A 44802-nucleotide genomic window follows, 5' to 3' on the forward strand; every position below is an offset into this window, starting at 1 on the left:
GCGTCCTTAGCTCAGCTGGTTAGAGCACTACCTTGACATGGTAGGGGTCGGTGGTTCGAATCCACTAGGACGCACCAGATTCCGAAAAAAGCGCACTCTAATGAGTGCGCTTTTTTCGTTTAAGGCCCCTGCCCTCTCTTTCGGTGATATTCATACCTATCTGTAAAACCCACTGATCTGTTGTCAGGATCTCTCTGCAGAAAGATACCGGGTCCGTCATGCTGATACTGAATCGAGTTCAGCATGACGAAGATTCTGTACCGGTATGACCGTGCTTAAAACACGGCATTGTTATCGGATATTGATTTCATCTTTAGTCCGATTGGTATTACCTGGTTATCAAGGCAGGAATAATGCGGCTGTTGAGTGAGCTTTTTTATTATTGTTAAATGCGCATGTTGGCATAAGTTAAACATTGCCAAGATGCCGGCGGCGATACCTCAGCCAATCAATCTCATGTGGGCGCGTTCGTCCGGGTGCAACCAGTGATGAATGGCGGCTCGGGTCTGCTCGTCCGGTTTCTGGTTGCGTGCCAACGCCACCTGACGTATTACCGGCTCTCCGTTTTGAAACGCCACTTCTATGGTCGCCCGCTGAGGCTGTATTATCCGGTAGATATAGCATTTACCCTTTATGATGTTGTGGACATAACTGGCCACGCAGTGGTGCATCAGCCGTCCTTCTTCCTGCAAATCTTCCATCGTCAGAATCGGATGAATATGCGTATTGCCGGGTACCGGCGGCGGTGGAAACTCCACTTTTCCGTGCACCGCAATTAAACGTTGCCGATTCAGGCGATCGGTCCAGCGGTCGTGCAGTGCCTTGAGCGCTTGCGGGTCTTCGCAACGCTCCAATGCAATACGGGCGTCGGTCATGCCCAGCAGCCGGGCTACATTGAGCGCATCCTGCCAGCATCGGCCATATCGACGGATCCTCGCCCTCATCGCTTCCGGGGTCAGCTCCTTCGTCAACACCAGCGGTTTGATCAGGCGGCCCCGGAGCAGTTGCGGGAAGTCGGTGGCCACCAGCAAGAGGTTGACCGGAATCCCGGCCCATGTCGTCAGGGGCTGCAACCGTTCTGGCTGGGCCAGCGCCTGGCAAAGCAGACGGTATTCTTTCAGATCGGCCTTGCCCAGCCGTATCCTGCCCAACAGCTTGACCATGGCCTTGCTGCCACTACCGGTCAGGGCCTTGAGGATCTGTCGGCGCGGCTGACTCAGCAGCTCATCCACCCTGGCGTTCGGCCATTCCTCCTCACCGCTACCGACCATCAGCAACCAGTACAGATTGGGTGAGTGCGAAAACAGCTCACGGGCATTCCGGCTTCGCGCCAGCCATTGCAGCAACCGGGTCTGCTGGTAATAAAAGGGCTGTACGGCCTCCCGCACCGGGGCCGGAATGTCGCCAACGAACCGTCCCAGCGGGCTGTCGGCACCGGCCAGGGCCGCGGCATCGAGCAGGGAAATACCAAAATCACCGTCTTCGGGCTGCCAGCGCCCCTGCTCCATTCGTTCACAGCCAAGGCCTTGCGCCCAGGAGCGATAGCGAAAGTGCGCCGCTATCGGTTCGGATAACTGCACTACAAAATGCCCCTCGGGGGTATATTCCATCTGCTTTGCGTCCAGCCACATACGCCTTCTCCGTCAATCAAGCCTGTCGCTCATCCTGAACATGGCTGGCGATAAAATAGGGTCCAGCACAGATAAAGAATACCCGATTGGCTACCATCGACAAAGGCCGGGTCTGATTTACTCTCGCAAAACCGGTTCCGGAGGCAGATCCAGGCTGGACAGTTCGTCCAGGGTCAGGGGCTTGACCGGGGCACGCAGGCGATAATAGCCCCCTTGCTCGACTTCCTGCCCCTGTAACCTGGCCATCAGCTCCGAAACAATCAGCCCGCACTGACGCCCCTGGCAGGGCCCCATGCCACAACGGGTAAAACTCTTCAGCTGATTAGGCCCCATGCAACCCAGGCTGACGGCACGGCGAATGTCACCCAGGCTTACCTCCTCGCAGCGACATACCAGCACCTCATCCTGTTCGGGCAATCGAAAGGCATCTGTGGGTCTGTAGAGCAGGTCGATAAATCGGCGAAAGGCCGTTTCCCGACCTAGCTGGCGGCGCAAACTGCGGGCATGATGATCTCGCTCGGCCTGTGTTTGCCGCCCCAGAGTATGGGCCAGCTGCTGTACCGCCAGCCGTCCTTTCAGCGCCGCCGCCACGGCACCACCTATGCCTCCGCCATCGCCGATAATACGGATATGCGGCTGTGAGCTCTGCCCCCAGGCATCCAGTAGCGGCTGCCAGCACAGTTGCGGCTCATGCCAGTGGTGCTCGCAGCCACTGGCCATGGCCAGGTTCACATTGGGTACCACTCCCTGATGCAGAAACAGCTGTTCGGTATCCAGGCATTGTTGCCGTCCACCGGCCCGATAGGTCACCCGGCTCAGCACCCCGTCTTCATCGTGGGCGGCAAGCTCGGTGACTCCACGCACGAAGGGAATGCCGGCGGCGCGAATGTCCCGCAGCAGTGTCAGTCCCTTCCACAGGTAGCCCGCCCCATACAGGGCGCCGTCGAGGGCGCCAAGGGCCCGGCGATAATTGGCGGCCGGCGTGGTATCCAGCAACGCCTTTACCTTGATTCCGGCCTGCAGATATTGCCATACCACCAGATAGAGCAAGGGCCCACAGCCGGCAAAAACGGCACCGTCGGCGGCCAGTCCCGGGCTTTTCAGCAAAATTTGCGCCGCCCCGGCGGTCATCACCCCGGGCAGGGTCCAGCCGGGAATGGGAAAGGGACGCTCCTGAGCGCCATTGGCGATCATCACCTGGCGGGCCTGCAACGAGGCGGCCCGACCTTGGTGACTGTAATACACCCGAGCATCACTCTCGATTTGCCACACCTGGGTGTTCGGCAAATATCGACAGCCGCTGTCGGCAAAGGCGTCGGCCAGGGAGCGACCCTCATCATAGTCGGGCCCCAGAATACGAGGGTCTGCAATAGAGGGCCGGCCTATGTTGCGGTAAATCTGTCCGCCGACCCGGGGTTGTTCATCCAGCAGCACCGACGTCAGGCCCAGACGTTGCGCCTCGATGGCCGCCGCCATGCCCGCAGGTCCGGCCCCCACAATGGCCAGATCAGCATCCATCATCACCCTCCTCCCACACACTCTGCTCTTTCTGCAGAGGCAAGCGAATGTGCATCTCCGGCCGTACCTCGGTCAGACACCCCTGTCGGTTCGGAATACCGTCTATCTCCACCAGACACTCGAAACAGACCCCCATCATGCAATAAGGACCACGCGGACTGCCGGAAACCGGGCTGGCCCGATTGACTTTGTATCCCAGCGCCAGCAAGGCGGCGGCCACCGTATAGCCGGCGGGAACCTGCCGGGGTTGCTCATCGACATAAAAGGTCAGCAAGGGGCGCGGTTGCTGACTGACATCCTTGAACATGACTTAGTCCTTGAATCGTTGGGGAGTGAAGGCATCCAGTTCCGGGCTCAAAGCGGGTTCCAGCAGCATCGGCGCCAGCGTCAGGGCATGTGCCGCCGCCAGGGTCACACCGCTGTGCGAGCTGAAGGCATGAACCCGGGGGCCCGCTGTCCGGCTTTGCTCATACACCGGATAACCATCCGGACTCATTACCCTGAGCGCCCCCCAGCCTCGTACGATACGCCGGTGGCGCAAGGCGGGCAGCAGCGAAATGGCCCGCCGGGCCAGTTGTGCCATGACAGCCGGGGTATTGCCGTCATTCAGACCCACCTGCTCGGATGAATCGCCGATCTGGATAGAGCCCTCTCCGGTCTGGCGCAGGTAGATGGACGGATAATTCAGCAGCCTGGGCAGACGTTCGGTGATCAGCAGCTGGCCACGCTGGGGAGTCAGGGGTTGCGACAAGCCGACCATGGGCGCCAGTCGGCAATTGTCGAGCCCCGCCGCCAGCACCAGCTGTTCGGCCCGTATCGGCCCCTGCTCCGTATGCAGTACAAAGCCATCGTGCCTGGTCTCTATGTTCAATACATGATGACGCGGCCGGTAATGGCCGCCCCTGGCCAGAAAACCCGCATGCAGGGCGCGCAGCAGAAACAGCGGATTGACGTGACCGTCGTTGGGCGAGTAGCAGGCACCGGGAATATTGGCGTCGATATGGGGTTCCAGCCTGGCCAGCTGTCGGGCATTCAGAAACTGATATTCGAAGTCTGTACCACTGACGGCGGCTTGTTGCGCCAGCTCGAGGCGATAGGCTTCCAGCTCCGGCTCATCCAGACAGTAATGAATGCCGCCGCGCTGGCGAAAGTGCACATCGATGCCGGTCAGCTCGATCAGTTCGGCGGCAAAGTCCGGCCACAGCCGACAGGAATCCAGGGTCCAGCGGGCATAGGCAGGAAAGTCGGCCCCCTTGCCCTGTACCCACAGCAGCCCGAAGTTACCCCGGGCCGCACGCAGCCCCTGGTCTCCTTCATCCAGCATCAGCGTCTCTATGCCTTGCCGGGCCAGACCATAGCCCAGCGCCGCGCCTACCATGCCACCGCCGATAACGACGACTCGGCTATCTTTCATGCTTAGCCGCCCTTATTTCATCCACCATAGATATCGAATTCGAAGTACTTGTCCTGGATCTGCTGATAGATACCCTTGCTGCGGATGGCCTTGATGGCGTCATTGAATTTTTCGCGCAACTCGTCATCGCGTTTGCGGACGGCGATGCCCACCCCCTCACCGAACCATTTTTTGTCGGTAATGAGGGGGCCGGTAAAGTCGAAGTCGCCGCCGTTTTGCTTCTCCAGCAAACCGCTTTCGATGGCGGGAATGTTGTTGAACACCAGATCGACACGACCGGATATCAGATCCAGAAAGGCGTTTTCCGGAGAGCCGTAACGCTTGATATCCACGCCCTCAAAATTATCGGCGACGTATTTTTCATGGGTGCTGGAGCCCTGTACACCGACCGACTTTCCTTTCAGACCGTCCGGTTCGAAGTTGAACTCGGTGCCTTTTTTCGCCACGAAGCGGGAAGATATCTGGTAATACTTGTCGGTAAAGTCGACCTTGAGCCTGCGCTCCTCGGTAATCGACATAGAGGCGACGATGGCATCGAACTTTCGCGCCAGCAGCGAGGGGATCATGCCGTCCCATTCCTGCGTAACCAGGGTGCATTTCACCTGCATCTGTTCGCAAAGGGCGTTGGCCATGTCGATATCAAACCCTTTCAGCTCCCCTTCCGTGGTGGTCCAGCTATAAGGAGGATAGGCGCCCTCTACCGCAATCCGTACCTGTTTCCATTCCTTGGCGGCAACCGGCCCTACGGTCAGCATGGTGGTGGTCGCAGCCAGGGCAATCATCTTCATTTTCATCGTGAACTCCTTGTCATCGGTAACAGACGCTTGTCGGAGTTCAACTTATAGTGCGCCGGCCACCGAACACCAATGCCGTTTGCCGCCCTGGGTATGTTCCCGTGTTATAGGCTGCCGTTCTTCTCATGACGCAGGCTGATCCCAACGGCTTCTGCCTGGCTGAACAGGGAGTCGACAAAGGCACGAGCCAGATCGGAATTCGGGCGAAAGGCGGGGTACAGGATCTGGAACCGATAGGGAATACAGGGACGAAACTCGCGGATGACGATGTTCAAGCCGCACTGCTGCGCATGCCGGGCGGTGAAGGGATCAACCACCGCCACACCAAGCCCTTCTGCCACCAGAGACGCCGCAACCGAGGCGAAAGAGACCTCAACCACATCCAGACTGTGTATACCGGCCTGCGCAAGCGCCCGATCCAGTGCCTGCTGGGCCGAATCGCTGTTTTCATAGCGGATAAAAGGCATGCCGGACAAATCCGCCGGCGTCAGGCTGGGCATCGCCGCCAGTTCGCTGCCGGCAGGCACAATGCAGACACAATCCCCCCACACCGGAATGGCCGTTACACTGGGACTGGTGATCTCCGTATCGGCAAACCCCAGATCACAAGACTGGATCTCGGTACGCCTGAGCACCTCTTCCGACCGATAGCTCTTCAGCGATGCCTTGAGCCCGGGGGTTTCCCGCATCAATCGCCCCAGAATCGCCGGCAAAAAACTGTTGGACAGCATGGGAAAGGCCGTGATGTGCAGGCTGCCATGATGCTGCTCGGCAATGTCTCGCGCACTGTGCTCTAAATGTTCCAGCGCCGAGAATGCCTTGCTCACCTCCAGATAGAAGGCCGTGCCCTTGTCGGTGGGTACCAGTCGCCCCCGTATACGCTGAAACAGGGCAAAGCCGAGCTGGTGCTCAAGGCTTGCCACCAGTCGGCTGATGGCAGGCTGGGTAACATGAATATGAGCCGATGCCGCCATCATGGTGCCAAGCTCATAGACGGCCTTAAAGGCATTGAGCTGCTGAAACTTTATCATCGAATCCTTTCCTCTTCGTCACTATCACCTGCCCGCTCATGTTGAAGCCGGTCAACTGACCCAAAACACACTACGCACAACAGGCAGATAACCGGAGATGACATTCTCTTTTCGCCAACCAATGGTGGTATGAAAAAGGGACTGCCATGGCAGTCCCTTTCTGGTCGATTCGATATTAATCAACTTCGATATTAATCAACAAGGTTAGCAATCATTACGCACAGCCCGGTTGGTAAGCGACCGGCTTTCCGACCATGATCAGACGGTTGCTACCAAGGCATCCAGCTGGTTCCGCGCATGCTTCAAACCGGCTTGCTGCGCTTCTTCTCCCATGCCCTGGGCCTCTGCATAAACGAACTCGACCTCATCGATACCGATAAAGCCCAGTACGGTGCGCAGATAAGGCGTGACCATATCATGAGGACTGTCTTTATGTCTGCCACCGCTGGTGGTCACCACCACCGCCTTTTTGCCGGTAAGCAGCCCCTGGGGCCCCTGCTCGGTATAACGAAAGGTCACCCCCGCACGACAGATAAGGTCAATCCAGGCCTTGAGCTGAACCGGAATATGAAAGTTATACATGGGAGCGGCAATCACCAGGGTATCGGCCCTCTTCAGTTCCTCCACCAACCGATCCGACAGCGCCAGCACTGCCTGTTGCTGTTCATTCAGGGGGGCTCCGCCACGCAGTGCCGAGGCGCCGGCACCGTCCAGCATCGGCAGCGGCTCTGCGGCCAGATCGCGTAACAGAGTACCCTCGTTGCCCATGCGTTCAACCATATAATCAATCAATTTTGATGATTGCGAGTATTCACCCAAAATGCTGGATTTCAGTACCAATGTCGTCGTCATACGAACCCTTCCGTGTAATAAATTCATGAAGTATCAGCTAATTGCCATCATAACGCAGCGCGCATGCAGGCTGTGTCGTTACTGTAAGGCAGGCGGGACGGGAGAGAAATCGGAAATTAACGCACAAGACTATCAATTTTTTTGAATGAAAGAAAAGAGTGCACAACAGGTTACGTAAACGTAATGAGGGTGAGACTGCAGATGCTCAGAAAAAAGAAAACCCTCGCAAGCGAGGGTCAAACAAACGGAAACGTGCTTAAACAGAGCTACACATAACACCTGACAAGATGCTCACTTGTGATGGAGCAAATAACCAAGCCTTAATGCGTGTTCAATCTAACCGGACAAAAATGTGAAGTCAACGTAAAAAATGATAATACCCGCAATTGCACAGCAAACAAACACAAGTCAGACGATTACGTAAAGGTAAGCTTGTGATCGCCTCACGGATAGATTCAATCGGGTATGAATTGACGTCTCTCTGTTTTCTGACAAAAGCGGCCTTGCTCCAGGCCCCGTTCAACACGGTGGGCATCACAAAATCTTCGACATTTCTGAACGTTACACATGCGTAATAAGAAAATACTGACTAACCTTTCATCAAGGGAATGAAATATGTGTGCGCAAGGCTCTTTCTTATGTGGTGAACGTCAGAGCCGGTATTTATGGGGGATAAACCATGGGAATATTCGAGCATTACCAATCGCGCTACGAGAAGGCAAAAGAAGAGGAATACGGCCTGCTGGAATTCCTGGACATGTGTCGGGAAGACAAGGCCTGTTACGCTTCGGCCTCCGAGCGCCTGCTAATGGCCATCGGCGAGCCGGAAATGATCGACACCGCTCAGGTGCCAAGATTCAGCCGGCTCTTCTCTAACCGGGTGATTGCCCGCTACCCGGCTTTCGCCGAATTTTACGGCATGGAAGAAAGCATTGAGCAGATTGTTTCCTACCTGAAGCACGCCGCTCAGGGGCTGGAAGAAAAGAAACAGATACTGTATCTGCTGGGGCCGGTGGGCGGCGGTAAGTCATCGCTGGCCGAGTGCCTCAAGGGACTGATGCAGAAGGTGCCTATCTATCGACTCAAGGGCTCTCCGGTCAACGACCATCCTTTCTGTCTGTTCGATGCCGCAGAAGACGGCCCCATGCTGGAGCAGGAATACGGCATTCCACGCCGTTATCTGCGGCCCATTATGTCGCCCTGGGCGGTGAAACGGCTGCATGAATACGGCGGTGACATCTCCCGCTTCAAGGTAGAAAAGGTCTATCCTTCGGTGCTCGACCAGATTGCGGTCGCCAAAACCGAGCCGGGTGATGACAACAACCAGGACATTTCATCTCTGGTCGGCAAGGTCGACATCCGCAAACTGGAGCATTATGCCCAGGATGATGCCGACGCCTACTCCTACTCCGGCGCCCTCTGTAAGGCCAACCAGGGCATGATGGAATTCGTGGAGATGTTCAAGGCGCCCATCAAGGTGCTGCACCCACTGCTGACCGCCACCCAGGAAGGTAACTATAACGGTACCGAGGGACTCTCTGCCCTGCCCTTCGAAGGCATTATTCTGGCTCACTCCAACGAGTCCGAATGGCAGCACTTCAAACACAACAGAAATAACGAGGCCTTTCTCGATCGGGTGTATATCGTCAAGGTGCCTTACTGCCTGCGGGTCACCGAAGAAGTGGATATCTATCAGAAGCTGCTTGCCAACAGTGAGCTGTCTCACGCCAAGTGTGCTCCCGGCACCCTGGAGACCCTGGGTCAGTTCACCGTGCTGTCACGTCTGAAAGAGCCCGAAAACTCCAGCCTGTATTCCAAGATGCGCGTCTATGATGGCGAAAGCCTGAAAGACACGGATCCCAAGGCCAAGTCGTATCAGGAGTATCGGGACTACGCCGGGGTAGACGAAGGCATGAACGGTCTCTCGACCCGCTTCGCCTTCAAGATACTGTCGCGGGTGTTCAACTTCGACCACGCCGAAGTCGCCGCCAACCCGGTACACCTGTTCTATGTACTGGAGCAGCAGATAGAGCGGGAACAGTTTCCCCAGGAAGTGCACGACCGTTACCTGGAGTTCATCAAGGGTTATCTGATCCCCAAGTACGTGGAGTTTATCGGCAAGGAGATTCAAACCGCCTATCTGGAGTCCTACTCCGAATACGGTCAGAACATCTTCGACCGTTACGTCATTTACGCCGACTTCTGGATTCAGGATCAGGAGTACCGGGATCCGGAAACCGGCCAGCTGTTTGACCGTTCGGCGCTTAATGCGGAACTGGAAAAGATAGAGAAGCCCGCCGGCATCAGCAACCCCAAGGATTTTCGCAACGAAATCGTCAACTTCGTGCTGCGGGCCCGGGCCAACAATGCCGGTAAAAATCCCAACTGGACCAGTTACGAGAAGCTCAGAACCGTTATCGAGAAGAAAATGTTCTCCAACACCGAAGAGTTGCTGCCGGTCATTTCCTTCAATTCCAAGACCAGTGCCGACGAGCAGAAAAAGCACGACGACTTTGTCGCCCGGATGATGGAAAAAGGCTATACCCGCAAACAGGTGCGACTGCTGTCTGAATGGTACCTGCGGGTACGCAAGTCAACTTAACAAGATAAGCGTTGGGGGAACTATGGCGCATTTTATCGATAGACGACTAAATGGCCGCAACAAAAGCGCTGTTAACCGGCAGCGCTTTATCCGCCGCTACCAACAACAACTGAAAAAAGCGGTGTCGGACGCGGTACTCAAACGCAGCATTCAGGATATCGATCAGGGGGAAAGTGTTTCCATTCCTACCCGGGATATATCCGAGCCGGTGTTTCATCAGGGTAAGGGCGGTCACCGGGATCAGGTGCACCCGGGCAATGATCAGTTTGTCACCGGCGACCGGGTCGATCGCCCCGCCGGTGGTGGTAGCGGCGGCAGCGGCCAGGGCGATGCCAGTAATCAGGGCGAAGGCGAAGACGATTTCGTCTTCCAGATCTCCAAGGAAGAATATCTGGATTTGCTGTTCGATGGTCTCGAGCTGCCGAACCTGGAGAAAAACAAGCTCAACAAGATAAGCGAAATGAAAACCTTCCGCGCCGGCTACACCGCAGACGGGGTGCCGGCCAATATCAACATAGTACGATCTCTGCGCCAGTCTCTGGCTCGGCGCATGGCGCTGCAGGTAGGCAAGAAGAAAACCGTCGCCGAACTGGAGCAGGAGCTGCTTGAACTCGGCAAGCATCCCGCCGAAAACTATGCTCGCATACAGGATATAGAGGCACAGATCGTCGAGCTTAAACGGCGCATCGCGGCGGTGCCCTTTATCGACACCTTCGATCTTCGCTTCAACAACTTTGTACAGCGCCCCATTCCTTCGACTCAGGCGGTCATGTTTTGCCTGATGGATGTCTCGGGCTCTATGGATCAGGCCACCAAGGACATGGCCAAACGCTTTTATCTGTTGCTCTATCTGTTCCTGACCCGTACCTATAAAAATGTGGAGGTGGTATTTATTCGCCACCATACCCAGGCCAAGGAAGTGGACGAACAGGAGTTTTTCTACTCTCAGGAAACCGGGGGCACCATTGTCTCCAGCGCCCTGCAGCTGATGAAAGAAGTCATGGCGGCCCGCTATCCTCCGGATCAATGGAACATCTATGCGGCACAGGCATCCGATGGTGATAACTGGGCCGATGACTCTCCGCTATGCAAACAGTTGCTGCAAGAGGACATCATGTCTTTTGTGCGTTACTACGCCTACATAGAAATCACCAACCGGGCACACCAGACACTCTGGCACGAATACGAGTCCATCGCCCGTCAGTTCCCCAACTTTGCCATGGAGCACATACGTGCGGTAGAAGACATTTATCCCGTATTCAGGGAACTGTTCAAGAAACAAGCGGCATGAGGTAACTATGTCTAAAACAACCACCTCTGATGCAATAACAGCTATTCACCCGCTCAGTGACGGCCCCGACTGGAGTTTTGAGCTACTCGAGGACTATCACAAGGAAATAGCCCGTATTGCCGAGAGTTATGGCCTGAGCACCTATCCCAACCAGATAGAGATCATCACCGGTGAGCAGATGATGGACGCCTACTCCAGCATCGGCATGCCCATTGGTTATCATCACTGGTCCTACGGTAAAAAATTCATTCAGACCGAACAGCATTACAAGCGTGGTCAGATGGGCCTGGCCTATGAAATAGTCATCAACTCCAACCCTTGTATCGCCTATCTGATGGAAGAGAACACCATGCCGATGCAGGCCCTGGTCATCGCCCATGCCTGCTATGGTCATAACTCTTTCTTCAAGAACAACTACCTGTTCACGACCTGGACCGACGCCGAGTCCATTATCGACTATCTGCTGTTCTCGAAACATTACATTACCGAATGCGAAGAGAAATATGGTGTTGCCGAGGTCGAGTCCATCCTCGACAGCTGTCATGCACTGATGAACTACGGGGTGGACAGATACAAACGGCCACAGAAACTGTCTCTGGCCGAAGAACGCCGGCGGCAGAAGGCGCGCGAAGCCTATCTGCAAACCCAGGTCAACGAGCTGTGGAAAACCCTGCCCCGCATGGACGATGCCAAGCAGGAAAAGAAACGCCGTTATCCCGAAGAGCCGGAAGAAAACATTCTGTACTTTATCGAGAAACACGCCCCCCTGCTCGAGCCCTGGCAGCGGGAAATCGTGCGCATCGTGCGCAAGATAAGCCAGTATTTCTATCCCCAGAAGCAGACTCAGGTGATGAACGAAGGCTGGGCGACCTTCTGGCACTACACCATCACTCAACATATGTACGACGAGGGGCTGGTGACCGACCGCTTCATCATGGAAGTACTGCACAACCATACCAACGTCATCTACCAGCCGTCTTATAACAGCAAGTATTATTCCGGCATCAACCCCTATGCCCTGGGCTTTGCCATGTTTCAGGACTTGCGCCGTATCTGCGAGCACCCCACCGACGAAGACCGGGCCTGGTTTCCGGATATCGCCGGATCCGAGTGGGTAAAGACCCTGCACTTTGCCATGGAGAACTTCAAGGACGAGAGCTTTATCAGCCAGTTTTTGTCACCCAAGGTGATGCGCGATCTCCATCTGTTCGCGGTGGCCGATGACGATACCCGTAATTATCTGGAAATTTCGGCCATACATGATGAACAGGGCTATCGCCAGCTGCGTCAGACCCTGTCAAATCAGTATAATCTGTCCAACCTCGAGCCCAACATTCAGGTCTATAACGTGGAAGTAAAGGGCGATCGCTCTCTCACTCTGCGACACGTACCGCATAACCGTATTCCACTGGCAGATTCGCATCACCAGGTGCTGAAACACGTGCATCGCCTGTGGGGCTTTAATGTGATACTCGAGCAGGAAGAAGCGGACGGCAACGCCAGCATCATAGGCCGCTGCCCGGAACGACCACTTGCCGAATAAAAAAACGCCTCCGAAAGGAGGCGTTTTTTAGCAGTGCTGTCTCTATCAATGCTGTGCCTATCAGTGTTGTGCCAGGGTATCCGGTAAATGCTCACGCATATCCAGCCACAACCGGCCCGAATTCTTACCGTAATCCCGTACCAGCTCGGCCACCTCATCAAGGTTGCCGCTGGCTGCCAGTCCGGAAAGCGCGCGATAATACTCCGCCGCCAGCCGGCGTGCCGCCGGTTGTGAAAAATAGTGGCGCCCCACCCGACAGTACAATCCCTTGAAACCATTAAGAATCAGGGCATAGATAGGATTGCCGGAAGCAAAGGCCAGCTGATGATGCAGTTCATAATCATAGGCGGCAAAGGCCTCTGCCTCATCGGCCAGCTGTTCCAGCTCGGCGATGACGGCCATCACCCGTTCGGGATCATTTTTTACCGCACCACGAATGAAAATGCTGCTGATATGTGTGCGGGCAGACAACAGATGGTCAATCAATTCAGGCATCTTGTCTTCATCGAGGCGAGCCAGGGTTTCCAGTATGTTGAGACTCGACGTTTCCCAGAAGTTATTTACCCGGGTCGGCTTGCCGTGCTGTATGGTCAGCCAACCGTCGCGCGCCAGCCGTTGCAGCACCTCACGCAGGGTGGTGCGAGTCACTCCTATCAACTCCGATAATTCCCGCTCGGCGGGCAGGATGGAGCCTGGGGGAAAGTGACTGTTCCAGATGGATTCTATGATATATTGTTCTGCAAAATTAGCTGGGCTTTGTGCCTTGATGACCATGAAACCACTCTGTTAAATTTGTTATGGCAGGCAGGATTAATGGTCGATAATAACAGAGCTGACCAGTTTGTCACAAGCCCAACCCAGCCAACCGTCCCCACCCCGAACGCCATGAGGAATCGATGCTGTACGCTTTTTCACGTACCCGACTTGCCTGGGGTCTGTTGACCTTTACCGCCACCGCGTTATTGCTGACGGCGCTGTTTTTCCAGTATGTACAGGAACTGTATCCCTGTGTGATGTGTGTCTATCAAAGGGCCGCGCTGGCCGGGGTGATACTGGCTGGCATACTCGGCTGGCTGGCGCCACGCAATGGATGGGTAAGCGGGGTTGCCCTGGTGGCCTGGCTGGCGGCGGCAGCCAAGGGATTCTGGCTGGCAAAAGTCCATGTCGGTTATCAACTCAACCCTTCTCCCTTCAACCAGTGCTCCAGTTTCGCCGAGTTTCCGGGCTGGCTGGCGCTGGATCGCTGGTGGCCGGCCCTGTTTCATCCCACGGGAGACTGTGCCGATGCTTCCTGGGCCTGGCTGGGCTTGAGCATGCCCCAGTGGCTGATGGGTATTTTCGCCCTGCTGGCCGCACTGGCGGCTTTGTTTATTGTCGTGCGGGTAAAAAACGTGAGGGGTGAGGGGTGAGGTTTTACCCCTCTCACCTCACCTCTTACCCCTCACGAATTAACAAGCCCAGGTAATGATGTGGTCTTCCCAGTTTCCGGCCTTGGACTCCGGCACTACCTTGCCGCGTACCGACTGGCCGGCTTTGTGCATGGCGCTCTTGGAGCCGGTGCGCAATGGGTGCCAGGACGGCAACGACTGGCCTTCTGCCAGCAAACGGTAGGCACAGGTGGACGGTAGCCAGAAATAATCGTCCAGTTTGTCCCGGGTAATCTTCAGACAATCCGGCACCTTGGCGAAGCGATTGGCATAATCGCTACAGGCACAGCTGTGCGTGTTCAACAGCTCGCAAGCCACATTGGTGTGCACCAGCTCGTCGGTGTCTTCATCAATCAGCTTGTTGAGGCAACATTTGCCACAGCCGTCACACAAGGCTTCCCATTCCCCGTCGGACATCTCCTCCAGAGACTTGGTATACCAGAAATCGGCCTGCATAAATTTATCCTGCTACTTTGGCACTGAATCGGTACTGACCGTCCAGTTGCATATCGAGTTCATCCAGCGGTTTGAGTTCGGCTACGCCCTTGGGAGTACCGGTCAGTACCACATCGCCGGGATTAAGGGTAAAGCAACGGCTCATCTGGGCCAGCAGCTCACCAATAGACCACATCATCATGGCGGTATTACCATTTTGCCGCGGCTCACCATTGACCTGTAAAGAGAAATCAAGCCGCTGCAAGTCGTTGAGTACCTCGGGCAGGGCAAAGGGAGTAACAGGGCAACTACCATCGAAGGCCTTGGCTCGCTCCCAGGGATGTCCCTGAGCCTTAAGCTTGTCCTGCACATCGCGCAGGGTCAAATCCAGTGCCAGGCCCACACCGGCAACCGCTTCCAGCGCGTGCCCGGGTTCGACATGGCACAAACGACGACCAATCAACAACGCCACTTCCAACTCATGATGCACGGCGCCCAGCCCCTTGGGCAGCAACAGAGGCGCGTCCAGCCCGGTCAGGCTGGTAGACGGCTTGATGAATAACAGTGGTTCTTCGGGTACGGGATTGTTGAGCTCCGCCGCATGATCCTGATAACTGCGGCCCACACATACCACTTTACCTACCGCATAGGGCAACGGTTGCCCCTGTAAGTCCATATGTTGATACATAAGAGGCTCCTTGCTGATACGCAGCGTGTTGAAGAGGATTCAGGCGGAAGGATCTGCCTGAGATGCCCGGTGTTGTTTAAGCAAATTTTCCGGCGGTGGTGGTAATTGAAGGTAATACCCCTGGGTCTGTAACGCCAGCCTGACCTTGGCCAAATCAGCCTGCGCCAGGTGAGTCTTTGTTGCCAGATTGATGATCATGGCGAGCCTGGGCGACCCGAAGGTATCCAGTAAAGGGGACGGTACGCGAGAGAAGTCGTCGCGCCGCTCGACAAAAAGATAAGTCTCTGCCTTTTTGGGGCTTTTATACACTACACACAACATGGAAATTGCTATAATCCGTCGGGTTTATTGCCAGTTAAGATGGCAAACTATAACATCAGCACGACCAATAACAAAAAGGATTGAATCCTCGGGGGAAAGCCGCTTATGGCGGAGCATGGCATCGAATTGAAAGGCAGTAACTTTACCCTGTCGGTTGTGCATATGGCCGATGGCGATATTCAGCAGGTAAAGCGACAGCTGGAAGAAAAAATTGCACTGGCACCGGCGTTCTTTCGCGCAGCACCGCTGGTTATCAATATAGAAAAGTTGTCACAGACACCCGATTTTACGGCACTGGCTGATGCGCTCAAGGCACTGGATCTGGTACCGGTGGGCATTACCGGCGCCAAAGATGATGCGACCCGCAACGCCGCCCGGGCCGCGGGCCTGGCGGTGGTCAGCACCGGTAAAATTCCGACGCAGCAAGACGCTCCCGCAGCCCCGGCCGCCACGATTAACCAGCCCGGAACCAAGGTTCACCGCGGCCCGGTACGCTCCGGCCAGCAGGTTTATGCTGCCAATGGTTCACTGGTGATTCTGGGCTCGGTCAGTAACGGCGCCGAAGTCATCGCCGATGAGAGCATTCATATTTACGGTCAGCTGCGGGGCCGGGCTGTGGCCGGTGCCAAGGGCAGCGAGTCGGCACGCATTTATTGCCAGCAGTTAATGGCCGAGCTGATCTCTGTTGCCGGTCATTATCAACTCAGTGATGGATTACAGGGTGATAACTGGGAAAAACCAGTCACTATTTCTCTGGCGGGCGAACAGTTAAAGTTCGATCGCCTCTAATTTTACGAGCTTAGGAACACACTATGGCACGAATTATCGTCGTCACATCCGGGAAAGGAGGCGTGGGTAAAACCACCTCCAGTGCAGCCATCAGTACCGGCCTGGCCAGTCTCGGTCATAAAACCGTGGTGGTTGATTTTGATATCGGCTTACGCAACCTGGATTTGATCATGGGCTGCGAACGTCGCGTGGTATACGACTTTGTTAACGTGATTAACGGTGACGCCAATCTCAATCAGGCACTGATCCGGGATAAGCGGGTAGAACAGCTCTATATTCTGCCCGCCTCCCAGACCCGGGACAAAGATGCCCTCACCCGGGAAGGAGTAGAAAAGATCCTCAACGACCTGGCCGACATGGGTTTCGAGTACATTATCTGCGACTCGCCTGCCGGCATCGAAACCGGGGCGCTGATGGCACTGTATTTTGCCGATGAAGCCGTCGTCACCACCAACCCGGAAGTATCCTCGGTACGGGATTCCGATCGTATTCTGGGTATTCTGTCGTCCAAATCACGCCGGGCCGAGCAAGGGTTGGAGCCGATTAAAGAACACCTGCTGCTGACCCGCTATTCTCCCGAGCGTGTCAGTCGTGGCGACATGCTGAGCGTGCATGACGTACAGGAAATTCTGGCCATCCCCCTGCTGGGTGTCATCCCCGAGTCCCAGGCCGTGCTCAAGGCATCCAACGCCGGTGAGCCGGTGATTCTGGATGGCGAATCCGATGCCGCTCTGGCTTATGCCGACACCGTCGCCCGCCTGCTGGGTGAAGAACGCTCCTTCCGTTTCCTCGATGAAGAGAAGAAGGGATTTTTTAGCCGACTTTTTGGGAGTTAACCCATGTCTCTACTGGACTATTTTCGTTCAAAAAAGACCCAAACCAGCGCCAAGCTCGCAAAAGAGCGCCTGCAGATCATTGTTGCCCACGAACGTAGCCAGCGGGACACCCCGGATTATCTACCGCAAATGCAACAGGATATTCTGGAGGTGATTCGTAAATATGTGGACATCGACATCGATCAGATTTCGGTACAGCTCGACCAGAAAGGCGATCACTTGTCGGTACTGGAGCTCAACATCATGTTCCCCGATATGGACGAAAAAGCAGAAAAACCGGTCGCATAGTAAAAGTCAGGGGCGAGCCTGTTCGCCCCCTTTTATGCATTACAGCTGTGATGCAAGCAGTTCTCCACGCCAGCCTTGCAACAGGATCGGCGTCATGTCCTTACTTTCTTCCAGCCGCCATTTCCAACTCAGATACTGATGGATCAATCGCTTCGATGCGATGAGTTCCGCCGGTATTTCCGCCTGCTCTCCGGCATGATCCACAATGGCCTTGATCCGCTTGAGCTCCGCCTTGTAGCCGGGATAATCCACCAGTCGCTGCACCGGCTCCGGCCAGTGGTCGGGCGCATCCAGCGCCTGCCGTACCAGCGCCAGCAAGGTGTCGCCATGACGTTTGATTTCCATGGGTTCCAGCCCCAGCCGGTTCAAATCGGCCAGACTCTGTGGCGCCCGCTCTGCCACGCGAAACAGATTGGCCTCCTTCACCACAAAGTTGACCGCCAGATCCCGACGGCGCGCCTCGGTCAGCCGCCACTGACACAACCGCTGCAAGATACCCAGCGCCTGCCTGTCCAGGGTCCAGGCATTCTTGATATCCAGGTAGGCAAGCGCAGGAGCCACGCTCTCGCTGCGTCGCTTTACGGCTCGAGCACATTCCTGCTCGAACCAGTCGGTCAGCCCCTTTTGCTGCAGCTGTTGCATCAGCTTTTGATACACAGGATAGAGATAAATCACATCGTCGGCCGCGTAGCTGAGCTGTGCGCTCGACAAGGGCCGAGCCAGCCAGTCGGTACGTGCATGGGCCTTGTCCAGGCTCACACCAAGCAGCTTCTCGACCAAGGGAGCAAAGCCAAGCTGGGTACCATAGCCCAGAAAGGCGGCCGCCAGCTGGGTATCGTGTACCCGGGCCGGCAAGGCGCCACTTTGATGCTGGAACAGCTCCAGATCCTCTCCCCCGGCATGCAGCACACACAGGCGTTCGGGATCGTGCAACAGGCGCCACAAGGGCGACAGATCAGATACCGCGACCGGATCGATCAGCGCCGTCTGCTTGCCGTCAAACAGTTGGTAGAGACCCGGTTTGGCATAGAAGGTACGGGTGCGAACAAATTCGGTATCCAACGCCAGCAAGGTGGCGTCGGTGGCACAGAAATCGGCCAGGGTCTGGTTATCGGTGATCAGTGTATAAGTCATGGGCACTCTGCGTTGGCGGCAAAAACAAAAAGACCCCGGTCGCCCGGGGTCTCGGCTCAGGAAGCCTCTTCTCTCAGCTCCCGGCGCAGTATTTTACCGACATTGGTTTTGGGCAATTCGTCGCGAAATTCTATCACCTTAGGCACCTTATAGGCAGTCAGATATTGGCGACAATGGCTGATCAGCGTTTTTTCATCCAGACTGGCGCCCGGCTTTTTCACCACCACCAGTTTGACCACTTCGCCGCTGTCCTGATGAGATATCCCCACCGCCGCCGCCTCCAGTACCCCTGCATGCTGCATGACTACTTCTTCAATTTCATTGGGAAACACATTGAAGCCGGACACCAGTATCATGTCTTTCTTGCGATCCACTATGTTCAGAAAGCCCTGCTCGTCGATGGTGGCAATATCGCCGGTACGTAACCAGCCGTCATGAAAGGTGTTGTCATCTTCGTCACGCGGCCCCCAGTAACCGCTCATCACCTGAGGGCCCTTCACTTCCATCTCGCCCGGTGTGTGGGTCAGGTGAATTTCTTCGTCGTTATCGTCGACCAGTCGCACCTCGGTGGAGCACACCGGCAAGCCGATGGATCCGTTATACCCGTCCATGTCATAGGGGCAAACGGTCACCAGCGGTGAGCATTCGGTCAGGCCATACCCCTCGAGCAAACGACTGCCGGTAATGGCCTGCCACTGCTCGGCCACCGCACGCTGTACTGCCATGCCACCGCCGATGGTCAGCTTCAGACTCCTGAAATCATGCGCCTGAAAATCCGCATTGTTCACCAGCGCATTGAACAGGGTGTTTACTCCGGTGATGCAGGTGAAGTCAACCCCCTTGAGCTCCCGTACGAAGCCCGGAATATCACGCGGGTTGGTGATCAGCAGATTGTGGGCGCCGATGCGAAAAAACAGCAAGCCGTTTACCGTCAGTGCAAACACATGATAGAGCGGCAGCGCGGTCACCACCTTTTCCTGTCCCTTGTTCAATACCGGGCCATACACACCCAGGCACTGCTCTACGTTGGCCAGCATGTTGCGGTGGCTGAGCATGGCGCCCTTGGAACGACCTGTGGTACCGCCGGTATATTGCAAAAAGGCCAGGGTGTCGCCATCGAGCTCGGGCCGGATATAAGGCAGGTCTTTGCCCTGATTCAGCGCCGTCTGATAAGGAATGGCATTCGGTAATGTAAAATCGGGCACCAGCTTCTTGATGTGCCTGACCACCAGATTGACCAGAGTCCCCTTCACCCGCCCCAGATGATCGCCCATCCGGGTCAGGATCACCTGTTTCACCCGTGTATCTTCAAGCACCTCGCTCAGGGTATGAGCAAAGTTTTCCACAATCACTATGGTGCTGGCCCCGGCATCATTGAGCTGATGCTTCAGCTCGCGGGCGGTATAAAGCGGATTGACGTTCACCACCACCAGGCCGGCACGCAGCGCACCAAACAGACAGACCGGATACTGCAACAGATTGGGCATCATCAGCGCGATGCGCTCACCCGGCGCCAGTTTGAGCCTTTGTTGCAGATAGGCGGCAAAATCCCGGGACTGGCTATCCAGATCTCGATAAGTGAGGGTCTTGCCAAAGTTACTGTAGGCCGGCAAGTCGGCAAACTCGCTCACCCCCTGTTCAAACATCTCCAGCAGCGAGCCGAATTTATCGGCGTCAATTTCGGCGGGTACGTCCACCGGATAACGATCCAGCCAGGGCTTGCCGGAAAAAGGCGTCGGCTGGCGGTCAGACAGAGTATGTTCCATGTCAGTCTCCTGGACAGAGCGGGAAAGCCGGGTACCCGTTACATGAGTGCGCGCAACTTAAAGTGTTTGCTCTAAAAAATTATCCGCAGCGACTGACCAATGCAACATAAAAGTAACCACTTTGTGATGAGCTATCGTTACCGCCGCCGATAATGCCACAGCCGCAAACAACGGCGATTATTGCGCCGGCGCCGTTTGCGATACTGAAAACTACGGTGGTAGGGCCGCTGAGGATAGAACAGAGGAGGATCCGAGTCCTCCCGTTGTCTGATTGAGAAAATATTCACTGCAGCTCCCGTCAGCGGCCCGGCAGTTTTTGCCAGGTCACCTTGTCGCGCAGATAGACGGGACGCGCATCGGCCGCATCAACGCCCAAGCCGCCCCGCCATAGCTCCAGCGCCTGGGGCAGCAGATCCCGCGCCTCGGGAAAGGGTACCGCCTCGCATCGTCCTGCTACCCGACTCATCAGTTCAGCATAGGTGACAAAGGCCGAGCCCACACCCAGCGGCCAGCGGGCGGTGTCCGCGCACGTATCCAGAAATTGCGCCGGCGCCAGCACCTGTTCATCAATGGTGCCGACCATGAGTCCCTGCTCCAGCCGATAAGCCCCCACATAGATCTCGCCCATGCGCGCATCGATGGCCGCCAGCACTTGCTCGCCCCCACAGGCACGATAGGCGCCCTGGGCCAGCGCCTGCAGATTGGACACCCCCAGCAGTGGCAGGTCGGCGCCATAGGCCAGCCCCTGTGCGACTCCCAGGGTGATGCGCACGCCGGTGAAGGAGCCTGGACCCCGACCGAAGGCCAGGCCATCGAGCTGATTCAGCGACAGCTCGCCTTCGGCCAGCAGCTCGGCGACCATCGGCAATATCAAATCCGTATGGCCACGAGGGGCCACCTGATAACGGCTCAACAACTCGCCGTTTTGCCACAGGGCGGCAGAGCAGGCCTCGGTGGCGGTGTCGATGGCCAGTATTCGGGTCATGTGTTCATTACTCCAGGGTTGATAAAAATTCGGCCAACTGCTGCAGACTGCGGGTACGAGGCATGGCCGGCAGGCTATTAATAAAGTCGGCACCATAGGCCCGGTTGACCAGGCGACCGTCGGTGATCACCAGCACGCCCTTGTCCTGTACATCCCGGATCAAGCGCCCTACCCCCTGCTTGAGGGTAATAATGGCCTTGGGCAACTGCACGCGGGCAAAGCCGTCTTCGCCCCGCCGGCGACAATCTTCGAGCCGGGCGCTGAGCAAGGGATCATCCGGGGCGCTGAACGGCAGCTTGTCGATCACCACACACTGCAGGGCGTTACCCCGCACATCGATGCCTTCCCAGAAACTGCTGGTCGCCACCAGCACCGCGCGGCCGTCCTGACCGAAACGCTCCAGCAGCCGCACCTTGTTGTCTTCACCCTGTACCAGCACGGTGCGATTCAGACGAATGCGCAATACCTCGGCCACCTCGTTCATGACCTTGTAGCTGGTACAGAGAAAAAAGCTGCCGCCGGGCACCGCATCCAGGGTGTCGGCCAGGCTTTCGGCCAGCCAGCGGCCACGGCCGGCGGCGTTGGTTTCCGGTAAATAGCGGGGCACGCACAAACGGGACTGGCGAGAGTAATCAAAAGGACTGTCCAATTGCAAGGTACGACACTTTGACAGCCCGAGATCGGCGCAAAAGTGCGCGAAACTGTCCCCTACCGCCAGGGTGGCGGAGGTAAAGACCCAGCTCACCTCGTCTTTGGCCAGCTCCACCGAGAAGCGTTCGGCCACCGACAGCGGGGTTTTATGAAAGCTGACATGCAGCCGGGTGCAATCGAACCAGTAGGAATAGCCGTCTTCTTCTACCCGGGTAACCGAGTCCAGCTGGGTACGCAGCCCCACCAGACGCTCGAAGCAGTGATCGAGCTGCTCGCCGCGCCCCAGCGCCAGCTTGAGCACCTCGTAAGTGAAGGCCAGGCTTTCGTTCAACCGAACCATGGCCTGCGCCACTTCGGCTCGGGCCAGCATGGGGCGCAACTGTCCCCGGCTGCTGTCATGACCAAAGGTCAACCGCAGGTCCTGAGCATGACGCTCCAGCTGATCCGCCGCCTTGCCCAGCTGGGCCATGTCTTTGGCTTCCACCTTTTGCGCCAGCCGCAGATCCCGCGCCAGCTCAAGCACTTGCTTGCTCGACTGACTCTGACCGAAATACTGGCCGGCAATCTCCGGCAACTGATGGGCCTCATCCAGAATATAAGCGTCGGCGTCGGGAATCAGCTGGCCAAAGCCGGTGTCACGTACCGCCATGTCGGCGAAGAACAGGTGGTGATTTACCACCACTACCTGTGCCTCCATCGCCTTGTTGCGGGCCTTGACCAAGTAACAGTCCTGGTAATGACCACAGTCGCGGCCCAGACAATTATCGTTGGTGCTGGTCACCAGCGGCAGCACCTCGCTGCGTTCGGCCAGACCCGGAATATCGCCGATGTCACCGCTGTGGGTCATGGGCACGAAGCGCCGCACCCGCTGCAAATCGGCCAGCCCCTCTGCCGACAGCATGGGTACGCTGTCGTTCAGCAGACCCAGCCGTTCCAGACAGAGGTAGTTGGATCGCCCCTTGAGCAACGCCACCGGATGGTGATAGTTCATCGCCTTGACCAGGGTGGGCAAGTCGCGATGAAACAACTGTTCCTGCAGGTTGCGCGAGCCGGTACTGAGCACCACCTTCTTGCCCGCGGCCAGCACCGGCGCCAGATAGGCGTAGGTTTTGCCGGTACCGGTGCCCGCCTCGACCACCAGCGGGACCTTGTCGTCCAGCGCCTGACCGACCGCCGTCGCCATCTCTACCTGAGCTGCGCGGGGTTTAAAGCCGTCTATGGCCCGGGCCAGCGGCCCTTGTTCTGTGAAAAGCTCGGTAAAGAGTTCGGTAGAAAGCGTGCTGCTGTCGTCGTGATCCAAGGCAGGCAAATCCCGTCGGTGAAAAGGGCATGATAACAAAAGCGGCCGGTACACGGCAGCCGCCTGTTCCGTTTTAACATTCCGTTTTTAACATTCCGCCCCTTCTCACCTCACACCTCACACCCTGTATCTTAGTCACAAGTTTTTGTTGAACTTAATGAGGCCATCAGGCAAAGCGCACTGCTCAGCCGACACGCCGTAAACCCCTCCCTAGGGGCTCAAACCGCGCCATCCCTGGCGCGGATGGTCGGTTGAGCAGACACCCTTTGCCCTCCCGTCGGCAGCGGAGTGGTCTGTCAGCGGTGCTCACCGGCGACTTCGAGCCCGAAAAGAGGCGGCTGGGATAGCCTCAGCCGACCATCACATGACAGGACGTCATGTGCTGAGCGTCGCAGGGATGCGGTTTAGCGGGTCGGAAGAGGCTACCCAGTTGTCTCTGAGCATATCTTATGGACTGACAGACTTGTGACCAAGAGACAGCCTCACACCTCACACCTCACACCTCACATTATTGAACTCACGCATGGGTTGTCAGCATGTGCCCGAGAATACCCAGCACGAAGCCCAGTACCGCGCCCATCGGCGGGGCCCAGTGTTTTTCCAGCACCGCCTGCGGGGCTATGTCCTGAAACACCGAATAGAGAATACCGCCGCCGGCAAACAACATGATACCGGCCACCAGCGTCGGCGAGTCCGCCAGCCAGACATAGCCGGACAGTCCGGCTACCGGACCCAGCAAGGCCATCAGCGCAAACATGGTAATAATCCTGCTACTCGTGTAGCGAGAAGTTGCGCCCAGCTCCCGGTAGGCATTAAACCCCTCGGGCATGTTCTGCAACACCATCAGGGCGGCCAGCAACAGGGCGCTGCCCGTCCCTCCCAGCGCCAGCGCCGCCCCCAGCGCCAGCGATTCCGGAATAAAGTCCGACAGCATGGCCGCCAGCTGACTGGCCGGGGTATTGAGTTTATAGAGCAACACATCCAGCGCCATGAACGTCAAACCACCACCACAAAAGCAGAGGGCAACCGTCGTCATATCGAGATAAGAGGATCCCTCCGGCACCAGCACCAGCGCCACCGCCGACAACAGGGCACCGCCGCCGAAGGCCACCACCGAATGGCGAAATTCGTTTTCCAGCCAGTCCGGATGAATGTGCTCCTTGCACCCAATCAGTGCCCCAAGCGGCATGGCCATGCCGGCCATCAGGGTCAGTGCCAGTATGATCATCACTTCAAACATCAATACACCCTCATATGAATCTTTTTTTATGACGTCTTGTTATCACACCGGCGCCGGAATAGCCATGGAAGCACCGCCAATACGCAAGGCGGACCGACGCTGATATACTGCGCGGTTTGATGTCACAGACCCTTATCATGAAAATCGGCAAACGACTCCAGCACATCGACGCCATGGTCGCCACCGGCTATACCCATATCTGGGATTGCTGCTGTGATCACGGTTTATTGGGCGCCTCTTTATTGTCCCGGCAGGCGGCACCATTTATTCACTTCGTCGATATCGTGCCCGAGCTGATGGGCGAGCTTGAAACCAGGCTACGACGCTTTTATCCGGCCATGGCGCCCCACCCATCGCCCTCACCGGCCCGGTCTTTATGGCAGGTGCACTGTATTGACGTGGCCAGCCTTCCCCTGTCCCGGCACGAGGGCAGGCAGCTGGTGATCATCGCCGGTGTCGGTGGCGATTTAATGGTGCAACTGGTGCGCGCCATTCATGAGGCCAATCCGAATGCCGACATCGACTTTCTGTTGTGTCCGGTTCATCATCAGTTTGCCTTGCGCCGGCAACTGATTAAGCTGGATTTTCAGCTACTTGAAGAACGGCTGGTGGAAGAAAACCGACGATGTTACGAACTGCTGCTGGTGTCGAGCAAAGCCCGTGACATGCCGTCTCGGTGCAGAGTCCCGTGCAGAGTCAGTACCGTCGGCGAGCAGATCTGGCAGGCACACAGCCCCGAGCAGGCCGATATTGCCTCGCGTTATCTGAGCAAGACACTCGCGCATTATCAACGCATGCAGCGTGGCCTAGATGATGTGACTCCCATCATCGAGGCCTATCAGGCGGTCATCATTCAAGCGCATCGCTGACCGGGCTCGCCTTGCTATCCATTCCAATATGGAATGGATTTGCGAGCAGTCGCCGTTTGTCATTTATCATGCGCCGGTATTAAAGTTGATGGCATCATCACCTCATCGGTAAAGGGACTTCAGCATCATGGCGCACGACTCTTTTTTGCCTGCGGACGATATCCGCACTTTGTTTTCCGAATCCATGTCTCGTATGTATCAGCAGGAAGTGCCTCAGTACGGCACCCTGATGCAGCTGGTGGCCCAGATCAACGAGCGGGTACTGGCCGCCGAGCCGGCACTGCAACACCAATTGCGCGAGACTGGCGAGCTGGACCGACTGAGTCTGGAACGCCATGGCGCCATTCGGGTAGGTCGTGCCGCCGAGCTCAACATGCTGCGCCGCATCTTCGCCATCATGGGCATGCATCCGGTCAGCTATTACGACTTGTCCGAAGCCGGCGTGCCGGTGCATTCCACCGCCTTTCGCCCCACCGACGACGCCTCGCTGCGGCGCAATCCATTCCGTATTTTCACCTCGCTGCTGCGCCTGGAGCTGATTGAAGATGATGCCCTGCGGGCTCGCGCGGCCGAGATCCTGGACGGGCGCGATATCTTTACCGCCAAGGCCCGGGTGCTGGTCGCCCAGGCCGAAGCGCAGGGTGGCCTGACCGAAGAGCAGGCACGGCACTTCGTGGCCGAAGTGCTGGAAACCTTTCGCTGGCACCAGCATGCCACCGTCGATCTGGCCAGCTATCAGGCCCTGCAGGATGCCCACCGGCTGATCGCCGATGTGGTCTGCTTTCGCGGCCCCCATATCAATCATCTGACCCCGAGAACCCTGGACATAGACACGGTGCAGCAACAGATGCCTGCCGTGGGCATCAACCCCAAGGCGGTGATTGAAGGGCCGCCCCGCCGTCGCTGTCCGATATTGCTGCGCCAGACCAGCTTTACCGCGCTGGAAGAGCCAGTTCGCTTTGCCGGCGAGCAGGCCGGTACCCATACCGCTCGTTTCGGTGAAATCGAACAGCGCGGCATGGCGCTCACCCCCAAGGGCCGCGCCCTCTACGACGAGTTGCTCAACCGCTCGCGTCAGACGCCGGCCGAGGCCGACAACGAGGCCCACCAGCGCCAGCTGGCCGAGGTGTTCGCCGATTTTCCGGACGATGAAGACAGCCTGCGCACACTGAAGCTGGGCTATTTTCGCTATGGACTGACCGAGGCCGGGCGCCGGCAGGCAGAGCGGGGAGAAAGCGCCAGTGGTGATATTGATACACTGATCGAGGCCGGTCTGATCAAGGCCACCCCCATCATCTATGAAGACTTTCTGCCGGTCAGCGCCGCCGGCATCTTCCAGTCCAACCTGGGCGGTGTGCAGCATCAGGCCTATGTTCAGAATGCCAACCAGGCCGCCTTCGAACAGGCCCTGGGTTGCCCGGTGCAGGACGAATTCGCCCTCTACGCCAGACTGCAGGACGACTCCATCCGGCAGGTACGTCAGGCGCTAGGCGCCTGATTCTAATGCCATTTATACCAACTTGGAAAACTAACTGTCACAGTAAAAGTCGAACGAAGGGTTCACTCCCTCGACACGCTGAACCGCATCCCTGCGACGCTCAGCACATGACGTCCTGTCATGTGATGGTCGCTGGAGATGAACCCTTCATCCGCCTCTATGCTACAGAGTCACCTGTGGGACAATCTGCAGACAACTCGGTGTTTAAGGAGAGGCAACAGAGATCGGCTCCCACGACCGTGAAATGCCATGGACGGCATTTCCGAGCCCCCATGGATGGGTTTATGGCGTGTCGTGGGAGCTGACTCTGTTTCCTCGAGTACCCTGTTTAAGAAACAGCGAATGTCATCCCCTAACGGCGTGTCGGAGAAGTGGGCCCTTTGGCCGATACGCCAAAGAACCCAACCTTTACCTTTGGTACAGATAAGCCCCGTCGGCACCACTCAGCAGACCCGGCCCTGCGGGTATTTCCCGTTCGCTGTGGTACTGCACCGGGGTTCCGCTACAGCCACCGAGTAACAGCAGTATCACCAGCATGATGCTTATTTTCATCACGACTCCTAAAACTTGATTCGGGCACCGGCAATAACCGCATCCACCTCATCGAGGTTTTCTCCCGCCCGTTCCAGATCATAGTTGCGATAACCCACATAGAGTTCGGTCGCCCAGTTATCGACATTCTGTACCATCTGCACCCCGACCGACTTGGCCTTGTCGCTTCTCTCCTGGGCATGGTTGGCCACATGGTAGTCGGCAGAAAATGCGGTTTTACCGGCGTCAAACCACCGGTTTTGATACCCCAGTTTACCGTATACAAAGTTGGGATCGAGTGACTCGCTGTCCCGCTCCCCCGCCGCCAGGGTGACACTCACCCCGCTGTTATGCAGGAAGGACGCCGAGCCGTTCACCTGACCGTCGTTGCTTTCCTGATCCGAATAGGCCACTGCCGCCGCCACAGTCCCCTGACTATACTCGGCGGCATAGGTCAGCGCCGTATCCCAGGCACTGTCTTCCACCGCACTGGCCGCCAGTTTCACCCCGGCCATACTCGGGGTATCGTAGCGCAGACGGTTTTTCCGGCCCAGACCGTCCAGGTTGAGAAAGACGTCACCCACCCGGGTTGTGCTCAGGTTACCGGCGCCATTGCGGAATTTGATGCCGCCGGCAATATCGGCAGTAGAGGAATAACCCACCAAAGCGGTGCCGGACAAGTCCATTTCGGAGCTGTCTTCACTGGCGGTCCAGCCTTTACCCATCCACACCTTACCGAGCCGGTCGTGATCGAAATACACCTCCAGCCGGCGATCGGAAACACTGTCGCCACTGACCGCTTCGTTATCCTGGCTGACGCTGGCGGTTGAATTGGACTCCAATTGCACCTCGATGGCGGTCCCTACTGTCAGCTCGGGGCTGACATCCCCTTCCCCGATCACCCTTAAGCGAGTGGAGGAGCTGTCGTTATCAACATGGTAGAGCTCGCTTTCTTCACCGTCATCCACCACCAGCAGGGCCCTATTCACATGCCCGGACACAGACACTCGTATCTTGTCATTCCCCGAACTGACCACGGCCGGTGCCCTGGCCGAACTCATGGTCTCGGCTTTTGTTTCCGCCGCCCGGGCTCGCGCCTCGGCATTCTGTGTTTTGGTTTCAAGCTGATCGACCCGCTCAAGCAGGGTGCCAAGCTGGCGCTTGAGCTGCTCCAGTTCCTGTGCATCGGTCAGGGCTAATGCGGGCCCGCTGGCCATGGCGCAGACGATGGCCGTCGCCAATAGCGTTTTTTGATGGCTCATGATGCTTCTCCTCTCGCTTCACTGCATTCCTGGATACAGACACCGTCACCCGATGGATAAGGCATCGTGTTATGAAGGTGTTGAACGAGGCAGTAGATAGCAGAGTGATTCATCCTTTATAAACGATATCCCTCCCTGGAGTTGGTCACTTTTTGAACAACACCTTGTCGTTAACTTTAGTCAAGTTCAGCTTGAAGCACCATGCGGCACCGCGAAGGAAAGGCTCGCCGTCGCCCCTGGCTGTTGACGGTCGGCTTCCCACCGATACTCAAGCGATCATGACAGGAGTATACTGGCGACCTGTTTTCTATCGATGAACGGATTCATGCGCTATCTACCTTCCATCGCGGCCATGCAGTGCTTTGAAGCTGCCGCCAGACACCTTAGCTTTACCCGGGCGGCCGACGAGCTCAGCCTGACCCAGAGTGCGGTCAGCAAACAGGTGGCTCAACTGGAATCGTTCCTTAGTCGCAAGCTGTTTCGGCGGGTGCGGCGTTCCCTGTGTCTGACCCCCGAAGGCGCCATCTACATCGGTGAAGTGCGCAAAATCCTGGCCCAGCTGGAAATGTCGTCCCAGTACGTCATGTCCTACAACAATCACCTCGATGTGCTCAAGATAGCGACGTTGCCCACCTTCGGCAGCCGCTGGCTGGCGCCGCAGCTGAGCGCCTTTCTCGACGCTCATCCCCATATCAGCCTGGACTGCTGTGAACAGGTGGAGCCTTTCGATCTCGACAAGGAAGGCATCGACATCGCCTTTTTCTACGGCCACGGCAGCTGGCCCGGCCTGGAATGTCACCGCCTGTTTGACGAAGAAGTGGTGCCCGTTTGCGCGCCATCGTTGCTCGACGGCCAGGCACCGGACTCGCCACTGGATCTGACCCGGTATCGGTTGCTGCACCTGTCGACCCGGCCGCAGGCCTGGCACGACTGGTTTGCCTCCCAGAGCCTGACCACCGAGCACAGCTATCAGGGTAATCGCTTCGAAACCTTTCATATGTTGATCCGCGCCACCATGGCCGGTACCGGCATCGCCCTGCTGCCGCGATTTTTGATTGAAGACGAGTTGTCGCGTGGCGAGCTGCTCATGCCCTGGCCCCATACCCTGCTCAGCGCCAACGGCTATTATCTGGCTTATCCCGAGCGACTCGGCGAGGTAGAAAAAGTCCGGCTCTTTGCCGACCACTTGCTGCACAGTGTCGGCGAGCGGCAGATTCCACCAATAAGACATGAATAATTATTTATATTTTCTGCAATAAACAAAATTCCCCCTATAGTCCACCAGCGTTCCACCTGAGTCAGACAGCCGACTCGGTGCCGGTCATCATAGAGCTCCAAAGTTTCTTGCAAACCGGGGTTGGCAAAACCGGTTCGGCTTGCTAAGGTGGCCGCAGACCTCAAGAGATATACGGGCCAACCCTTATTATGAACTTCCTGCACAACGCCAAGCACCATCATCATCCCGACTAGGCTTTCAGAATTTTATTCTGGAAGGCCTATCCCTTGGCGGCTTCCAGCAGGACAGAACTCCTAAACCCTCGGAAGCAACTGCTCCGAGGGTTTTTTCGTTTTACGTGATTTACAGACTTTATTTACTGACAGGGAATACAACATCATGACACTGGATCAAAATCGTCTTCGCATCGCCATTCAAAAATCCGGCCGCCTCAGCACCGAGTGCCAGAAGCTGCTCAAGGGCTGTGGCGTCAAACTCAACCTGCGTGAACAGCGTCTGATTGCCCACGCCGAAAACATGCCCATCGATCTGCTGCTGGTGCGCGATGACGACATTCCCGGTCTGGTGATGGACGGCGTGGTCGACCTGGGTGTGGTCGGTGAAAACGTGCTGGAAGAAACCCTGATGGAGCGCCAGGCCCAGGGCGAAAGCGCGGAATACAGCGAACTCAAGCGGCTCGACTTCGGCGGCTGCCGACTGTCGCTGGCGGTGGCTCAGGAGTTTGATTACCAGGGCCCGCAAAGCCTGGAAGGCAAGCGCATCGCCACTTCCTACCCCTGGTTACTCAAGCGCTACATGGACAGTCAGGGCGTAAAATTCAAGAGCGTGATGCTGAACGGCTCGGTCGAAGTGGCGCCCCGCGCCGGTGTGGCCGACGCCATCTGCGATCTGGTGTCTACCGGTGCGACGCTGGAGGCCAATGGCCTGGTCGAAACCGATGTCATCTTCCGCTCCAAGGCGGTGTTGATTCAAAGCGCCAACGTGCTGCCGACTGCCAAGCAACAGGTGATCGACAAGCTGCTGCCGCGTATTCAGGGTCTGCAACAGGCGCGCGAAAGCAAATACATCATGCTGCACGCCCCCAAGGATCGCCTGGAAGCGGTGATCGATCTGCTGCCCGGTGCCGAGCGCCCCACCATCATGCAACTGGCCGGCGAAAGCAACCAGGTGGCCATTCACATGGTCAGCAGCGAAGACATGTTCTGGGAAACCATGGAAGGTCTCAAGGCACTGGGTGCCTCTTCCATTCTGGTGCTGCCCATCGAGAAGATGATGGAGTAAGGCATGAATATTCTCGACTGGAATACACTGAGCACCACCGAGCAGACCGAGATGTTACGTCGCCCCGCCCTGGCGCAGGGCGGGCGCGAAGCCCAGGTGGCCGACATTATTGCAAAAGTACGCCAGGGCGGTGACGCCGCCCTGATGGAGCTGACCCGCACCCTGGACCGCGCCGAACGCAGCACACTGCAGTTGTCGGAGCAGGAAATCGAGGCCGCCGCCGATCGCGTGAGTGACGAGCTGAAGGCCGCCATCGAGCTGGCCATCATCAACATCGAGACCTTTCACCGCGCCCAGCTACCGACGCCTATCGCGCTGGATACCAGCCCGGGCGTGCGCTGCGAGCTGCACTTTCAACCGATAGAAAAGGTCGGCCTCTATGTGCCCGGCGGCAGTGCGCCCCTGGTGTCGACCGTGATGATGCTGGCCATTCCGGCCCGTCTGGCCGGCTGCGAGCGGGTGGTGCTGTGCTCGCCGCCCCCGATCAACGACGCCATCGTCTATACCGCCCGCCGCTGTGGCGTGGACGCCATCTATACCCTGGGCGGTGCCCAGGCGGTGGCGGCCATGGCCTACGGCAGCGAGAGCGTCACCAAGGTCGACAAGATTTTCGGCCCCGGCAATGCCTGGGTAACCGAAGCCAAACAGCAGGTGTCGTCGGACGTGGACGGTGCCGCCATCGACATGCCCGCCGGCCCTTCCGAAGTGCTGGTAATCGCCGACGACACCGCAAATGCCGACTTTATCGCCTCGGATCTGCTGTCTCAGGCCGAGCACGGCCCCGACTCTCAGGTGATACTGGTGACGCCGAGCAAGGCGCTGGCCGACGCGGTCAACGCCGCGCTGGAGCAACAGCTGGCACAACTGTCTCGTGCCGATATCGCCCGGCAGGCATTGAGCGAGAGCCGTACCTTTATCTGTGACGATCTGGCGCAGGCCGTGGCAATTTCCAACGCCTATGCCCCCGAACACCTGATAGTGCAAACCGCCGAGCCTCGCGCCCTGCTGCCGGACCTGAAGAATGCCGGATCGATTTTCCTCGGTGCCTGGACGCCGGAGTCGGTCGGTGATTACGCCAGCGGCACCAATCACACCCTGCCGACCTATGGCTATTCGCGCACCTATTCCAGCCTGGGGCTGGCCGATTACCAGCGCCGCTTCACGGTACAGGAACTGACCCCGGCCGGGCTGCGTGCCATCGGCCCGGCGGTCGAGTTGCTGGCGGCGACCGAAACCCTGGATGCCCACAAGAATGCGGTGAGCCTGCGGCTTGCCAAACTGGAGAAGCAAGCATGAGCATCACCCAACTGGCCCGCACCCAGGTGCAGGCCCTGACGCCTTACCAGTCGGCCCGGCGCATCGGCGGCCAGGGCCACATCTGGCTCAACGCCAACGAAGCGGCCGACAGCGGTGAATACCGCCTCGATTGTTCGCGGCTGAACCGCTACCCCGAGTGCCAGCCACCGCAGGTCGTCAATGCCTATGCGGCCTACGCCGGAGTTGAACCCGAGCAACTGCTGGTGACCCGCGGCGGTGACGAAGGCATAGAGCTGCTGATCCGTACTTTCTGCGAGCCGGGCCAGGACAATATCCTGATCTGCACGCCCACCTACGGCATGTACGCCATCAGCGCCGAAACCAACGGCGTGGGCATCATAGAGGTGCCGCTGAACAGCGACCGCCAGCCCGACTTTGACGGCATCATCAAACAGCTGGACCAGGTCAAACTGGTGTTTCTGTGCTCGCCCAACAACCCCACCGGCGATCTGGTGAACAGCGCCGGACTGTTGCGCCTGCTCGACGCCGCCAAAGACCGCGCCCTGGTGGTGGTGGACGAGGCCTATATCGAGTTCTGCCCCGAGTTCACTCAAGCCGGACTGCTGGCCGATTATCCGCAGCTGGTGCTGATCCGCACCCTGTCCAAGGCCTTTGGTCTGGCCGGCATTCGCTGTGGTTTCACCCTGGCCAACCCCGAGGTCATCGGTCTGCTATTGAAGGTCATCGCCCCCTACCCCATTCCCGAGCCGGTGGCCCAGATTGCCGCCCAGGCGCTAAGCGAGCCGGGTCTGGCCACCATGCGTGGGCGAGTAGCCGACATCAACGCGCTCAAGGCAACCCTCGCCGAACAGTTACGTCAGAACGCCCAGGTAAAAGAGGTGTTCGCCGCCAACGGCAACTATGTGCTGGTGCGTTTCACGCCCGGCACCCAGCTCTTTGCCCGCATGAGCAAGGCCGGTATTATATTGCGCGACTTTGCCAGCAAGCCGGGGCTTTCCGACTGCATTCGAATCACCATCGGCAACCAGGCCGAAATGGACGCGGTACTTCAGGTACTGCAACAGGAGCAATAAGTGACTAAGGAACGTATCTTATTTATCGACCGCGACGGCACCATGGTAGAAGAGCCGGCGGTAGACAAGCAGCTGGACCGGCTGGACAAGCTGGCCTTTTTGCCCGGCGTGATCCCGGCCCTGCTAAAGTTGCAGGACGCCGGCTACAAGCTGGTGATGGTGACCAACCAGGACGGCCTGGGTACCGACAGCTTTCCGCAAGCCGACTTTGACGCACCACACAACCTGATGATGCAGATCCTGGAATCTCAGGGCGTGAACTTTCAGGACGTGCTGATCTGCCCCCACTTTCAGCACGACGACTGCGCCTGCCGCAAGCCGCGTCTGGGCCTGGTAAAAGACTATCTGCAGGCCGGCCGCATCGACTTTACCGACTCCTGGGTGATCGGCGATCGCCAGACCGACATGCAACTGGCCGAAAACATGGGCCTGCCGGGTCTGCATTACGGTCACGGTGACGTAGCTCATGAGAAGCTGGGCTGGTCCGAGATAGTGGCGCGCCTGCTGAGCCGCGGCCGTACCGCCGAGGTGACCCGCACCACCAGGGAAACCGACATTCGCATCGCACTGGATCTGGACACCCAGGGCGGCAACCGGATTAACACCGGGCTGCACTTCTTTGACCACATGCTGGATCAGATTGCCACCCACGGTGGTTTTCAGCTGACTGTGGCGGTGGATGGCGATCTGCATATCGACGATCACCACACGGTGGAAGACACCGCCCTGGCACTGGGCGAAGCGCTGCGCAAGGCGCTGGGCAACAAGCGCGGCATCGGCCGGTTCGGCTTTGTGCTGCCGATGGACGAATGCGAAGCCGCCGTCACCCTGGACCTGTCCGGTCGCCCTTACATGAAGTTTGAAGGCGACTTCCGGCAAGACAAGGCCGGCGATCTGTCGGTGGAAATGGTGCCGCACTTCTTCCGCAGCCTGAGCGACAGCCTGGCCGCCAATATTCACCTCAAGGTCACCGGCCACAACACCCACCACATGGTGGAAAGCGTGTTCAAGGGCTTCGGCCGCGCCCTGCGCCAGGCCATCAAGGTGGAAGGCAATGAACTGCCCTCCAGCAAGGGGGTCCTGTGAGTTCTTCTATCAACGTCGTCATTATCGATACCGGCTGCGCCAATCTGTCGTCGGTGCGCTATGCCATCGAACGACTGGGTTACGACGTCACCGTCAGCCGCGATCCGGCCGTGGTGCTGGCCGCCGACAAACTGCTGCTGCCCGGTGTGGGCACCGCCAAAGAGGCGATGAAAAACCTGCAGGAGCGCAACCTGATCGAGCTTATCAATCAGCTGCAGCAGCCGGTGCTGGGTATCTGCCTTGGCATGCAGATGCTGGTGAAGCATTCTGCAGAAGGGGACGTCGACTGCCTCGGCAAAATCGACGCCGACTGCGCCCACATGGAAAGCAGCGAGGGCATTCGCCTGCCGCACATGGGCTGGAACCAAATCACCCCCATGCCGGGACACCCCTTGTTCAAGGACATTCCCGAAGGCAGCTTCTTCTACTTCGTGCATTCCTATGCGGTACCGGCCGGCGAATACACCCTGGCATCGAGCCGGCATGGCCAGACCTTCAGCGCCGCCATCGGCCAGGCCAACTTCTTTGGTGTGCAATTCCACCCGGAGCGCTCCGGTGCCGCCGGTGCCCAACTGCTGAAAAACTTTCTGGAGCTGTAAATGATCATTCCCGCCATAGACCTTATCGGTGGAAAAGTGGTGCGCCTGTATCAGGGTGACTACCAGCAAAAAACCGAATACACCGCCTCCCCGCAAGCGCGGTTCGACCTCTATGTGGCCGAAGGCGCCACCCAGCTGCACCTGGTGGATCTGGACGGTGCCAAAGACAGCAGCCGGCGCCAGCTTGAAGTCATCAAACAGCTGATTGAAAACACCCCGGTGCCGGTGCAGATTGGCGGCGGCATCCGAACCGAGCAGGACGTGAAGGATCTGCTCGACATCGGTGCCCAGCGGGTGGTGATTGGCTCTACCGCGGTCAAGCAACCCGAGCTGGTCACCAGCTGGATCAAGCAGTATGGCCCCGACCGCATCGTGCTGGCGCTGGACATCAACATCACCCCCGAGGGCGAGAAAAAAATCGCCATCGCCGGCTGGCAGGAAGACAGCGGCATCACCATCGAGTCCCTGCTCGAACACTACCTGCCCGCCGGTCTGTGCCATGTGCTGTGCACCGATATCTCCAAGGACGGCACCCTCACCGGCTCCAACGTGGCGCTGTATCGCGAGCTGGCCGCCCGCTACCCCACCATTCTGTGGCAGGCGTCCGGCGGCATCGGCAACATCGATGATGTGGACGCGCTCAAAGGCACCGGCGTGGCCGGGGTGATCCTGGGTCGCTCCCTGCTAGAGGGTAAATTCACCGTGGCGGAGGCAATCGCATGCTGGCAAGACGCATAGTTCCCTGCCTGGACGTCAAGGACGGCCAGGTGGTCAAGGGCGTAAAATTCCGTAACCACGAGATCATCGGCGACATAGTTCCACTGGCCCAGCGTTATGCGGCCGAAGGCGCCGACGAGCTGGTGTTTTACGACATCACCGCCAGCAGTCAGGACCGGGTGGTCGACAAAAGCTGGGTCAGCCGGGTGGCGGAAGTAATCGATATTCCTTTCTGTGTGGCCGGCGGCATCAAATCGGTAGAAGACGCGGCGCGCATTCTGGAATTCGGCGCCGACAAGATTTCCATCAACTCTCCCGCCCTGAGCAACCCGGCGTTGATCACCGAACTGGCCGACACCTTCGGCGTGCAGTGCATAGTAGTAGGCATCGACTCCTACTTCGATGAAGCCACCGGGCTTTATCAGGTGCACCAGTTTACCGGTGACGAAAGCCGCACCCAGGTGACCCAGTGGAGCACCCTCGACTGGGTGCAGGAAGTGCAGCAGCGTGGCGCCGGCGAAATCGTGCTTAACGTGATGAACCAGGACGGCGTACGCCAGGGTTACGATCTTGAACAACTGCTCAAGGTACGCGCCATCTGTAACGTACCGCTGATCGCCTCCGGCGGTGCCGGTGAAATGGAACACTTCCGTGACGCCTTTCTGGAGGCCGATGTAGACGGCGCCCTGGCGGCCTCGGTCTTTCACAAGGGCATCATCAATATCGGTGAACTCAAGCAGTATCTGAAACAGCAAGGAGTGGTAATACGTGACTGATAATAAAGCATTTGATGCCGGCAAGCTGGACTGGGACAAGGTAGATGGCCTGATGCCCACCGTGGTGCAGGATTGCCACAGCGGCCGGGTACTGATGCTCGGCTACATGAACAAGGACGCCCTGGCCAAAACCCTGGAAACCCGCCAGGTCACCTTCTTCAGCCGCACCAAGAACCGGCTGTGGACCAAGGGCGAAAGCTCCGGCCATGTGCTGCAGCTCAAGGACATCAGCACCGACTGCGACAACGACACCCTGCTGGCGATAGTAGAGCCGGTCGGCCCCACCTGCCACCTGGGCAATGTGTCCTGCTTTAACGAGCAACAGGTGCCCGATCTGACCTTTATCGCCGAGCTTGAAGCTGTAATTGCCGGGCGCAAGGGCGCCGATCCCAAATCCAGCTACACCGCCAGTCTGTACGCCAGCGGCACCAAGCGCATCGCCCAGAAAGTGGGTGAAGAAGGGGTGGAAACCGCCCTCGCCGCCACCGTGCACGACCATGACGAGCTGGTGTGCGAGTCCGCCGACCTGCTCTATCACCTGACGGTGCTGCTGCAGCAGGAAGGCCTGCAACTGAGCGACGTGGTCGCCAAACTGCAGGAACGACACAGCAAATAAACGCAAAAGGCGGGCAAAAGCCCGCCTTTTCTTTATCATGCCGATTTACATTGCCGAACATGCATGCGCCCTCTGCAGGCCCCAATTTATTGGGGCAAATACGCTTACAGACAGAATACCCCTAGCTGCCGCTTTAGCTGGCAGGGCCTGCGCAGCAGGCCAACATGCCCCGCACGCCCAAACACCTCGGCTGCCCGGTCTCTCTTTGCCGTCATTCTCGCGACCCTTCCTTTGTCATTCTCGCGAAGGCGGGAATCCATTTGCGATCTATCACAAACAATACAAACCCGCAGATACCGCTCAACATCATCAGCCAACACCAAACAACGGAACGCAGCTCACGAACAGTTACAATCAACTTCGCGCAGCAAAACTTTATGTAAAATACAAGAGCCACACTTGCCCGGCCCTACCGGTGCGCCAGCGCGTAGTCTATCGCCGCACACACGGCGGCTACCTGCGCGGTATTGCACTGCTCGGGCGTGGCGCGGGCGCTGTCCGGGTACACTTCCGTGGTGGTCTTGTAACGGGCCTTGGTCATGCCGGCGCACAGACCCAGCTCAGTGAGTGGATACTGGATCACGCCTTTGGCCACCACCGGTGAACCGATGATCTCGCCGTTATCATCCGCCGGTGCGATATGAGTGATTTTCTCTACCGCCTCAATCACCGCCTGCTGAAACGCGGGCTGCGGGTGCTTGCTGTCATCCACCAGATAAAAGCCATCGGGAATACCGCAAGGCTCATAAGGTTTACCGTCCCGCGCCGCCAGCGCCGGGCGAAACTCGCTTTCGTCGGTATCCGTGGTCTCGTGCAGATCGATATGCAGCAATACTCGCTCACGCACCGGCGCCACCAGTTGCAACAGTGCCGCCGACTCTTCTGCCGGACTGTTTTCCAGGAATGAACGGTTTGGATCCACCGCATGCGCATTCCAGCGATGAATGCGCTCATAGGCCCAGGGGCTGATACAGGGGGCCACCAGCAAATTGACCCGGCCTGCATAATCCGCCGCATGCCGCTCCACGAACTGCAGCGCACCATGCACGCCACTGGTTTCATAACCGTGCACTCCCCCGGTGACCAGCACCACCGGCAGTTCATCCCGCCAGTCGCGGCTGCGTATCGCCATCAGTGGAAAACGTTTATCGCCATAATTCAACTGGCCATACTGCTGCACATCAAAACGCGGGCGCAGGCGCTCGATCACGTTCAATACTTCCGCTTCATAACTGCGCTGGCGGCGCTGCAACGTCCGCCACCGGGCCCGCTCCGCCTCGCCCCAGGGGGTGCCGGGCGTACCGATGGGATAAGGTGCAGGATCCATGTTCATATCGCTTTCTCCGGTAATGGCCAATGCCGGCGGGTATTTGGTAGTCGCGTACAGGGTTGCAATCAGGGCTGATATCTCTGCAGGTCGACTCCTTCGTAGCCGCAGGCCCTCTTCTACTGATTTTTTTCACCACCCCTTAACATAACGCCTAATTCAGGTGCGCCGTAGACGACACCTGGAATTTCTTGTTAGCTGCTGGCTGGTTTATGAAACTCGATAACATTGCCATCAGGATCTCTGATAAAGAAAAACTGAGCACCATTATATTCAACCTCACCAGTGATCGGAAAACCCAGTTTTTGAATATTACTTTTGGCTGAGCTGTAGTCTGTAATTTCAAGGGCTATGTGTGTATAGCCAGGATATTTCATATCTCCTTCCATCAGCACATTCTTCTTTGGAGCATCTTTTGATACATTCAGAATCAGATTGATATTTATTCCAGATGGATGCTCAACAATGGCAACAGGCTCTGGGCCAACTGGACCAGCAAGGAAAACAAAACCTAGTTTTCCATAGAATTCACGAGAGACTTCCAAGTCTCTAACTCTCAATCCTACATGATTAATTCTGGTGATTTCTTTCATCATATTCCTTTGATATTGAGTGTTGGGGAGCAGTTAACGCCCGCCGTCCCCGCCGATGGCAAAGCCGGAGCAAAGCGGAGGTTTTGCCATCCGGTGGATGGCTTGGTTAGCACTGCTAAACCGAGCACCGCTCGGTATAAGTCAAAACGGTATCCCGCCCTCATCTTCTGTTGTCTCTGAATCATTAGCTGGGCCAGGTATGAAAATAGAGTCTTCCACTGGCATCAGCTCCCATCGTTCATTTTGATGCAACCAGATTGGATCAGCATTTTCTTCGATGAACTGATCTACCGGCATGCCATTTACAGTAGGTGGTCGCTTAATCTTGACTTGCTTGCCACTCATAAAGGCTCACTGGTATTTCTTTTGACGCTCAGACTTTGCGGCCTTTTCGCACGTTTTTGAGCCGAAGTGAACATTTTATTAACCTTTGCCATATCTGAACTTTTTGGTGCTAACGCCGGCAACACCGGCCGGTTTAAAGTTTCTGTAGTGAAACGAAAGCGGCTTTAAACCGTTCCGCGTGATTGCCCTTGTTAGCGGCACTTTGCTGAATACGATTCTAACCACGAAACACAACTGCGATAGAACATATTGTATTTCTCAATCATCGAAACAAGTGACACATCATAAAATTCTTTGGTATAACTTTGTTTGTTATATGCCAAACCTAACGCATGTACGCGAGGTTCGTCAGCTCCCACAAGGGTATGATCAGAGTTTATGAATGAATGCTTAAATGCATTTGAAACGTCATTCAGCACACTCATTAGTTCAACATGGTCTGAAAATGCTGGGTGTCGATCATTCTCATTTTGGGCTACGACAGCCCCAATGCAGTCAGTTTTGATTTTTGTTGGATAGCTTCCATTTTTTTCATGGCTCGTAATACACCAAATCAATGACACCAACTCATCTGCGGCACGCCGAAGCATATAAACCAACTCTTCGTTTGCAAAGACATGCTGCTCTAATGCGCCAATAGGAAGCATTCCCCCAGTTTGGCAGGATTTCCATGTATTAAAGCTATCTTCTATCCGTCTATTTGCCTGATCTAAACGCTGAACAATTTTCATAAATTTTAGCTGAAAATTACCATATGTAGTTCTAGGTGGTAGCCAAAACCCTAGACCAGCATTGTAGGGCTCGTTCGGCTTCTTACCGTTATCTATAAGCAATCCGAATATCCTTATTTATCGCTAACGCCTCAATCAGCAGCCGATATTGCGGTCTGTTGTATTGATTTGTTATGCGTATATAAATGTGAACTTGCTACAGCATTGGAACCAAAGGCTGATCGTTTGACCGTGCCATCATCATTAAACTCTATATACTTCAACAGATCTTCTTTGACTGTATATATTACTTGACTAGACAGAGTAAAGCGCTTCCAGAAATCTTCTTTCCCAAGCTTTAAATGCTCCAGCATTTTGAATTCAATAAGTAAATTTCTAAATTGTCCCGAGTCAACACTGGTGCATATACAATTAAAGTACAACACTGCCAACTCATCTGTTGATAGTTGGGCTCTCAATATCCTTGAGTAGTTTTCCTTTGCATCTTTTGTTATGTCTGAATAATCTATAAATTTTAAGATTTGATAAAGACCACGAAAGTAGTGTCCTACAATATGGTTTTCAGTATCTTGAAAGGACTTATAGTTTTCGATAGACTTTTTCATATCATCTTCATCTGTACCCATCCAAGAGAGGATCGATGAAAATACTGCCCTACCAACCGTGTCTTCTGTATTTACATTTAATGCGCAACACAATAACTTATCGTTAAACTTTAATGACTCTAAAGTTTCACTGTGTATTTTAAGAAGATTAAAGAATGTAGTTTCAAACACTTGTTTTTTTGAAGACTGACTTTGCTCATGAAGCGAGCTTGCAGTTCGGCTAAACTCCTCTCTGGCTAATGCAAGTTCTGTTTTTTGAACAACTATGGTGATAATCAGGCCAATAAACATTAAAAAGGTAAGGATTGGATTTAAAATTCCGCCAAAAAAATCCCCAAACTCACCTAACTTCCAGTCACTTGAAGGAAGAAAACCTGCTCTTAGCAATAAATTCACTAAAAACACTATTAGCGAAGCAATCAGTGCAAATCTGAAAATCTTATATAGGTTCTTTGTTGTATCGTCATTCGACTTTCCAACCACAGATTCAAACTGTTCACAAACAGCTTCATCTAAACTGCGAATAAACTTCATTATCCACAAGTAAACGTTCTTAATATTAGCCATCAATGTTTGCCCTATATGCATAACGCCCGCGTAATAGGCGCGAGATTGCGAGCGTCCTAATTGACGCATTTGTTATGTGCATGTCAGGCAGGTACTGCATCAAATTTTCTGATCAGATCGCCCTCTACGTAAGATACAGCCTTATCTATTTTAGCCAGTAATTCATCAATATCTGCATAGCCAGCGTGATATCTATAGGTCAATATGTCTTTTGATGTTCTATCAACATTTCTCCAATACAAATTAGATTCGAGTTCCCTTTCACGCGTTATCGCCAACCTTTTCATGGTTGAATTGTCAAGGAATGTCGAATGTATATCTCGGCTTATTCTGTATAGCTTATGATCATTTGTACCAACCCAATTATCTAATTTCAGTCTAGTTCCGTTGATATCAATATCATGACCTAAATCCTCAGAAAGATTAGCACCACTAAGCCAATGGAGATCCATGGCTGAATCAAATGCAAATTCTCTGCACTTCGAAATATCACTTTTTACCTTGGCAAAATTTTCTCTAATATCTTTACGCCTTTGCTTTACACCTGGAACAAGCTGATTTATCTCTTTTTTATTCAGCTCCCAAAAAGCCCACTTAGCAATTTCAAGTTCAAACCCGCTTACTATGCCAAGTAACCCAATCATGCTATGAAGGTATATTTCGAATCTATTCTCTGGCGTGGTGTCAGGGTAGCTATGGTGAATATTCTGTATTTGCATAATAGAAACATATGCGCCCCCATAAACACACCGAGCCCCATCGCTCAGCTCATCAAACTTAACTTTTCGTTCCTTACACTCAGGGTTATATTCTCTATAGGTCGCATCCTTGTCATCTTTGTGTCCAGGCCAAAACTTTCTGCAAAACCTCTCGTACGCAGCATGGGCATTTTTCACTCTCCAATCGGGCATCTCGTTGACACCAATACAAGTAAGGCTAACCATTCCCTTTTGAAGAATTTCAAATAGGGGGAGTAAACCAACAGCTTCAACGTCTTCGATCGTGGATTCTTCCGTCAGATCCTCCATTCTCTGAATGGAACAATTGTCGAGGTTGATCTGAACTATTCTACCTCTAGCGATCGATTGCAGAGTATATTCGGGGGTTAACAAGCGATGCTCTTCCTCTGGAAATCTGCAAGGCTTGATAAATTGAATATTCCAATTTTCTTTACTCATACTCCATCCTGGTTAGAGTTTTAGATTGTTGGTACACGGGCACATAACGCCGGCCACAGCGGCTGGCAAAAGTGGCGCGTAATTGCGCCCGCAATTTAAGTGACACTTTTGACAGTCCGTTGCTGGCCCTTGTTAGGTTGCCGTAAATTTAATTGAACACACAACCAAATTTAAAAGAATACTATAACTTGGGAACGGTAGTTTGAAAATGCGCAATACATAACGAAGCTGGGAAAATTCACTTACTATGCGTAAATGCAAAACTTCTTAAGCCTGTAACTTGGGGCGACAAACTGAATAAATGTACAAACGATTTATATGTAATTATACAAGCCGAAATACGTGTAAATACGCGATAAAGCTTAGCCTTAAAACTGGGCCCGATGCTTTGAAAAGGCCTTAACTTGCCGATTTTACGATTGATGAAAAGTACTCAAATTCCAGCCAAAACTTGCTAGGAATTACGCACGATATCTAAAGCAACGAACGACAATTACAACCTAACGCCGCCAGCAGGGGCCGAAAAACCAGAGCGAAGCGGCGGTTTTTTGGTCCCTCTGGCTGGCCTTGTTCAATTTTATAGCTTGGAAACCCTTATTTCCGTCTTGTCGTATCCAAACTTTAACAAAGTGCTTTTAACTAAATCACTATACCAACTTGGGGCGAACGGAGAAATATGGACAACCTTAATAAGTTTTGACAGATCGACATCAATTTTTATTGCCTTAGTTTGATTGTAAAGAAGCCTGCTCGGAAGAGCTTTTTCCTCATGGGTTTTGTAGTTCAGTAACTGGTCTTCAATTTGTCGTGGATGAGATACTATTAACCTAAACTCACTTTCAGATTTATACTCAACTCTTTTAATTGTATAAACAGTTAGGCCATTTTGCTGCCAATCAATAATATCCTTCTCGAAATCAACATATCGTATTTGTGTCGGGTAGACGTCTTCGCTGTCAGTTATTGATAACTTCAGATCTTCATACGAGGTTTCAATGGCCACCCCACATTCCTTTGAGTATATTTTCCACATATGGATCATTTCGGTATCTTCCTGACACCAGCAGCTTAAAAATGCATGTGTTTTGTCTTGAGTTAAAACTTGCGACAAATTTCTATAACCCGGATTTAACTCACCACGCTCTATAAGACGATTAGCCTCTTCATCAAGTAATTGAGCATTTAGCTTTGGGAACGTACCTTCAAACTTATCTTCCATCAGATCAGCTCTAGAAAAGCAAAGTTTTGAGTCCACCAATAGTGAAAAGAAGGCTGGCAAATCCATGTAACGCCATAACTTTATATTTGACTCTGGTGCATTCATCACCGGATGAGACTCATTTATTGCCATTTAGATACTCCGACTTTTAGATTTGGTGCAATTGAACGCCCTGCAGCAGGGGCCGTAGTGGAGGCGGTTGTTTTTGTGTTAGCGTAGCGACCAACACAAAAACGAGCGCCGGAACGGAGGTCACCCTGGCTGAGTTTGTTAGCTTTTGGGGCGACGAACGTAACCATATATATGAAGTTCACAAATTACTAATATTGTTACAAGATAAACGAAGAATGTATTTCTCCCACCAACATCAAATACCACTCTCCGAGACCAAGTGCCAGGGACTCTCTCTCTATAATTGAACAAGTCTGCACCATAAACGATGGTTAAAACCACCAAGATAATACAAATTATTGCTACTGGATATACATGTAACTTCGGCCAAATTTCAGAAGCGTAAGAAACAATATTTAGCAGAAACCAGAGCAATATATAGAGTTCTGGATATGAACCTTTCGAGAAAACCGTTGAAAATACAAGCCCCAACCCCGAACAGAGAGTGACTGCAAACCTCAACTCTACAAATCTTGCATAGGCACTTCCAACTTCTGTTTCTTTATATCCGTATCTTTTCATATGAGGAAGCTAACGCCGCATTAAGGTGTGAGCAACGCTACCACGAAACTTAACCAGACCGCCGTAAACACGAAACCCAACGATAGAATGAGAAATGCCAAGCGTTGGGAATCACTCTTAAATGCTTTGTTGAACTAAGCCGCTTCGCGGCAGAAAAATGTCGCTCCTTATCATACTGATCTCAG

43 protein-coding genes and 1 tRNA gene are annotated in these 44802 nt (G+C 55.4%); 19 read left to right on the forward strand and 25 right to left on the reverse strand.

Annotated elements, in window-relative coordinates; translation table 11 throughout:
• Nucleotides 1–77, forward strand: a tRNA-Val gene (locus tag Q0753_RS14650).
• A gap of 363 nt (nt 78–440) precedes the next feature.
• Here Q0753_RS14650 and Q0753_RS14655 read toward each other — a convergent pair.
• The 7 genes from Q0753_RS14655 to Q0753_RS14685 all read right to left on the reverse strand — a co-directional run bounded on the left by Q0753_RS14655 (nt 441) and on the right by Q0753_RS14685 (nt 7240).
• Nucleotides 441–1631 (reverse strand): PcfJ domain-containing protein, encoded by a 1191-nt coding sequence (locus Q0753_RS14655; RefSeq protein WP_298722695.1) that lies wholly within the window; start codon nt 1629–1631, stop codon nt 441–443.
• 117 nt (nt 1632–1748) lie between these two features.
• The gene (locus Q0753_RS14660) at nt 1749–3152 is read right to left on the reverse strand and encodes an NAD(P)/FAD-dependent oxidoreductase (protein ID WP_298722700.1); all 1404 of its coding nucleotides are present in this window, start codon (nt 3150–3152) and stop codon (nt 1749–1751) included.
• Nucleotides 3139–3456 (reverse strand): (2Fe-2S)-binding protein, encoded by a 318-nt coding sequence (locus Q0753_RS14665; protein WP_298722703.1) that lies wholly within the window; start codon nt 3454–3456, stop codon nt 3139–3141. The genes Q0753_RS14660 and Q0753_RS14665 overlap by 14 nt, the downstream gene beginning before the upstream one ends.
• 3 nt (nt 3457–3459) lie before the next feature.
• Nucleotides 3460–4563, reverse strand: a complete 1104-nt coding sequence (locus Q0753_RS14670; protein WP_298722706.1) for an FAD-binding oxidoreductase — start codon at nt 4561–4563, stop codon at nt 3460–3462.
• 17 nt (nt 4564–4580) lie between these two features.
• Nucleotides 4581–5351, reverse strand: coding sequence for an ABC transporter substrate-binding protein (locus tag Q0753_RS14675; RefSeq protein WP_298722803.1), 771 nt, complete (start codon nt 5349–5351; stop codon nt 4581–4583).
• A gap of 110 nt (nt 5352–5461) precedes the next feature.
• Entirely contained in the window at nt 5462–6388 is a 927-nt protein-coding gene (locus Q0753_RS14680; RefSeq protein ID WP_298722709.1) for a LysR substrate-binding domain-containing protein, read from the reverse strand.
• A gap of 258 nt (nt 6389–6646) precedes the next feature.
• Nucleotides 6647–7240: an FMN-dependent NADH-azoreductase gene (locus Q0753_RS14685; protein ID WP_298722711.1), complete on the reverse strand. Its 594-nt coding sequence runs from the start codon at nt 7238–7240 to the stop codon at nt 6647–6649.
• 679 nt (nt 7241–7919) lie between these two features.
• Here Q0753_RS14685 and Q0753_RS14690 point away from each other — a divergent pair.
• The 3 genes from Q0753_RS14690 to Q0753_RS14700 are packed head-to-tail and all read left to right on the forward strand — an operon-like array spanning nt 7920 to nt 12676.
• Entirely contained in the window at nt 7920–9842 is a 1923-nt protein-coding gene (locus Q0753_RS14690; RefSeq protein WP_298722713.1) for a PrkA family serine protein kinase, read from the forward strand.
• A gap of 22 nt (nt 9843–9864) precedes the next feature.
• Nucleotides 9865–11133 carry a YeaH/YhbH family protein gene (locus tag Q0753_RS14695; RefSeq protein WP_298722715.1) on the forward strand — a complete coding sequence of 423 codons (1269 nt, stop codon included), beginning with the start codon at nt 9865–9867 and terminating at the stop codon, nt 11131–11133.
• Between the two features lie 7 nt (nt 11134–11140).
• A complete protein-coding gene (locus tag Q0753_RS14700) occupies nt 11141–12676 on the forward strand; it encodes a SpoVR family protein (RefSeq protein WP_298722717.1) in 1536 nt (511 codons plus the stop codon).
• A gap of 60 nt (nt 12677–12736) precedes the next feature.
• On the opposite strand, the gene fadR is transcribed toward Q0753_RS14700, so the two are convergent.
• Nucleotides 12737–13450 (reverse strand): fatty acid metabolism transcriptional regulator FadR, encoded by a 714-nt coding sequence (fadR, locus tag Q0753_RS14705; RefSeq protein WP_298722720.1) that lies wholly within the window; start codon nt 13448–13450, stop codon nt 12737–12739.
• A 122-nt stretch (nt 13451–13572) separates the two neighbouring features.
• Here fadR and dsbB point away from each other — a divergent pair, with 122 nt between their 5' ends.
• Nucleotides 13573–14085 carry a disulfide bond formation protein DsbB gene (gene dsbB / locus Q0753_RS14710; protein ID WP_298722723.1) on the forward strand — a complete coding sequence of 171 codons (513 nt, stop codon included), beginning with the start codon at nt 13573–13575 and terminating at the stop codon, nt 14083–14085.
• Nucleotides 14086–14124: 39 nt separating this feature from the next.
• Here the strand turns inward: dsbB and Q0753_RS14715 are convergent, their stop codons facing one another.
• From Q0753_RS14715 to Q0753_RS14725, 3 genes are read right to left on the reverse strand one after another with little or no spacing between them, the layout of a single operon-like run.
• Entirely contained in the window at nt 14125–14559 is a 435-nt protein-coding gene (locus Q0753_RS14715; RefSeq protein ID WP_298722726.1) for a YcgN family cysteine cluster protein, read from the reverse strand.
• Between the two features lie 4 nt (nt 14560–14563).
• On the reverse strand, nt 14564–15226 hold the full coding sequence (locus tag Q0753_RS14720) for a fumarylacetoacetate hydrolase family protein (protein WP_298722729.1): 663 nt from the start codon (nt 15224–15226) through the stop codon (nt 14564–14566).
• A gap of 39 nt (nt 15227–15265) precedes the next feature.
• Complete coding sequence (locus Q0753_RS14725) at nt 15266–15547, reverse strand: YcgL domain-containing protein (protein WP_298722731.1); 282 nt, start codon at nt 15545–15547, stop codon at nt 15266–15268.
• Between the two features lie 105 nt (nt 15548–15652).
• On the opposite strand from Q0753_RS14725, the gene minC reads away from it, so the two are divergent.
• The 3 genes from minC to minE are packed head-to-tail and all read left to right on the forward strand — an operon-like array spanning nt 15653 to nt 17460.
• A complete protein-coding gene (minC, locus tag Q0753_RS14730; RefSeq protein WP_298722734.1) occupies nt 15653–16336 on the forward strand; it encodes a septum site-determining protein MinC in 684 nt (227 codons plus the stop codon).
• Between the two features lie 23 nt (nt 16337–16359).
• A complete protein-coding gene (gene minD / locus Q0753_RS14735) occupies nt 16360–17172 on the forward strand; it encodes a septum site-determining protein MinD (protein WP_298722737.1) in 813 nt (270 codons plus the stop codon).
• Nucleotides 17173–17175: 3 nt separating this feature from the next.
• Entirely contained in the window at nt 17176–17460 is a 285-nt protein-coding gene (gene minE / locus Q0753_RS14740; RefSeq protein WP_298722740.1) for a cell division topological specificity factor MinE, read from the forward strand.
• A gap of 39 nt (nt 17461–17499) precedes the next feature.
• On the opposite strand, the gene rnd is transcribed toward minE, so the two are convergent.
• The 5 genes from rnd to Q0753_RS14765 all read right to left on the reverse strand — a co-directional run bounded on the left by rnd (nt 17500) and on the right by Q0753_RS14765 (nt 24536).
• A complete protein-coding gene (gene rnd, locus Q0753_RS14745; protein WP_298722743.1) occupies nt 17500–18594 on the reverse strand; it encodes a ribonuclease D in 1095 nt (364 codons plus the stop codon).
• A 56-nt stretch (nt 18595–18650) separates the two neighbouring features.
• Nucleotides 18651–20360 (reverse strand): long-chain-fatty-acid--CoA ligase FadD, encoded by a 1710-nt coding sequence (gene fadD / locus Q0753_RS14750; RefSeq protein WP_298722745.1) that lies wholly within the window; start codon nt 20358–20360, stop codon nt 18651–18653.
• A gap of 298 nt (nt 20361–20658) precedes the next feature.
• Nucleotides 20659–21345, reverse strand: a complete 687-nt coding sequence (gene tsaB / locus Q0753_RS14755) for a tRNA (adenosine(37)-N6)-threonylcarbamoyltransferase complex dimerization subunit type 1 TsaB (RefSeq protein ID WP_298722748.1) — start codon at nt 21343–21345, stop codon at nt 20659–20661.
• A gap of 7 nt (nt 21346–21352) precedes the next feature.
• Nucleotides 21353–23227 carry an ATP-dependent DNA helicase gene (locus Q0753_RS14760; RefSeq protein WP_298722806.1) on the reverse strand — a complete coding sequence of 625 codons (1875 nt, stop codon included), beginning with the start codon at nt 23225–23227 and terminating at the stop codon, nt 21353–21355.
• A gap of 586 nt (nt 23228–23813) precedes the next feature.
• Entirely contained in the window at nt 23814–24536 is a 723-nt protein-coding gene (locus Q0753_RS14765; protein ID WP_298722751.1) for a divalent cation transporter, read from the reverse strand.
• Between the two features lie 119 nt (nt 24537–24655).
• Between Q0753_RS14765 and Q0753_RS14770 the strand changes: the two genes are divergently transcribed.
• Both Q0753_RS14770 and Q0753_RS14775 read left to right on the forward strand, forming a co-directional pair.
• Entirely contained in the window at nt 24656–25405 is a 750-nt protein-coding gene (locus tag Q0753_RS14770) for a tRNA (adenine(22)-N(1))-methyltransferase TrmK (protein ID WP_298722753.1), read from the forward strand.
• Nucleotides 25406–25532: 127 nt separating this feature from the next.
• A complete protein-coding gene (locus Q0753_RS14775; RefSeq protein WP_298722755.1) occupies nt 25533–26903 on the forward strand; it encodes a VOC family protein in 1371 nt (456 codons plus the stop codon).
• Between the two features lie 408 nt (nt 26904–27311).
• On the opposite strand, the gene Q0753_RS14780 is transcribed toward Q0753_RS14775, so the two are convergent.
• Nucleotides 27312–27455 carry a hypothetical protein gene (locus Q0753_RS14780; protein ID WP_298722758.1) on the reverse strand — a complete coding sequence of 48 codons (144 nt, stop codon included), beginning with the start codon at nt 27453–27455 and terminating at the stop codon, nt 27312–27314.
• Nucleotides 27456–27463: 8 nt separating this feature from the next.
• Nucleotides 27464–28696 (reverse strand): hypothetical protein, encoded by a 1233-nt coding sequence (locus Q0753_RS14785; RefSeq protein WP_298722761.1) that lies wholly within the window; start codon nt 28694–28696, stop codon nt 27464–27466.
• A 325-nt stretch (nt 28697–29021) separates the two neighbouring features.
• On the opposite strand from Q0753_RS14785, the gene Q0753_RS14790 reads away from it, so the two are divergent.
• From Q0753_RS14790 to hisIE, 9 genes are all read left to right on the forward strand, one after another.
• A complete protein-coding gene (locus tag Q0753_RS14790) occupies nt 29022–29933 on the forward strand; it encodes a LysR substrate-binding domain-containing protein (RefSeq protein ID WP_298722764.1) in 912 nt (303 codons plus the stop codon).
• A 384-nt stretch (nt 29934–30317) separates the two neighbouring features.
• The gene (gene hisG / locus Q0753_RS14795) at nt 30318–31214 is read left to right on the forward strand and encodes an ATP phosphoribosyltransferase (protein WP_298722809.1); all 897 of its coding nucleotides are present in this window, start codon (nt 30318–30320) and stop codon (nt 31212–31214) included.
• A 3-nt stretch (nt 31215–31217) separates the two neighbouring features.
• Nucleotides 31218–32510: a histidinol dehydrogenase gene (gene hisD / locus Q0753_RS14800; RefSeq protein WP_298722767.1), complete on the forward strand. Its 1293-nt coding sequence runs from the start codon at nt 31218–31220 to the stop codon at nt 32508–32510.
• Entirely contained in the window at nt 32507–33565 is a 1059-nt protein-coding gene (hisC, locus tag Q0753_RS14805; protein ID WP_298722770.1) for a histidinol-phosphate transaminase, read from the forward strand. Before hisD ends, hisC begins: the two co-directional genes overlap by 4 nt.
• Nucleotides 33566–34651 (forward strand): bifunctional histidinol-phosphatase/imidazoleglycerol-phosphate dehydratase HisB, encoded by a 1086-nt coding sequence (gene hisB / locus Q0753_RS14810; protein ID WP_298722773.1) that lies wholly within the window; start codon nt 33566–33568, stop codon nt 34649–34651.
• Between the two features lie 8 nt (nt 34652–34659).
• Nucleotides 34660–35250, forward strand: a complete 591-nt coding sequence (hisH, locus tag Q0753_RS14815; protein ID WP_298722812.1) for an imidazole glycerol phosphate synthase subunit HisH — start codon at nt 34660–34662, stop codon at nt 35248–35250.
• Complete coding sequence (gene hisA, locus Q0753_RS14820; protein WP_298722775.1) at nt 35251–35988, forward strand: 1-(5-phosphoribosyl)-5-[(5-phosphoribosylamino)methylideneamino]imidazole-4-carboxamide isomerase; 738 nt, start codon at nt 35251–35253, stop codon at nt 35986–35988.
• On the forward strand, nt 35970–36743 hold the full coding sequence (gene hisF, locus Q0753_RS14825; protein ID WP_298722778.1) for an imidazole glycerol phosphate synthase subunit HisF: 774 nt from the start codon (nt 35970–35972) through the stop codon (nt 36741–36743). Before hisA ends, hisF begins: the two co-directional genes overlap by 19 nt.
• Complete coding sequence (gene hisIE / locus Q0753_RS14830) at nt 36736–37359, forward strand: bifunctional phosphoribosyl-AMP cyclohydrolase/phosphoribosyl-ATP diphosphatase HisIE (protein ID WP_298722780.1); 624 nt, start codon at nt 36736–36738, stop codon at nt 37357–37359. The genes hisF and hisIE overlap by 8 nt, the downstream gene beginning before the upstream one ends.
• Before the next feature lie 409 nt (nt 37360–37768).
• Here the strand turns inward: hisIE and Q0753_RS14835 are convergent, their stop codons facing one another.
• The 7 genes from Q0753_RS14835 to Q0753_RS14865 all read right to left on the reverse strand — a co-directional run bounded on the left by Q0753_RS14835 (nt 37769) and on the right by Q0753_RS14865 (nt 44056).
• Entirely contained in the window at nt 37769–38692 is a 924-nt protein-coding gene (locus tag Q0753_RS14835) for a M14 family metallocarboxypeptidase (RefSeq protein WP_298722783.1), read from the reverse strand.
• 188 nt (nt 38693–38880) lie between these two features.
• Nucleotides 38881–39279, reverse strand: coding sequence for a VOC family protein (locus tag Q0753_RS14840; RefSeq protein ID WP_298722786.1), 399 nt, complete (start codon nt 39277–39279; stop codon nt 38881–38883).
• A gap of 141 nt (nt 39280–39420) precedes the next feature.
• Nucleotides 39421–39624 (reverse strand): hypothetical protein, encoded by a 204-nt coding sequence (locus Q0753_RS14845; protein ID WP_298722789.1) that lies wholly within the window; start codon nt 39622–39624, stop codon nt 39421–39423.
• A gap of 191 nt (nt 39625–39815) precedes the next feature.
• Nucleotides 39816–40457: a hypothetical protein gene (locus tag Q0753_RS14850; RefSeq protein ID WP_298722791.1), complete on the reverse strand. Its 642-nt coding sequence runs from the start codon at nt 40455–40457 to the stop codon at nt 39816–39818.
• A 29-nt stretch (nt 40458–40486) separates the two neighbouring features.
• Nucleotides 40487–41527 carry a putative phage abortive infection protein gene (locus tag Q0753_RS14855; protein ID WP_298722794.1) on the reverse strand — a complete coding sequence of 347 codons (1041 nt, stop codon included), beginning with the start codon at nt 41525–41527 and terminating at the stop codon, nt 40487–40489.
• An 83-nt stretch (nt 41528–41610) separates the two neighbouring features.
• Nucleotides 41611–42705 (reverse strand): hypothetical protein, encoded by a 1095-nt coding sequence (locus Q0753_RS14860; RefSeq protein ID WP_298722797.1) that lies wholly within the window; start codon nt 42703–42705, stop codon nt 41611–41613.
• Nucleotides 42706–43282: 577 nt separating this feature from the next.
• Complete coding sequence (locus tag Q0753_RS14865; RefSeq protein WP_298722800.1) at nt 43283–44056, reverse strand: hypothetical protein; 774 nt, start codon at nt 44054–44056, stop codon at nt 43283–43285.
• Nucleotides 44057–44802: the final 746 nt, after the last annotated feature.

Origin of the sequence: uncultured Oceanisphaera sp. (assembly GCF_947495715.1) — a bacterium.
In the GTDB taxonomy this organism is placed as follows: domain Bacteria; phylum Pseudomonadota; class Gammaproteobacteria; order Enterobacterales; family Aeromonadaceae; genus Oceanimonas; species Oceanimonas sediminis.

What these genes read in the sequence shown, in the direction of transcription:
- minE (WP_298722740.1), top strand. Translation starts at nt 17,176, where the DNA reads ATGTCTCTACTGGACTATTTTCGTTCAAAAAAGACCCAAACCAGCGCC.
- Q0753_RS14860 (WP_298722797.1), bottom strand. Translation starts at nt 42,705, where the DNA reads ATGAGTAAAGAAAATTGGAATATTCAATTTATCAAGCCTTGCAGATTT.
- hisD (WP_298722767.1), top strand. Translation starts at nt 31,218, where the DNA reads ATGAATATTCTCGACTGGAATACACTGAGCACCACCGAGCAGACCGAG.
- dsbB (WP_298722723.1), top strand. Translation starts at nt 13,573, where the DNA reads ATGCTGTACGCTTTTTCACGTACCCGACTTGCCTGGGGTCTGTTGACC.
- Q0753_RS14695 (WP_298722715.1), top strand. Translation starts at nt 9,865, where the DNA reads ATGGCGCATTTTATCGATAGACGACTAAATGGCCGCAACAAAAGCGCT.
- Q0753_RS14845 (WP_298722789.1), bottom strand. Translation starts at nt 39,624, where the DNA reads ATGAGTGGCAAGCAAGTCAAGATTAAGCGACCACCTACTGTAAATGGC.
- Q0753_RS14775 (WP_298722755.1), top strand. Translation starts at nt 25,533, where the DNA reads ATGGCGCACGACTCTTTTTTGCCTGCGGACGATATCCGCACTTTGTTT.
- Q0753_RS14725 (WP_298722731.1), bottom strand. Translation starts at nt 15,547, where the DNA reads ATGTTGTGTGTAGTGTATAAAAGCCCCAAAAAGGCAGAGACTTATCTT.
- rnd (WP_298722743.1), bottom strand. Translation starts at nt 18,594, where the DNA reads ATGACTTATACACTGATCACCGATAACCAGACCCTGGCCGATTTCTGT.
- Q0753_RS14690 (WP_298722713.1), top strand. Translation starts at nt 7,920, where the DNA reads ATGGGAATATTCGAGCATTACCAATCGCGCTACGAGAAGGCAAAAGAA.
- Q0753_RS14835 (WP_298722783.1), bottom strand. Translation starts at nt 38,692, where the DNA reads ATGAACATGGATCCTGCACCTTATCCCATCGGTACGCCCGGCACCCCC.
- Q0753_RS14665 (WP_298722703.1), bottom strand. Translation starts at nt 3,456, where the DNA reads ATGTTCAAGGATGTCAGTCAGCAACCGCGCCCCTTGCTGACCTTTTAT.
- hisF (WP_298722778.1), top strand. Translation starts at nt 35,970, where the DNA reads ATGCTGGCAAGACGCATAGTTCCCTGCCTGGACGTCAAGGACGGCCAG.
- minC (WP_298722734.1), top strand. Translation starts at nt 15,653, where the DNA reads ATGGCGGAGCATGGCATCGAATTGAAAGGCAGTAACTTTACCCTGTCG.
- Q0753_RS14700 (WP_298722717.1), top strand. Translation starts at nt 11,141, where the DNA reads ATGTCTAAAACAACCACCTCTGATGCAATAACAGCTATTCACCCGCTC.
- Q0753_RS14785 (WP_298722761.1), bottom strand. Translation starts at nt 28,696, where the DNA reads ATGAGCCATCAAAAAACGCTATTGGCGACGGCCATCGTCTGCGCCATG.
- Q0753_RS14790 (WP_298722764.1), top strand. Translation starts at nt 29,022, where the DNA reads ATGCGCTATCTACCTTCCATCGCGGCCATGCAGTGCTTTGAAGCTGCC.
- Q0753_RS14840 (WP_298722786.1), bottom strand. Translation starts at nt 39,279, where the DNA reads ATGAAAGAAATCACCAGAATTAATCATGTAGGATTGAGAGTTAGAGAC.
- Q0753_RS14865 (WP_298722800.1), bottom strand. Translation starts at nt 44,056, where the DNA reads ATGGCAATAAATGAGTCTCATCCGGTGATGAATGCACCAGAGTCAAAT.
- Q0753_RS14660 (WP_298722700.1), bottom strand. Translation starts at nt 3,152, where the DNA reads ATGATGGATGCTGATCTGGCCATTGTGGGGGCCGGACCTGCGGGCATG.
- Q0753_RS14720 (WP_298722729.1), bottom strand. Translation starts at nt 15,226, where the DNA reads ATGTATCAACATATGGACTTACAGGGGCAACCGTTGCCCTATGCGGTA.
- tsaB (WP_298722748.1), bottom strand. Translation starts at nt 21,345, where the DNA reads ATGACCCGAATACTGGCCATCGACACCGCCACCGAGGCCTGCTCTGCC.
- hisC (WP_298722770.1), top strand. Translation starts at nt 32,507, where the DNA reads ATGAGCATCACCCAACTGGCCCGCACCCAGGTGCAGGCCCTGACGCCT.
- Q0753_RS14855 (WP_298722794.1), bottom strand. Translation starts at nt 41,527, where the DNA reads ATGGCTAATATTAAGAACGTTTACTTGTGGATAATGAAGTTTATTCGC.
- Q0753_RS14715 (WP_298722726.1), bottom strand. Translation starts at nt 14,559, where the DNA reads ATGCAGGCCGATTTCTGGTATACCAAGTCTCTGGAGGAGATGTCCGAC.
- fadR (WP_298722720.1), bottom strand. Translation starts at nt 13,450, where the DNA reads ATGGTCATCAAGGCACAAAGCCCAGCTAATTTTGCAGAACAATATATC.
- hisA (WP_298722775.1), top strand. Translation starts at nt 35,251, where the DNA reads ATGATCATTCCCGCCATAGACCTTATCGGTGGAAAAGTGGTGCGCCTG.
- Q0753_RS14675 (WP_298722803.1), bottom strand. Translation starts at nt 5,351, where the DNA reads ATGAAGATGATTGCCCTGGCTGCGACCACCACCATGCTGACCGTAGGG.
- Q0753_RS14680 (WP_298722709.1), bottom strand. Translation starts at nt 6,388, where the DNA reads ATGATAAAGTTTCAGCAGCTCAATGCCTTTAAGGCCGTCTATGAGCTT.
- Q0753_RS14655 (WP_298722695.1), bottom strand. Translation starts at nt 1,631, where the DNA reads ATGTGGCTGGACGCAAAGCAGATGGAATATACCCCCGAGGGGCATTTT.
- Q0753_RS14685 (WP_298722711.1), bottom strand. Translation starts at nt 7,240, where the DNA reads ATGACGACGACATTGGTACTGAAATCCAGCATTTTGGGTGAATACTCG.
- minD (WP_298722737.1), top strand. Translation starts at nt 16,360, where the DNA reads ATGGCACGAATTATCGTCGTCACATCCGGGAAAGGAGGCGTGGGTAAA.
- Q0753_RS14770 (WP_298722753.1), top strand. Translation starts at nt 24,656, where the DNA reads ATGTCACAGACCCTTATCATGAAAATCGGCAAACGACTCCAGCACATC.
- fadD (WP_298722745.1), bottom strand. Translation starts at nt 20,360, where the DNA reads ATGGAACATACTCTGTCTGACCGCCAGCCGACGCCTTTTTCCGGCAAG.
- Q0753_RS14765 (WP_298722751.1), bottom strand. Translation starts at nt 24,536, where the DNA reads ATGTTTGAAGTGATGATCATACTGGCACTGACCCTGATGGCCGGCATG.
- Q0753_RS14780 (WP_298722758.1), bottom strand. Translation starts at nt 27,455, where the DNA reads ATGAAAATAAGCATCATGCTGGTGATACTGCTGTTACTCGGTGGCTGT.
- Q0753_RS14670 (WP_298722706.1), bottom strand. Translation starts at nt 4,563, where the DNA reads ATGAAAGATAGCCGAGTCGTCGTTATCGGCGGTGGCATGGTAGGCGCG.